Origin of the sequence: Enterobacter cloacae complex sp. IR5401 (genome assembly GCF_049238425.1) — a bacterium.
GTDB lineage: Bacteria > Pseudomonadota > Gammaproteobacteria > Enterobacterales > Enterobacteriaceae > Enterobacter > Enterobacter hormaechei_C.
In genome coordinates this window covers 52,857-109,536 of record NZ_JBMKHN010000014.1, presented here as the reverse complement: position 1 = coordinate 109,536, position 56,680 = coordinate 52,857, and the positions used below count along the sequence as shown (strand labels likewise).

Here is a 56,680-nt window from a genome sequence, read left to right as displayed (position 1 = left end):
ATCCTGACCGGCAACGTCGGCATTAACGGCGGTAACAGCGGCGCACGCGAATCGACCTACACCATCACCATCGAACGCATGCCGCTGCCGGAAAATCCGGTGAAAACGCAAATCTCCTGCTTCAGCTGGACGGATGCCATCGTGCGTGGACCGGAGATGACCGCCCTGCGCGACGGCGTACGCGGCAAAGATAAGCTCGATGTGCCGATCAGGTTCATCTGGAACTACGCGGGTAATACCATCATCAACCAGCACTCCGATATCAACAAAACTCACGACATTTTGCAGGATGAGAGCAAGTGCGAAACGATCGTCGTCATTGATAACTTCATGACCTCGTCTGCGAAGTATGCCGATATTGTTCTGCCGGATCTGATGACCGTCGAGCAGGAAGATATCATCCCCAACGATTACGCCGGCAACATGGGATACCTGATTTTCCTCCAGCCGGTTACCGCCCCGAAGTTCGAGCGCAAGCCCATTTACTGGATCATGAGCGAAGTGGCGAAACGCCTCGGGCCGGATATCCATCAGAAATTCACCGAAGGCCGTACGCAGGAGCAGTGGCTGCGCTATCTGTACGACAAAATGGTCGCCAAAGATCCGCTGCTGCCGTCCTACGACGCGCTGAAAAAAATGGGTATTTATAAGCGCAAAGATCCAAATGGACATTTTGTGGCCTATAAAAAATTCCGTGACGATCCGGATGCCAATCCGCTGAAAACCCCGTCGGGCAAAATCGAGATCTACTCCAGCAAGCTGGCGGATATTGCGGCAACCTGGGAACTGCAAAAAGACGAAACCATCACCCCGCTGCCGGTCTATACCTCAACCTTTGAAGGCTGGGACGCGCCCGAGCGCAGCAAATTCCCGCTGCAATTGTTCGGTTTCCACTTTAAAGCCCGTACCCACTCCAGTTACGGCAACGTAGATGTGCTCCAGGCCGCCTGTCGCCGGGAGGTGTGGCTTAACCCTGTGGATGCAGAGCAACGAGGTATCAAAAATGGGGATATGGTGCGCGTCTTCAACGACCGCGGCGAAGTGCGCATTGCTGCGAAAGTCACCCCGCGCATCATGCCCGGCGTAAGCGCGATGGGCCAGGGCGCCTGGCATGACGCCAACATGAACGGCGATCGTGTCGATCACGGCTCCTGCATCAATACCCTGACCACGCACCGCCCGTCACCGCTGGCGAAAGGCAACCCGCAGCACACGAACCTGGTGCAGATCGAGAAGGCATAAGGATTAACCGATGACAACCCAGTATGGATTTTTTATTGATTCCAGCCGCTGCACTGGGTGCAAAACCTGCGAGCTGGCCTGCAAGGATTACAAAGATCTGACCCCGGACGTTAGCTTCCGTCGTATTTATGAATACGCGGGCGGCGACTGGCAGGAGGATAACGGCGTCTGGCATCAGAATGTTTTCGCCTATTACCTGTCGATTGCCTGCAACCACTGCGAAGATCCGGCCTGCACCAAGGTCTGCCCGAGCGGGGCAATGCACAAGCGCGACGACGGTTTTGTGGTGGTGGACGAGGATGTCTGCATCGGCTGTCGCTACTGCCACATGGCCTGCCCGTACGGCGCGCCGCAGTACAATGCCGCCCAAGGCCACATGACCAAGTGCGACGGCTGCCACAGCCGGGTGGCGGACGGCAAAAAGCCCATCTGCGTCGAATCCTGCCCGCTGCGCGCGCTGGACTTTGGCCCGATTGAGGAGCTGCGCAAAAAACACGGCCAGCTTGCTGCCGTCGCGCCGCTGCCGTCTGCGCACTTCACAAAGCCGAGTATTGTGATTAAACCTAACGCCAACAGCCGTCCGACGGGGGACACCACCGGCTACCTGGCAAACCCGAAGGAGGTGTGAGATGGGAAGTGGATGGCATGAATGGCCGCTGGTGATCTTCACCGTTTTCGGGCAGTGCGTGGCCGGCGCGTTAATCGTGATGGGCTTCGTCTGGCTTAAGGAAAATGATGACAAGGCCAGAATGCGCATCGTGCGCAGCCTGTTTTTTCTCTGGCTGGTAATGGGTATTGGGTTTATGGCTTCGGTGCTGCATCTTGGCTCCCCGCTGCGTGCCTTCAACTCGCTTAACCGCGTGGTCGCGTCAGCGCTGAGTAATGAGATCGCGGCAGGTTCGATCTTCTTTGCCGTGGGCGGTTTCTGGTGGCTGGTGTCGGTTATCGGTAAAATGCCCCCAGCTTTGGGCAAAATCTGGCTGGTTGTCAGCCAGCTTCTGGGTATCGTTTTTGTCTGGGCGATGACCCGGGTCTATCAGATAGAGACTGTCCCGACCTGGTATACGGGTTACACCACGCTGAGCTTCTTCCTGACGATGGTCCTTGCTGGTCCTCTGCTGGCCGCGCTGCTGCTACGCGTCGCAAACGTGACATTCAAAGGTACTCTTGCCGCGTCTGTCAGCATACTGGCAATTATCGTCTGCGTGGCGGTCGTCGTGTTGCAAAGCAATACGCTGGGGACGATACAGAGTTCCATCCAGCAGGCCAGCGCCCTGCTGCCAGATTATGGTTCGCTTCAGGTATGGCGCATCGCGTTGCTGGCGGCGGGTTTAGGCTGCTGGATCTGCCCGCTTATTCGTCGTCAGGAGCCAAAAACGCTCGGCCTGTTTGCAGGTGTCGTTCTGGTGGTGCTGGGTGAACTGATTGGCCGTGGGCTATTTTATGGTCTGCATATGACCGCAGGGTTAGCAATTGCAGGTTAACACAGGTGCGCGGGGCTACCCGCGCGCAAGTAAGGAAAGTTGTAATGAATGATGTCTCACACCGCGAATCGTTCGCGTTCAGCGCCCGGGTACTGGGCGCGCTGTTTTATTTCGCCCCAGACAGCGAGCAGACCGCGCCGCTGGTGAGTGCCCTGACCGCAGGTGACTGGGTTCAGGACTGGCCGCTGGCGGAGGAAAACCTGCTGCCTGTCGCCAGTATGTTTAAGACCCCATCGGATGAAGCATTGAAAGACGCCTGGCAGCGTCTGTTTATTGGCCCGTATGCCCTGCCCGCCCCCCCGTGGGGCTCGGTCTGGCTTGATCGCGAGTCAGTGCTGTTTGGCGATTCGACCCTCGCGTTGCGTCAGTGGATGCGTGAAAACCATATCGCCTTTGAGATGCAGCAGAATGAGCCTGAAGATCATTTCGGAACGTTGCTGATGCTGGCGGCATGGCTTGCCGAGAACGGTCGCGAAACAGAACGCGACCAGCTTCTGGCCTGGCATCTGCTGCCATGGAGCACGCGTTTCCTGACCGTATTCGTTGAAAACGCGGCTCATCCTTTCTACGCGGCGCTGGGTAAACTGGCTCAATTGACCCTGTCGGAATGGCAGTCCACTTTGCTGATCCCGATTGCCGAAAAAACGCTGTACCGATAACAGCTCCTGGCTTGTACATCCGTTGTGTAAGCCAGGTTCGGACATTTTTGCTGCAACGCAACTTCACAACTGCTATACTGTATATAATTACAGCATATGGGGGTGCGCAATGGCTGTTGAAACAAAATTTGTTGTCGTAAGAAAAGGTGAAGAGAAAATGACTTTTGCCAGTAAGAAAGAGGCTGACGCTCACGACAAACTGCTCGATATGGCAGAAGCGTTCACTGACTGGCTGTTGCAAAGCGGAATGCAGATGGATGAAACGCAGGCGGAGAACCTTGGTCTGTATCTCGCCGAGCAGAAAGAGTCCGTGCAGCATATCCTGCGTACCAGCAAGCTTCCCGAGCTCAATGCTGCAACGGATAAAACAGCATCAGATGCGGATAGCAGCAAAAAAATCCGGGCCGTCAAAGCCGCCTGATCGTCAGAACGACTCATCACCTGTCATGCCGCCGCGGGCCGGAAACGGCTCGCGGCTTAATCATGCATTATTTCGATCTTCTCGAAAACAATGCGATTGAATATTTTAATCTGTTCTGGCGTAAAATTTGGTTACAGCATTTCCTCTCGTCAGACGTATGTTAAAAACATGTGAATCACACGTTCGGCGCCTCTGAATGGTGTGGTAAATTATCACATAACTCTTGCAACTCGTTGATCATCCTGGCTACATGGAAGCCATCACAAACAGAATGATGGACCTGAACGGCGAAAGGCAACAAGACTTTTTCATCCTGGTTATAGTATTTTCCAAACGTGAACATGGGCGCGAAAAAATTCCGCATGTTAGCGACGTTGACGTTAAAACTGCTAAAACTGACCCACGGAATATCAGATATGAAAAATATATTCTCCCGGGACTCTTCCTTAGGCCAGTAAGCAAGGATATTGCCATAGCGGGCAACATCTTCTGCATAAACGCGCTGAAAATGGTGAATATTTCCATCGTAATGACTCCACAACGATGAAAACGTTTCCGTTTCTTTATGGAAAAGGGTATAGCTTGGATGAACCTCATTCCATATTACAAGCTCATCATCCTTCATGGCCATACGGAATTCCGGATGCCGGTTTACGACGTGAGAAATAAGGGAAATAATCGCAGGATAAAATTTCCAGCCAACCTCTTTGATATGCTTTAGCAGCACGGTAATGTCCAGCTGAACCGTTTGGTTAAATGTAGATTGAGCAAAGCCCTGAAATACTTCAAAGTGTTCCTTTCTTGCCCAACGTGATAAGTCAACTACCGTATATTCTGGCGTTATTTTTGTCATTTCAGAGCCTTAGTTGAGCTGCGCTATATAAAATAGTAGCGTATCACAAACGCAGGGGCTGTATAGACCGTAGCGCAGAGGCACTCTAAATTTTCAGCGTATCAATCACCGCTCTCAGCGCCGGGGACACGTTGCGGTGTGGATAATAGAGGTACAGTCCGTCCATCCGCAGGCTATAGCGCTGTAAAACGCGTATAAGCGTGCCACGCTCCAGATCGTCAGCCACCAGCTCAACCAGGACATAGGCCAGCCCGAGTCCCAGCCGGGCCGTTTCGGCCTCCATGTAGCTGTCGGAAAAGGCCCATTGCCCCTCCGGGCGGTGAGTCACTCGCTTCCCATCCTGCACAAGCTCCCATTGATAGTGGTTACCGTCGGCGAACTGGTAGGCAATGCAGGGATGAGCATCCAGATCGGCGGGCGTCTGCGGAAAACCATAGCGCCGAAAATGCGCCGGAGCGGCAACCACAGCCATCTCCATATCGGGCGTGATGCGCACGGCAATCATCCGGCCCCAGCCGGACGCCAGCGTCGAATGAAAACATTCACCCAAACTGTCCGCTGTGCTGCTATGCGCATCATTAAGTTGAGTTAAAACAATGAATTAGTAAGAAACACGAAATCCTGACGCCCGCGTTTCGATGGTGACAACCTGGGATAAGACCTTCGCCGAGAGCGATAAAGTCGACCACCGCAAGGTGACGTTCGAGAACCGATACGGGATCACCCTGGCTGGCGATCTGTACATTCCCAGGAACATCGGCGACCAGATGCTGGCTTCTCTTCTCGTCGTTGTGAATTACACCTATGTCTACACTGAATCAAATCTCATCCCGCTCCAGCGAGCATGCATACTGGGCCGGTATTTATGCCCGCCAGTCTGCTCGCGTCATCAGCAATAAAGCATTATATTAACAAGGTTATTTTATTTAATTACAAAACCTCGCACTCCTCCCGTTGAAATAATAATTAAGCAATATCCTGGTCAGCCAGCGACATCGCTTTGTTAGCTTGAGCGTTCAGGCAAAGCTCAAACCGGAGGTATTCTTTGCTGATTAAATTAAAGAAAGAACGAACGCATCAGGAGGATCGTCGTCTTGCCCTCTGGCTGGCGACCTCCGCGGGACTGCTGAATGCCATTGCGCTGGGCGCATTCGGCTTTTTTCCCTCGCATATGACGGGCAATACCTCGCAGCTATCCAGCGAAGTTTCCTCCACCGATCTCAGCGATATTCTTTTCTTCGGCGCCATTATTCTTTCGTTTGTCTCAGGTGCCATCGCTGCGCGGATTATTGTTATCTGGGGGATTATCCATAACATCAGGCTGGTATTCAGCCAGGTTCTGTTTGTTGAAGGGCTATTACTGGCAGGGGTATCCCTGTACGAAATGTATTTTCACTCCTTTGCCACGAATCAGGAGATTATTATTTTCCTGTGCGGGTTGATGGGAATTCATAATTCCACCTCCACTCAGCTATCCGGTGGACGGGTAAGATCCACACACATCACCGGCACGCTGACCGATGCGGGCATTTCGCTGGCCTCCGTTATGGTCGCCATGATGCGCCGGGATTATTCCAAAGATACGGCCGCGCAAAAGAGTCAGCTCAAAACCCATTTAACTACCCTTTTCTCCTTTATCAGCGGAGGTATCGCGGGGCTGATCCTGTTCAGAGAGTTTGGATTCCACGCGATGCTGGCGCTGGGCCTGATGCTGGTAGTCGTCGCCGCCTTCTCTATCGTCCGCATCTCGTGGCGGGTACGAAAAGTGCGCGCCGCGCTTAGTCGACAGGTTTAATCAGCACGCCTTACGTGACATTGTCACGTAAGGCGTGCTTCTTTAAGACTATTCTGCCTGCCCACTGACAGCCCTTATGCCATAAGGCTTCACCCAGGTTGTCACTAATTTCATAGGGTTACTGTTTTACCCCCTTCGCTGGAACCCTTCCGTTTCGCTTGCTATAGGTGAAGTACCCCTGCCGAAACATGGCATAACAACAGGCAATCGGTGGTTGCTATAACGCATGCGCACAGGGAGACACACCGCAATGCACCCATTACTTAAACGTTCGCTGCTTTTTGTCGGCGCGATTATCGTGGTTCTCGCTCTCCTCACCTGGGGAATTGGACTGGAGACGATTAAGGCGCGCCAGGTTGACCTGATTTACCTCGGGCAACAGCACCTGATTCTGGTCTTTTCATCAATGTTCTTTGCCCTGCTGGTGGGCATTCCAAGCGGTATTTTGCTGAGCCGTCCAGCCGCGCGTGGTATCGCCGAATATGTGATGCAAATCTTTAACGTGGGTAACACCCTGCCGCCGCTGGCCGTTCTGGCGCTGGCGATGGTGGTGATTGGCATCGGTGATAAACCGGCCATTATCGCCCTCTTTCTGGCCTCTCTGCTGCCGATTGTGCGTAACACCTATGCCGGGCTGTGCTCTGTTCCCGCGTCGTTGCTGGAAGCGGCAAACGGTATCGGCATGACCAAATGGCAGCGCCTGCGTCAGGTTGAGATCCCTAACGCGTGGCCGGTGATGCTTTCTGGTATTCGCATTGCCACTGCGATTAACGTCGGTACCGCACCGCTGGCATTCCTGATTGGCGCCAGCAGCTACGGCGAGCTGATTTTCCCTGGGATCTACCTGAATGACTTCCCGACGCTGATCCTGGGCGCGGCGGCCACCGCCCTGTTCGCCCTGATTCTGGATACGCTGCTGGCGGCACTGGGTCGACTACTGAGCCCGCATCTCGCGCGATAATTATAACAAGGAGCTTCTATGAAACTGTTTTCCGGCCTGACGGCGCTATGCGCCGCCGCGCTCTTCACCAGCCAGGCGCTCGCCGCGCCGCTGATCCTGGCAACCAAGAGCTTTACCGAGCAGCACATTCTCTCGGCCATGACCGTGCAGTATCTGCATAAGAAAGGGTTTCAGGTGCAGCCGCAGACCAATATTGCAACGGTGATTTCCCGTAACGCGATGATCAACAAGCAGATTGATATGACCTGGGAGTACACCGGCACGTCGCTGATCATCTTCAACCACATCAACAAACGCATGTCGCCGCAGGAGTCATACGAGACGGTGAAACGCCTCGACGCGAAGCACGGTCTGGTGTGGCTTAAACCTGCCGATATGAACAATACCTATGCCTTTGCCATGCAGCGCAAGCGCGCCGAGGCTGAACATATCAATACCATGTCTGAGATGGTGGCAAAGATTGAGCAGATCCGTAAAACCGATCCGGATAACAACTGGCTGCTGGGCCTTGACCTGGAATTTGCCGGACGCAGCGACGGGATGAAACCGTTGCAGGCGGCCTACAAGATGGAGCTGGACCGCCCGCAGATCCGCCAGATGGATCCGGGCCTGGTCTATAACGCGGTGCGCGACGGGTTTGTCGATGCGGGGCTGATCTACACCACCGACGGGCGCGTAAAGGGCTTCGATCTTAAAGTGCTGGAAGACGATAAAGGCTTCTTCCCGAGTTATGCCGTGACGCCAGTTGTTCGAAAAGACACGCTGGAGGCTAACCCGGGGCTGGAGGAGGCGCTGAACACCCTCTCAGCCCAGCTCAATAACGACGTTATCACCGACCTGAATAAGAAGGTGGATATCGACCATCAGTCACCGCAGCAGGTCGCCCGTGATTTCCTGCGTAGCAAACAGTTGCTGTAGGAGGCGCTATGGAGACGATTCACTATATTCTCGACAACTGGGACTATCTCTTAACCCTGACGCTGCAACACCTGTGGCTGGTGGCACTCGCCGTCGGCCTGGCGATTATTATTGGCGTGCCGCTGGGCATTTTAATTGTCCGCCATAAATGGCTGGCAACGCCGGTGCTGGGGATTGCCACCATTGTGCTCACCATCCCGTCAATTGCGCTTTTCGGCCTGATGATCCCGCTCTTTTCGCTGATCGGTCAGGGCATTGGCGCCCTGCCCGCGATTACGGCGGTGTTCCTCTATTCGCTGCTGCCGATTGTGCGTAACACCCATACGGCGCTCGACAGCCTGCCCCCCGGCCTGCGAGAAGCGGGACGCGGCATCGGCATGACCTTCTGGCAGCGTCTGCGCTGGGTGGAAATCCCGATGGCGCTGCCGGTGATTTTTGGCGGCATCCGCACCGCCGTGGTAATGAACATCGGCGTCATGGCGATTGCCGCCGTGATCGGCGCGGGCGGTCTGGGCCTGCTGCTGCTTAACGGTATTGGCGGGAGTGATATTCGTATGTTGATTGCGGGCGCGCTGATGATTTGTCTTTTAGCGATTGTGCTCGACTGGTTGCTGCACCGTTTGCAGGTGGTACTGACTCCGAAGGGGATTCGATAATGATAAAACTGGAAAACCTCACCAAACAATTTTCACAGAAACACGGCCAGACGTTTAAGGCCGTCGACAACGTCAACCTGAACGTGCCTGAAGGGGAAATGTGCGTGCTGCTCGGCCCGTCCGGCTGCGGGAAAACCACTACCCTGAAGATGATCAACCGTCTCATTACGCCAAGTAGCGGGACAATCCTGATTAACGGCGAAGACACCAGCGGAATGGACACCGTGACCCTGCGCCGCAACATTGGCTACGTGATCCAGCAGATTGGCCTGTTCCCGAACATGACCATCGAAGAGAACATTACCGTCGTGCCGCGCATGCTGGGCTGGGACAAGGCACGCTGTAAATCCCGTGCCGAAGAGCTGATGGATATGGTGGCAATGGATCCGCATAAATTCCTTCACCGCTATCCGCGCGAAATGTCCGGCGGGCAGCAGCAGCGTATCGGCGTCATCCGCGCGCTGGCAGCCGATCCTCCGGTCCTGCTGATGGATGAACCGTTCGGTGCAGTCGACCCGATCAACCGTGAGGTGATCCAGAACCAGTTCCTTGAGATGCAGCGCAAGCTGAAAAAGACCGTGATGCTGGTGAGCCACGATATTGACGAAGCGCTGAAGCTGGGCGACCGTATTGCCGTCTTCCGTCAGGGGCGTATCGTGCAGTGCGCCAGCCCGGACGAGCTGCTGGCGAAACCCGCGAATGAGTTTGTTGGCTCGTTTGTTGGTCAGGACCGGACGTTGAAACGCCTGCTGCTGGTATCGGCGGGCGACGTCACCGACCAGCAGCCTACCATTACGGTACGCGAATCGACGCCGCTGCCGGAGGCCTTCGCCACCATGGATGACAACGATATTCGCGCCATTACCGTGGTTGATGAGCACGGCAAACCGCTCGGCTTTGTGAAGCGCCGCGAAGCGCGTAACGCCAGCGGCAGCTGCGGGGATATTCTGCATCCGTTCCGTATGACCGGTAAGGCCGAGGATAACCTGCGCGTGGTGCTTTCTCGCCTGTATGAGAGCAACACCAGCTGGATGCCGATTGTGGACGAGGACGGACGCTATAACGGCGAGATATCCCAGGATTATATTGCGGAGTATTTGAGTTCAGGGCGTACGCGCCGGGCATTAAATATTCATAGCGAGAATTAAGCGCTCAGGCCGGGTACTGCCCGGCCTTTTTCCGCACGCATACCTTTTGCTAACCTCCCGATTTCCCGCCACAATATTGTATCGTCCCCGTTAAATCACGACTTCATGCAACGTCTTCACGCTTACCCCGACATCCGCGCGATGTTTCGCCGTCTCCTGATTGCTACCGTCACCGGCGTGCTGGCGGCGTTGGCCGTTGCGGTGTTCCGCCACAGCATGTATCTGCTGGAGTGGCTATTTCTCAGCAACGAAAGCGGAAGTCTGGTGAACGCCGCAGCCGCGTTATCGCCCTGGCGGCGGGCGCTGACGCCTGCGCTAGGTGGTCTGGCCGCGGGGATGCTGCTGTGGGGATGGCAGCGCATGACGGCACAACGTCCCCACGCCCCCACCGATTATATGGAAGCGCTGGAAACAGGTGACGGCCAGTTTGATTACGGCGCCAGCCTGGTGAAATCCCTCGCGTCGTTGCTGGTGGTCGCCAGCGGCAGCGCCATCGGCCGTGAAGGCGCCATGATCCTGCTCGCCGCCCTCGCCGCCTCCTTTTTTGCACAACGTTGTACGCCAAAATCCGAATGGAAACTGTGGATCGCCTGCGGTGCCGCCGCCGGGATGGCCAGCGCCTATCATGCGCCGCTGGCGGGCAGCCTGTTTATCGCAGAGATCCTGTTTGGCACGCTGATGCTGGCCTCCCTCGGCCCGGTGGTGATTGCCGCTGTAGTGGCCCTGCTGACCACCCGCCTGTTAAGTCCCGGCGCGAATACGCTATATGATGTCCATCTCAGCGAGATGCTTACGGCGGTGGATTATTTCCTGATCGTTGGCGTGGGTCTGCTGGCTGGCGTTTGCGGCCCGCTGCTGATGTGGCTGATGGCGGCCAGCCACAGGCTGTTTCTGCGTCTCAAACTCTCACCGCCGTGGCAGCTGGCGCTGGGTGGTCTGATCGTCGGGCTGCTGTCGCTGCTGACGCCAAAAGTATGGGGGAATGGCTATAGCGTGGTTCAGGCGTTTTTGCAGTCGCCGCCGCTGCTGTCGGTGATTGCTGGCGTCTTTATTTGCAAGCTGCTGGCGGTACTGGCAAGCAGCGGGTCCGGCGCGCCGGGAGGCGTGTTCACGCCAACCTTGTTCGTTGGTATGGCAACGGGAATGCTGTTTGCGCAGATCTTTGCGCTGTGGTTTCCTGGCTCTGAGACGGCGATCCTGCTTGGGCTGGCGGGAATGGCGACGCTGCTCGCCGCCACAACGCATGCGCCAATCATGTCGGCCTTGATGGTCTGTGAGATGACCGGGCAGTATTTTTTACTTCCCGGTTTGCTGGTTGCCTGTGTTGTGGCGTCGGTATTGTCGAGAACGCTACGCCACGACTCGATCTACGGCCAGCATACCGCCGAAAGCCGAGAGATCGATATAGTGCGCTAATTCGCGCTGCTCTGCGCGGGGCAGATAAGGCAGTTCGCCCACCAGCGGGCCAGGCAGCTTTTTGCTCAGCACGTCGATGATTTCAGCGTAGTGCGCAAGGCCCGGGTTAATACGATTCGCCACCCAACCAATCAGCGGCAGGCCGTCATTAGCGATAGCCTGCGCCGTCAGCAAGGCATGGTTGATGCACCCTTCCTGGATGCCCACGACCATAATCACCGGCAATTGCTCCTGCACCACCCATTCGGAAAGGGGACGTAAATCGTTCATCAGGCTGCGCCAGCCACCGGTCCCTTCAACGACAACGTGGTCAACCTTTTCACTCAGATTTGCCAGGCCATCAGAAAGCAGGCTGTAGTTGATAAGCCCACTGTGAGCGACGCTGCTTTCCTCTTCGCTTAACGCGATAGGATTGACGGCATCATAAGGCAGTTCCAGAGACGAGACGCTTTGCAGAACCAGGGCGTCCTTATTGCGCAGCCCTTCTGGCGTCTCTTTACTGCCTTTTGCAACCGGCTTGTATCCTGCAACGCGTTTACCGCTTGCCGCCAGGGCCTGGAGTAACGCGCGGGATACGACTGTCTTCCCGACAGACGTATCCGTACCAGTAATAAAGAAACGCTTAAGCATGACTCATTCCACCTCTTGGGTATGCTTCAAAATATAAACCAGGTAAATAATTCAGTGGGGAAAGTCTACGGGATGCGTGCGCTACCGGGCTTGAGATAGCGCAATTTTTCGTACATCTCTGGAAAAGAGTTAGCCCTGTAGCAAACGAATCAGTAACGAGCCGTTGTACATCGCATCTTTTACCAGCGCGGCGCCGGCCATGGTGCCCTGGTTGGAAAATTGCGTACTTTCGACCACGATGTTTTTACTGTACGCGGGAAGCGCCTGCTGATTGATGCAGGCGGAAATCGCCGGAAAGAGGATATCCGCCGCCTGGCTGAGCGGGGAGCCGATCAGTATTTTTTGCGGGTTAAACAGATTCACCATAATGGCCAGAATGCGCCCGACATTATTGCCCACGCCGGTAATAATGTCCTTCGCCAGCAGATCGCCCTGCCTTGCCGCAGCGCACAGTGCCTCGACGCTTAACGGTTGACCGTGCAGCGTGGAGCTCATCGACTGGCTGAGCCGCACTTGCGCCAGCTCCAGCACGCTTTCGACGCTGGCAATCGTTTCCAGACAGCCATGGTTACCGCAGTAGCAGCGTTTTCCGTACGGATCGACCTGCGTATGGCCGATCTCCACCAGGCTACTGCTGCCAGCATGCAACAGACGCCCGTCGGTAATCACACCAGCGCCAACGTTATGATCAATCACCACCTGAATCACGTCGCGCGCGCCCCGGGAAGCGCCAAACAACGCCTCCGCCATCGTCCAGGCGCTGATATCATGCTGAATGTAGACCGGTACACCGGTGTGGTTTTCCAGCACGTCGCCCAGCGGCATCTCTTTGACGTTTTCATAAAACGGCATGCGGTGCACAATGCCATTTTCGGTATCAATAATTCCCGGCAGGGTGATCGCAATCGCCGTTAAACGTTCAAGACGCTGCTGGTGACGAATAAAGAACTGGTCGATGTGGGTCAGAATGGCATCGAGAAGTGGTTGCTCTGCATTAAGCGGGAGTTCCAGCCGGTCTTCCACCACCAGCTTGCTGCTGAGGTCGCGCAGCGCGAGGAAGATTTCCCCGCGGCTAATCCGCAGCGACAGGTAGTGCCAGGCTTCCGTTTCCACCACCAGCCCTACCGCCGGACGGCCACGACTGCCCGGCTCCTGAATTTCTGTCTCCTGAACCAGATGGGCTTCCAGCATTTCGCGGACAATCTTGGTAATACTGGCGGGTGCCAGTTGTGCCAGACGCGAAAGATCGATACGCGAAACCGGACCAAGCTGATCAATCAGGCGATAAACGGCACCCGCGTTGGTCTGCTTGATCTGATCGATATGCCCTGGCTGACTATCAGCAACCACCTCGTACTCCCTTATTTTCGAGCTTCGAAATAAACTGAGGGCTATGGTGAAGCACTTCAATGGCTGACGTCAAATTTTTACTTAGCCATGTGATTTACTGCACATTTTCGCCCACTTTTCCCTATAAATAATGCCCGCGAGAAGCGGTAATTAATTGTTCTTTGAAACGCTGTGCCGCATGGCTCTGTTCATGATGTTTAGACCACACCAGCCACATCTCTGAGACTGCATCCTGCTCGGCTATCTTCACCCAGCGCATTTCCGCCAGTTGTACCCGTTTAAATGAGGCCGGGAGAATCGATACGCCAAGCCCTGCGGCAACGAGACCAATGATCGTCATGGCTTCCCCCACCTCCTGCGCGATAGTCGGGACAAGGCCATATCGCCGCATCAGACCAAGAATATCGTCATACAACCCGGTACCCACCTGTGGGTCAAAAAAGACAAACGGCTCTTTCGCCAGTTCAGCCAGCGTGACGCTGTGCTGCGCGGCGAGCGGATGATCCCGGGGGATCATCGCCATCAGCGGTTCGCGGAGGATCACCTGCCACGCCAGGGTATCAGGCAACTGCGTGTTACGCATCAGCCCCAGGTCGAGCGATCCTTCGTTAAGCGGCGATATCTGCTCCCGGGTATTTATTTCGCGCGTCTGAATATGCACATCCGGAAAGTTACGGCGAAACGAGGATAGCGTTTGTGAAACAGCGCTGATAAAGGGGGCCGATGAGGTAAACCCGATGCGCAGCTCTCCCGTCTCCCCGAGATAAAGCCGTTCCGCTCTGGCGGCGGCGTCCTCCACCATACTCAGGATCTGTCGGCTATCGGCAAGAAACTGTTTTCCCGCCGCCGTCAGGCTCACGCTGCGGTTGGTTCGCGCCAGCAGACGCGCCCCGACCTGCTGCTCCAGGATCTGTATCTGCTGGCTTAGCGGTGGCTGAGAGATATTCAGCCTTGCCGCCGCACGACCAAAATGCAGCTCTTCGGCGACGGCGACAAAATAGCGTAGATGGCGCAGCTCGATATTCATATTTTTAAAGTATCATTTGAGATTATTAATATATTAGACAGAATATTTACATTTTCCTACCCTAATCTTGTGGTCATACCCGTCACCAGAAACCACGGGGATGTTTAAGCAAGGATTATGTGTGAGCCGTACAACGACCGTTGATATCGCGCCGGCCAGCGACATTGATGATTTACCCGCAGCACCGCAGCCGGTTCAGTTTATTAAACGTGGTACCCCCCAGTTTATGCGCGTCACGCTGGCGCTCTTCTCAGCGGGTCTCGCCACTTTCGCCCTGCTCTACTGCGTTCAGCCGATCCTGCCGGTCCTGTCGCATGAATTTGGCGTGTCGCCAGCCAGCAGCAGTATTTCGCTCTCCATTTCAACCGGGATGCTGGCGATCGGTCTGCTGTTCACCGGGCCACTTTCGGATGCCATCGGGCGTAAGCAGGTTATGGTAACGGCGTTAATGCTGGCCTCCGTGTGTACCTTGTTGTCCACCATGATGACCAGCTGGCACGGCATTCTGATCATGCGCGCGCTGATTGGGTTATCCCTGAGCGGCGTGGCGGCGGTCGGGATGACCTATCTCAGCGAGGAGATCCACCCGAGTTTCGTGGCCTTCTCCATGGGGCTGTACATTAGCGGGAACTCTATCGGCGGGATGAGCGGACGCCTGCTCAGCGGTGTGTTTACTGATTTCTTTAACTGGCGCATTGCGCTGGCCGTTATCGGCTGCTTCGCCCTCGCTTCGGCGCTGATGTTCTGGAAAATCCTGCCGGAATCGCGCCATTTCCGCCCGACCTCCCTGCGTCCGAAAACGTTATTTATCAACTTTCGCCTGCACTGGCGCGATCAAGGGCTGCCCCGTTTGTTCCTGACCGGTTTCCTGCTGATGGGCTCGTTCGTGACGCTGTTCAACTACATTGGCTATCGTCTGATGCTTTCACCGTGGCATCTTAGCCAGGCATTAGTGGGTTTGCTCTCTGTGGCATATCTCACCGGGACATGGAGTTCGCCAAAAGCGGGCGCCATGACCGCGCGCTTCGGCCGTGGTCCGGTGATGCTGGTATCCACCGCCGTGATGCTGTTCGGACTGCTGATGACGCTTTTCTCTTCCCTGTGGCTGATTTTTGCCGGAATGCTGCTCTTCTCTGCGGGCTTCTTTGCCGCGCATTCCGTTGCCAGCAGCTGGATTGGCCCACGCGCGCGCCGCGCTAAAGGTCAGGCTTCGTCACTGTATCTGTTCAGTTACTATCTTGGTTCCAGCATAGCCGGTACGCTCGGCGGGGTGTTCTGGCATAACTACGGCTGGAACGGCGTGGGCGGATTTATCGCGCTGATGCTGTGCGCGGCACTGCTGGTGGGCGCGAGCCTGCATAAACGACTGCATTAACATTCAGCCCTCTTCGTGTTTAAATCGAGCCGATGCTAATTTTTGTCATCGGCTGATTCAGACACGAGGACTTCATGAAAAACAATAACTATCAACAACTCACCCGCACCTTCCAGCGCCTCTCCCGCTTCTCTCACCTCTCCTCCATCGCCAGCTGGGACATGTTCACCATGATGCCGCCAGGCGGCAGCGCCGCGCGCGGTGAAGCGCTGGCGGAGATGAGCGTCCTGCAACATCAGATCCTGACCGATAAAAAAGTGGGTGAATGGCTGGCGGCGGCGGCAGACGAAGATCTGAACGACGTTGAGCTGGCCAACCTGCGTGAAATGACGCGCTACTACCAGCAGGCAACTTTACTGCCGGAATCGCTGGTGGAGGCCAAATCGCTGGCGGGCAGCAGGTGTGAACACGCGTGGCGCACTCAGCGTCCGGCCAACGACTGGCAGGGCTTTTCAGCCAACCTGAAAGAGGTGGTGAAACTCAGTCGTGAAGAAGCCCGCCTGCGCGCTGAGGCTAAAGGCTGCACGCCTTACGACGCGCTGCTGGATATCTTTGAACCCGACATGACCAGCGCTCGCCTGGATGTGCTGTTCGGCGATCTGAAGTCCTGGCTACCGGAGTTGCTGGCAAAGGTTGTGGAAAAACAGGCTCAACGATCGTTCGTTCCGCCACAGGGTCCCTTCCCGACCGCCACGCAGCGCGAGCTGGGCCTGGAAGCGATGAAAATGCTTGGCTTCGATTTTAACGGCGGTCGTCTGGACGTTAGCGCCCACCCGTTCTGCGGCGGCGTGCCGGAAGATGTGCGTATCACCACGCGTTACGATGAAGATGAACTGCTCAGCGCGCTTTTCGGCGTGATCCACGAAACCGGACATGCCCGCTACGAGCAAAACCTTCCGCGAGCATGGGCCGGTCAGCCCGTTGCGCTGGCGCGCTCTACGGCGATCCATGAATCCCAAAGCTTGTTCTTTGAAATGCAGCTAGGCCGCAGCGACGCTTTCCTGAAGCATCTGCTTCCGGCGGTTCATGCCCGTTTCGGCAGCCAGGCGGCATTCAGCGAAGAGAATTTCATTGCCTGGAACCAGCGCGTGAAGCCGGGCTACATCCGCGTTGATGCGGATGAAGTGAGCTATCCGGCGCATGTGGTGCTGCGCTATGAGATCGAGCGCGCGCTAATCAATGGCGAAATTGAAGTCGATGATATTCCCGCGTTATGGGATGAGAAAATGCAGGCCTGGCTTGGGTTATCCACCAAAGATAACTACCGCAACGGCTGTATGCAGGATATCCACTGGACCGACGGCGGTTTTGGCTACTTCCCGTCTTACACGCTGGGAGCAATGTATGCGGCACAGCTGTTCCATGCCGCCAAAACTGCGCTGCCCGGGTTGCAGGCATCCATCGCCGGGGGCGATTTCTCGGCGCTGTTTGACTGGCTGCGTCAGAATATCTGGCAGCACGGCAGCCGTTTCAGCACATCGCAGCTCATCACCCAGGCCACGGGTGAAGATCTGAATATCCGCTACTTCCGCGAACACCTGACATCCCGCTACCTGTAACCGAATGCGCCGGGGATCTGCCCCGGCGTTGTACATACGGTTACACGCCGATACCAATCACTCACGGAAACCCCGAATTTACAGGGATATAGTTATTTCAACGGCCCCGCAGTGGGGTTAAATGAGAAACCAAATTCGAGGGTATGAAAATGAAAAAAGTATTAGCTCTGGTTGTTGCCGCTGCTATGGGTCTGTCTTCCGCTGCATTCGCGGCTGAAACTACCGCCACCGCAGCGCCTGCGGCTTCCACCGCTGCTCCGGCCAAAACGGTTCACCATAAAAAACATCACAAAGCGGCTAAACCAGCGGCAGAACAGAAAGCGCAGGCCGTTAAAAAGCACCACAAAAAAGCGGCAAAACCAGCGGTAGAGCAGAAAGCCCAGGCGGCTAAAAAGCATCACAAAAAAGCAGCAAAACACGAAGCGGCTAAACCTGCTGCACAGCCAGCAGCGTAAGAGTACAAGCTTAACCGTGCCCTTCGGGGCACGTTGGTAAACCGGCGCTGAACGGGTTTGCGGTCAGCGCCGTTTTTTTATCCGGAGGGCGTATGCTGCGGCGCTATCGGTTTGAGTTCATTCTTATCCTGCTAATTTTATGCGCGCTCATCGCCAGCCACTTTTATCTTTCCTGAATGTAGCACGCTGATTTTACTCCCACTTTCTCGCCGTCGCGTCTATAGTATTTTTATAGGGATCACTTTTAATAATCATAATTACCCCCACCAGAGTGTGATATGCGTAAATCTGTTGTGTTGTTACTGGGAACGTTTAGCCTTTTTGCTGGCTTTTCACATGCGGATGATGGCGACGATGACGCCATTAGCGCCAAAGAGGTAAAGACGCTGTTTTTTGGTCATGACGATCGTACGCGTGTCACCGATCCTACTGAATCGCCCTGGGATGCCATCGGGCAACTGGAAACCGCCAGCGGCAATTTATGTACTGCAACCCTCATTACGCCACGCCTTGCGCTGACGGCGGGTCATTGCCTGTTAATGCCGCCTGAAGGCAAACCGGATAAAGCGATCGCCCTGCGCTTTGTGTCGCAAAAAGGAATATGGCGCTACGAAATTCACGGTATTGAGGGGCGGGTGGATCCGTCGCTTGGCAAACGCCTGAAACCGGATGGTGATGGCTGGATTGTGCCGCCCGGGGCGGCCTCCTGGGATTTCGGGCTGATCGTTTTACGTTATCCGCCGTCCGGGATCACCCCGCTGCCGCTCTTTGATGGCGATAAAGCCGCGCTCACCGCCGCCCTGAAAGCCGCCGATCGAAAAGTAACGCAGTCAGGCTACCCTGTTGATCACCTCGATTCGCTGTACACCCATACGGACTGCGTGGTGACGGGTTGGGCGCAAAACAGCGTGCTGTCGCATCAGTGCGATACGCTACCGGGTGATAGCGGATCGCCGCTGATGTTAAAAACCGATAACGGCTGGCAGCTGATTGGCGTTCAAAGTTCTGCGCCAGCGGCGAAAGACCGCTGGCGCGCCGATAACCGGGCGTTGTCGGTGACCGGTTTTCGCGACCGGCTGGAAGCCCTGGCGCAGCAGTAGGTCACTCAGGCCAGTTTAATCATGATCATGCCGGCGAGCAGTAATACCAGCCCTATCCAGCCTTTATTGTTTAAACGCTGCCCGAACATAATCCAGCCTGCCGCCAGGGTGGCGGCAATACCGAAGCCACCCCACAGCGCATAGGCCACGGACAGATCGATGCCTTTCACCGCCTGCGACAGGGCGCTAAACGCCCCCAGAACCGCGGCAATCGATAACAGGCCGTAGGCTTTGCGACGAAAACCGTCGGAGAACTTCAGAAAGACGTTCGCAATAATTTCCAGAACGATGGCGAAAGCCAGCCAGGCCGCGTGGATCCATTCAAACTGCTGCATGGGTCTGCTCCTTCTGCTGTTTTGCCGGTTTGCGTGTACCCGATTTAATCAGCACGATACCCGCGACCAGGGTCGTCAGCCCGGCAATTTTCATTGTCGTCAGGGTTTCATCAAATAACATGACGCTAAACAGCGTAATCAATAAAATACCAACACCTTCCCACAATGCGTATGCCACGCCCAGCGCGATTTTTTTAACCGCGAAAGAGAGGAAAATATAGGAAAGCGTAATCATGACCAGCATCAAAATAAAACCGGTGCTGCCATCACACACGCTCGCCCATTTCATCGACAAGGTGCCGGTAATTTCAGCGACGATCGCCAGAGCTAATAAAATCCAGTAAAACATGTTTTTTCTCCTGCTTGAGAATATAATCCATCGAGGCTCGCTGCGGACAGCAAACTAAAAAGTTGTGAATTAAATCAGTTAGCTAAGCGCATAGCGCCAGCTCAGGCAGAAGACGTGACTATAGCGCGGAACGCCAGTGTTGCTCACCAGAAAGCAGGCAGAGGGAGGTTGAAAACAGAGCAGAGTTGTTTGAAAAATACGTCCTGAACAAATTGTCCATAAAATTACAATTATCCGCGGTGTTGCTTCTCGTCTTTGCGGATGAAAATTGTCCTCGGTAGTTGAACACGCCTGATTTGTATCATAAGCCAGGAATTTACTCAAAGCCTTTTCATTTCTTTACCCAGTCTGTTTGATTTTGGTTAGTTTTTTTAATCCGCTTTCCCCTCTATTATAAATAAAAAACTGTTCAGGAACGTCCATGGCCAAACCTATTATCACCCTCAACGGGCTTAAGATCGTCATCATGCTGGGCATGCTGGTGATCATTCTGACCGGCGTTCGTTTTGCGGCCGATATCATCGTGCCTTTTATCCTGGCGCTTTTTATCGCGGTGATCCTCAATCCGCTGGTGCAGCGAATGGTGCGGCTGCGCATCCCGCGTGTGCTGGCGATAAGCCTGCTTATCAGTATTATTATCGTTGCGATGGTGCTGTTAGTCGCCTATCTGGGAACCTCCCTGAACGAGCTGGCGCGGACGCTACCGACATACCGCTCTTCCCTGGCGACCCCGCTGCTGCAAATTGAACCCTGGCTGCAACGCGCGGGTATCGAAGTCTCGGTTGAGGAACTGCTTAAATACATCGATCCGAATGCCGCCATGACGATTGTCACCAGCCTGCTGGCACAACTCTCCAACGCCATGACCTCAATTTTCCTGCTGTTCCTGACGGTTGTGTTTATGCTGCTGGAAGTTCCACAGCTGCCTGCAAAGCTCCAGCACATCATGGTGCGTCCGGTAGAGGGAATGGGCGCCATTCAGCGCGCGCTCGACAGCGTTTCACGCTATCTGGTGCTGAAAACGGCCATCAGCCTGGTGACGGGATTAGTGGTCTGGGGGATGCTCGCCGCGCTGGATGTGCGTTTTGCCTTCGTCTGGGGGCTGCTGGCCTTTGCGCTCAACTATATTCCTAACATCGGCTCCGTGCTGGCGGCGATCCCCCCTATCCTTCAGGTGCTGGTTTTCAGCGGTTTGTATGATGCCCTGATTCTGCTGGCAGGCTATCTGGTGATTAACCTTGTCTTCGGGAACATTCTTGAACCACGGATAATGGGACGCGGGCTGGGGCTTTCAACCCTTGTAGTGTTCCTGTCCCTGATTTTCTGGGGCTGGCTGCTCGGGCCTGTCGGCATGCTGCTCTCCGTTCCGCTGACAATTATTGTCAAAATTGGCCTCGAGCAGACCGCCGGTGGACAAAGTATCGCTGTACTGCTGAGCGACATGAGCCATAAGGCCGATTAATTGTCCATCGACAGCATGGGCTTGCCCGTTCTTCCCGCTTCGCGATAGTTGCCTACTGCCCGCTGCCATTCCGACAGCGGGTAGAGGGTGACATCGCTGCACTGACTGGCGCGCAGTTTAGGCCAGATGCGCCGAAACTCCGCCTGCCACGCCTCAGCGCTCAGCGCGTCCAGATAGTTACGAATGTGAAACCACGCCACGCGCGGCAACGGCCGCTGCTGCCGGAAGGTCTGCCCGGAGAGCAGCCCGTAGCAGACAAAGGTGCCGGTTTCGGGCATCACGCTCAGGATCGTCTCCGCCAGGCTGCCGCCCGTGGCGTCGTACACCACGTCTGCGCGCGCGGCGGCAGCGTTGACGGCGGCCATATCGTGTTGCGCAATCGGGACGATCCCCTTTTCAGCCAGACGTTGAGCGTGCACGGGCGAGCGATGGATCCCGTAAACCGCCTCTGCACCCGCCTGGCGTGCCCATTGCCCGAGCAGAACGGCGCAGTCAGAACCGGCAGCGGTTAGCAGCACCGTTTTCCTGACCGGAGGATAGCGGTCCAGCATCATCTGTGCGGCAAGCGGGTTGATATACGCCCGCGCGGCAAGTAGCGAGTCGACGTCGTCCGGGACGGGAACCGCATACGCCGCCGGGCAGTCGACATAGCGCTGCCAGGTTCCCTGCCCCCGTAACGGCAGGACCCGCTTGCCCAGCAGCGCCGGATAAGCGGCGGGCGTTTCGGTCACTATTCCGACCCCTTCATAACCGGCTATCGCAGGCAGCGACGTGCGATGGCGATATGCCCCGGTGATGGGAATGAGATCGGAGGCGTTCACCGGAGAAAAAAGCATGCGCACACGTATCTCTCCCGGCTGTCGCGGGGACAATGGTGTGGTTTCCGCTTGCAGTACCGATTCAGGCTCACCAAACCGGCGATACCAGAGGGCCAGATTACGCATTGCGATCGCGCCACCCCATTTCCGGTGCGACATGTTTCAGGATGGACTCGATCACATGTGCGTTGTATTCCACGCCCAGCTGATTCGGCACGGTAAGCAACAGCGTATCCGCTTCCGCGATCGCTTCATCCTTTCTCAACTGTTCAATCAGCTTGTCTGGCTCTGCGGCATAGCTGCGTCCGAAAATGGCCCGCGTTTTCTCATCCAGATAGCCCACGCTGTCGCTCTCATTGCGGCTTGAACCGAAATACATCCGGTCGCGTTCGTCCATCAGGGCAAAAATACTGCGGCTGACCGAAACGCGTGGCTGACGGGTATGCCCTGCCTCAGCCCAGGCCTGTCGGTAGGCACGGATCTGTTTTGCCTGCTGAATATGGAACGGCTCGCCGGTTTCATCATCTTTCAGCGTTGAGCTTTGCAGGTTCATCCCCAGTTTTGCCGCCCATACTGCCGTTGCATTAGAGCCAGCCCCCCACCAGATACGATCGCGTAAGCCTTCTGAATGCGGCTCCAGACGCAACAATCCCGGCGGGTTTGGGAACATCGGCTGTGGGTTAGGCTTCGCAAACCCTTCACCGCGTAATACATCAAGCAGTACCTCAGTGTGGCGGCGCGCCATATCAGATTCGGTTTCCCCTTCCTGCGGCACGTAACCAAAATAACGCCAGCCATCAATCACCTGCTCCGGGGAACCCCGGCTGATACCAAGCTGTAATCGCCCGCCGGAGATGAGATCTGCCGCGCCAGCATCTTCCGCCATATACAGCGGATTTTCATACCGCATGTCGATCACGCCCGTCCCGATTTCGATACGTTTGGTTTTCGCGCCTATTGCCGCCAGCAAGGGGAATGGCGAACTGAGCTGGCGGGCAAAGTGGTGCACACGGAAATAAGCCCCGTCCGCGCCCAGCTCTTCGGCTGCGACCGCCAGATCGATGGACTGTAGCAGCGTGTCAGCCGCGGTTCGCGTGCCGGACTGGGGTGACGGCGTCCAGTGACCAAACGACAAAAATCCAATCTTTTTCATAGTGGAGTATCCTGATAAAGCATTGCGTTATCCCTACTCTACGCATTAACGAATGAGAATAAATGGTGATTATTTAACGGAATGCTTCAAATAAACTGACAGAAATACGCAAATCGCAGGCTGCCTTCCCGCAGAGGAGGCATTCTCCTGACATCTCATAATGGGATATAGTGTGAACTATTCTCTTTTTAACAGGTAACATCAGCAATGGCTCTGATCCCCAAAAACTACGCACGGCTGGAAAGCGGCTACCGTGAAAAAGCGCTAAAAATCTACCCCTGGGTTTGTGGACGCTGCTCGCGTGAGTTTGTTTATTCAAATCTTCGTGAACTCACGGTTCACCATATCGACCACGATCACACCAATAACCCGGAAGATGGCAGTAACTGGGAGCTGTTGTGCCTGTTTTGTCACGATCACGAACACTCAAAGTACACCGAAGCGGATCAGTATGGCACCACCGTTGTCGCGGGTGAGGATGCGCAAAAAGACGTGGGTGTCGCCACGTTTAACCCCTTTGCCGATCTCAAGGCGATGATGGACAAGAAGAAGTAATATCGACGGCTTCACTGCCCATACCTGCCGTATGGGCACTTATATTCCTTAAACATTTCATTAAATACCCTTTCCGCCAGATTTGCCTCGCCGCCATTCTGGACATAACCCTCGCCCTCCTGCACCCGTACGACGTCACTCCTCGTTCCCCCTTGATCTTTGCTATCAATATACAATACTGTATATAAATACAGTATTTATTAACGGTGATCATAATGCAGTTTTTCACCCCACCTGGCGATACCAGAGCGAGCTGACCATGTTTGCACTGTGTGATGTGAACGCTTTCTATGCTTCCTGTGAAACGGTTTTTCGCCCGGACCTGAAGGGACGACCGGTGGTCGTGTTGTCCAATAACGATGGGTGCGTCATCTCTCGCTCCGCTGAAGCCAAACCCTTTGTGAAAATGGGTGAACCGTACTTCAAACAGAAAGATCGCTTCAGGCATCATGGCGTGGTTTGTTTCAGCAGTAATTATGAACTTTACGCGGATATGTCCAACCGGGTAATGAACACGCTTGAAGAGATGTCGCCTCGTAGCGAAATATACTCCATTGATGAGATCTTTTGCGATCTTACCGGGGTACGTAATTGTCGCGATCTTTCCGATTTTGGGCATGAAATGAGAGCGACCGTACTGCAACGCACCCATCTGACCGTCGGGGTGGGCATCGCACCCACAAAGACGCTGGCGAAACTGGCAAATCACGCGGCAAAACGCTGGCAGCGCCAGACGGGAGGCGTTGTTGATTTATCCAATGTGGATCGTCAGAGAAAGCTGATGGCGGCGCTACCCGTCGAAGACGTTTGGGGGGTAGGACGTCGCATAGCGAAGAAGCTTGAGATGATGGGGATTAAGACCGTCCTGCAACTGGCAGACACCGATATCCGGTTCATAAGAAAACATTTCAATGTCGTGCTGGAGAGAACGGTGCGTGAATTACGGGGCGAACCGTGTCTTGAACTGGAAGAGTTTGCCCCGGTAAAGCAAGAAATCGTCTGTTCGCGCTCGTTTGGCGAACGCATCACCGAATATGACGATGTACGCCAGGCCATCTGTAGTTATGCCGCCCGGGCAGCAGAAAAACTTCGCAATGAGCATCAGCATTGCCGCTTTATCTCCGTATTTGTTAAAACCTCGCCCTTCGCGCTTAACGAGTCATATTATGGCAATAGCGCGTCGGTAAAACTGCTTACCCCAACCCAGGATAGCCGGGATATTATCGGCGCATCAGTTCGTTGTCTGGATGCGGTCTGGAAGAACGGCCATCGGTACCAGAAAGCCGGCGTGATGCTGGGAGATTTTTATAGCCAGGGCGTCGCGCAACTTAATCTGTTTGACGACAACGCACCCAGGAAAAACAGCCAAAAGTTAATGGATGTATTAGACCATCTGAATGCTGAAAATGGCCGTGGCACGCTTTACTTCGCGGGACAGGGTATTCAGCAGCCGTGGCAGATGAAACGGGAAATGCTTTCACCCCGCTACACAACCCGCTTTGCGGATCTCCTCACTGTTAAGTGATATTAACAATTGCTGCTAAGTTGTAAATTTCTCCTTGCCGGACCGGACAAATCGGTTATCGTGCCAGGCAACTTTCACAGCAATAAAAGACAGTGGGATGCGCTATGGCGGTTTTTGATGGTCACAATGACCTGTTGCTTAATTTATGGCTTCACCATCGCCAGGATCCGGTAACGGCCTTCTTCTCCGGCATTGAAAACGGACACCTCGATTATCCGCGCATGCAGCAAGGCGGATTTTCCGGCGGGCTGTTCGCGCTGTTCGTGCCGCCGCAGGAGTATATCGCCCGCATGGCGCCACAATACGCCTGCGAGCCGTGGCAGCCGGTCGACATTCTCTGGCAGCAGCTGACGATCCTTAAGCAGCTTGTCGCCCACTCCGACGGCCGGGCGCGATTGTGCCTGAGCGCGGCGGATATCGAACGCTGCCGTCAGGATAAGGTGCTGGCGATGGTAGCGCATATTGAGGGCGCGGGCGGTTTTGACGGCGAGGGAGGCGATCTACAGGCTTTCTATGCCGCCGGGGTGCGTAGCATTGGGCCTTTCTGGAACATTGCTAACCGTTTTGGCACCGGCGTTAACGGGGTGTTTCCCGGCAGCCCGGACAGCGGCCCAGGGCTTACCGCAGAGGGTATCGCCCTCATTAAGCACGCTAACGCCCTGAACATGCTGATTGACGTTTCGCATATGAATGAAAAGGCGTTCTGGGATACCGCTCGTCATTCCTCATCACCGCTGGTCGCCACCCACTCCAACGCCCATACGCTGTGCCCGCAACCGCGCAATCTGACCGATCGGCAGCTGCTGGCTATCCGCGACAGCGGCGGCGTGGCTGGCGTCAATTTCGGCAACGCGTTTCTGCGCGCCGACGGTAAACGCGATAGCGATACCCCGCTGAGTACGATTGTTCGCCATATCGACTATCTTATTAACATCATGGGTGACGATCATGTCGCGCTGGGCTCCGATTTTGACGGTATTACGTTGCCTGATGACTTACACGATGTGAGTGGTTTACCACGGCTAATCAGCGCGTTGCGTGACAGCGGCTATGATCAATTTGTGCTGAATAAGCTGCTGTGGGGTAACTGGCAAAAGGTATTGCAAAATGTTTGGCAACAATAGGTTACGTTGTAAACATTAAGTTAATTCCTTACATCTTTCGGGTTGAGCTTTGCCCTCCTGTGACGCATTATTTGATGACCATCACAAAACTGGCACAAACAATGGCGTTGGTGCTGCATTTTTAAAGAGGAAAAAACGATGTGGAAGAAACCTGCTTTTATTGATTTACGTCTTGGCCTGGAAGTGACCCTGTACATTTCCAACCGCTAATCGCTCTGCCCGCCATCCGTGCGGGCATTTTTGTTTGACTACCTGGCCCATCTTCATGTTTATTAAAGTCCTCGGTTCCGCCGCTGGCGGTGGTTTCCCCCAGTGGAACTGTAACTGCGCAAACTGTCAGGGTTTGCGCGACGGTACCCTTCAGGCGACCCCTCGCACCCAGTCGTCGATCATCGTCAGCGATAACGGCAAAGAGTGGGTGCTGTGTAACGCCTCCCCTGATATCAGCCAGCAGATTGCCCATACGCCAGAACTGAATAAGAAAGAGGTTCTGCGCGGCACGCATATTGGCGGCATTATTCTCACCGATAGCCAGATTGACCACACCACCGGGCTGCTCAGCCTGCGCGAAGGGTGCCCACATCAGGTATGGTGTACGCCGGAGGTGCATGAAGATCTTTCCAGCGGATTCCCGATTTTTACCATGCTCCGGCACTGGAACGGCGGCCTTATTCATCACCCGATTGCGCCGCTCACCGCCTTTAGCGTGGAAGCCTGCCCTGATTTGCAGTTTACCGCTGTCCCCATCGCCAGTAACGCACCGCCCTATTCGCCGTGGCGCGACCGCCCGCTGCCGGGGCATAACGTGGCGCTGTTTATCGAAAACCGCCGCAACGGTCAGACGCTGTTCTACGCGCCGGGTCTCGGTGAACCCGATGACGCTATCCTGCCGTGGCTCAAAAAGGCGGACTGTCTGCTGATTGACGGCACCGTCTGGCAGGACGATGAACTCCAGGCCACCGGCGTCGGGCGCAATACCGGCCGCGACATGGGCCATCTGGCGCTCGGCGATGAACACGGCATGATGGCGCTGCTGGCCTCGCTGCCGGCAAAGCGCAAGATTCTGATCCACATTAATAACACCAACCCGATCCTTAACGAGCAGTCGCCGCAGCGTCACGCCCTTGCGCAGCAGGGAATAGAAGTGAGCTGGGACGGGATGAACATCACGCTTCAGGACTAACTATGCACATTCGCGAAACGCTCTCGCCGCAAGAGTTTGAGCACGCCCTTCGGGCGAAAGGCGCCTACTATCATATTCACCATCCGTACCATATCGCGATGCATAACGGCGAGGCCAGCCGCGAGCAGATCCAGGGCTGGGTGGCGAACCGGTTTTACTACCAGACGACGATCCCACTGAAAGACGCGGCAATTATGGCGAACTGCCCGGATCCGCACACGCGTCGCAAATGGGTGCAGCGGATCCTCGATCACGACGGCAGCAACGGTCATGACGGCGGTATCGAAGCCTGGCTACAGCTGGGCGAAGCCGTGGGGCTCAGCCGCGAGGACTTAATCAGCGAACGCCACGTGCTGCCCGGCGTCCGTTTCGCCGTCGACGCTTACGTTAACTTCGCCCGCCGCGCCAACTGGCAGGAGGCTGCATGCAGTTCGCTCACCGAACTGTTCGCCCCGCAAATCCATCAGTCGCGTCTCGACAGCTGGCCACAGCACTACCCGTGGATCAAAGAGGAAGGCTATTTTTATTTCCGCAGCCGCCTCAGCCAGGCCAGCCGCGACGTTGAACATGGTCTGGAGCTGGCGAAGCGTTATTGCGATAGCGCGGAAAAGCAGAATCGGATGCTGGAGATCCTTCAGTTCAAACTCGATATCCTGTGGTCGATGCTCGACGCGATGACCATGGCCTACGCGCTACAGCGTCCGCCTTATCACACGGTCACCGACAAAGCGGCCTGGCACACAACCCGACTGGTATAAGCATGCAAAAAAACTCCATCGTCGCCTTTCGTCGCGGCTATCGCCTGCAATGGGAAGCCGCTCAGGACAGCCATGTCATCCTCTATCCGGAAGGCATGGCTAAACTCAATGAGACCGCCGCCGCGATCCTCGAACTGGTCGATGGCCAACGCGACGCGGCGGCCATCATTGCCATACTCAACGAACGGTTCCCGGAAGCCGGCGGCGTGGATGACGACGTCGTAGAATTCCTGCAAATTGCTTATCAACAGAAGTGGATTATTTTCCGTGAGCCAGAATAAACCTGCCGTCAATCCACCGCTGTGGCTGCTGGCGGAGCTGACCTATCGCTGTCCGCTACAGTGTCCTTACTGCTCTAACCCGCTGGACTTCGCCCGGCAGGATCAGGAGCTGACCACTGAACAGTGGATTGAGGTTTTCCGCCAGGCGCGGGCGATGGGCAGCGTGCAGATAGGTTTTTCCGGCGGCGAACCGTTGACGCGTAAGGATCTGCCGGAGCTGATCCGCGCCGCCCGCGATCTCGGTTTTTATACCAACCTGATCACCTCGGGAATTGGCCTGACGGAAAGCAAGCTCGACGCATTCAGCGAGGCCGGTCTGGACCATATCCAGATTAGCTTCCAGGCCAGCGATGAAGTGCTCAACGCTGCGCTGGCGGGGAATAAAAAAGCCTTCCAGCAGAAGCTGGCGATGGCCAAAGCGGTTAAAGCGCGCGATTACCCGATGGTGCTGAATTTCGTCCTGCACCGGCATAATATCGATCAGATCGATAAAATCATCGAACTGTGCATCGAGCTGGACGCCGACGACGTCGAACTTGCCACCTGCCAGTTCTACGGTTGGGCGTTCCTTAATCGTCAGGGGCTTCTGCCGACGCGGGAACAGATTGCCCGCGCGGAACGCGTGGTTGCCGAATATCGGCAAAAAATGGCCGCCAGCGGCAATCTGACCAACCTGCTGTTCGTCACCCCCGATTATTACGAAGAGCGGCCAAAAGGCTGTATGGGCGGCTGGGGGTCGATTTTCCTCAGCGTGACCCCGGAAGGCACGGCGCTGCCCTGCCACAGCGCGCGCCAGCTGCCGGTGGATTTCCCGTCGGTGCTTGAGCAGAGTCTGGAATCCATCTGGTATGACTCTTTCGGCTTCAACCGCTATCGCGGGTTTGACTGGATGCCGGAGCCGTGCCGCTCCTGCGATGAAAAAGAGAAAGACTTCGGCGGCTGCCGCTGCCAGGCCTTTATGCTCACCGGGAATGCGGATAACGCCGATCCGGTGTGCAGCAAATCGCCGCATCATCATAAAATCCTCGAGGCGCGACGCGAAGCAGCCTGTAGTGATATGAAGATCGGTCAGCTTCAGTTTCGCAACCGAACCCGTTCTCAGCTTATCTATAAAACCCGGGAACTGTAACGATAATGACCATCCGCATCGTGGAACTGGCAGGCGGTTTACGCGCAACGCTGGTGCATCAGCCGCAGGCGACACGCGCGGCGGCGCTGGCGCGCGTGAGTGCCGGAAGCCATCACGAGCCACCACGCTTCGCCGGTCTTGCGCATTTGCTTGAGCACCTGCTGTTCCGCGGTAGCGAGCGCTATCGGGGCGATGATCGACTCATGGCCTGGGTCCAGCGCCAGGGCGGCAACGTCAATGCCACCACGCTGGCTCGCCACAGCGCTTTTTTCTTCGACGTTGCCGCCGATAACCTGTCCGACGGCGTCGCGCGACTGCGGGATATGTTGCAGGCGCCACTGCTTTCCCGGCAGGACATCCAGCGCGAAGTGGCGGTCATTGATGCGGAAAACCGGCTTATCCAGCAGCATGATCCCGCCCGGCGCGAAGCCGCGGCGCGCCACGCGATGGAACAACCGGAGGTTTTTCGCCGTTTTCAGGTGGGTAGCCATGATTCTCTGGGGCAAGACACGGGATCGCTGCACGCCGCGTTGCGCGGATTTCATCGCCGCTATTATGGGGCCAGACACCTGCAATTGTGGCTACAGGGACCGCAAACGCTGGATGCGTTAGCCGAGCTTGCCCATACGTTTGCGACAGGTTTTGCTTCAGGTGGCGTGCCTGAAGCCGCCCCCCCGTTACGCCTTAGCGCTGAAGCAGATTATCAGCTGGCAGTGACGGAGCGACCCGCGCTGTGGCGCTGTCCGTTGATCCGAAAAAGTGACAACGTCACCTTGCTTCGGGAATTTTTGCTGGACGAGGCCCCCGGAAGCCTGATTGACGGGCTGCGGGCGCGCGGGCTGGCAGAAGAGGTATCGCTGGACTGGCTTTATCAGGATGACGATTACGGCTGGCTGGCGCTAACGCTTGACGGCGAACGGCCCGAGGCCATAGACGCGCAAATCACGCGCTGGCTGCGGGCCCTACAGCAAACGACGCAAGAGCAACAGCGGCATTATTATCGGCTGGCACAGCAGCGCTTTAGCGCCCTGTCGGCCCTTGACCAGCTTCGCCAGCGGGCGTTTGGTTTTGCGCCCGGCGCGGCGCCGGTTGATTTTTCCGCCTTCTGTGCCGACTTACTGGCGGCGCCCACCTCATATCTGGCCTGCAAAAAAATGGAAGCCGCCGGGACAATTTCCAGCCAGGGATTTGCCCTGCCGCTTAGCCACTGGCGTCGCCAGCCGGTTGCGGATGAGAGCCCCATCGCGTTTTCCTTCTACCCGCAGGCTGCCCAATATTCTGCCCCAGCCCTGACGCCAGAAGCCGTTCCGCTGCTGCATTTACCGGCGCAGGCACAACCGCCGACGTTGATCCTCCGCAAGCCTTTTTATTCGCGCGTAAGCGAGTCACAGGGGGTGGCGATCGGCAAACAATTACGCCCTCTTCTGGCTGAAATGCGCCATATTGGCGGCAGCGGCGAGTGGCAAACGGTTGACGGTAGCTGGCAGCTAACCCTGCGGCTTCCTGACGCCGTGGTGATGGCGGAACCCATCATCGGGGCGATAATCGATCGCCTCTCCCGACCCACACCGGCTATTACGCCTGCGCCAGATGGCATTGCGATCCGTCAGTTGCTTAAGCAATTGCCTGAACGACTGGCATCGGAACCGTCACGGAATGGCTGGCTGGCGGCGTTAGCTGGCGGCAGCGCCGGACACGCGCACGGGTTAGCCCGGCAGCTTGGCCTGCTCCGGGCGCCGGTTAACGCTAAGCCGTTGCCGTTAAGCGATTGTCCCGGCGGGGTCGAACACATTCCGCACGCCAGCGAGGATTCGGCGCTGCTGGTGTTTATTCCCCTGCCGCCGGGTGCGTCGCTCGCCGCGCTGCGGCTGCTGGCGTTATGCTGCGAACCGCGATTTTTCCAGCGCCTGCGCGTGGAACAGCAGATTGGCTACGTGGTCAGCTGTCGTTATCAGCGTATTGCCGATCGCGATGGCCTGCTGCTGGCGTTACAGTCGCCTGATCGTTCTCCCGTGAACCTGTTGGGTTGCTGCAAACGATTTTTGCGAGAGCTGACGCTGTGCGATGAATCCGAGTTCAGCCTATTGCGACAGCAGCTGGCGACGCAGATCCGCTCACCGATGGATGCCAGCGCCACGGCAGTGGCCGCCCTGCGCCAGCGCTATGGTTTGCCGGTGTTAACGCCGCAGGCTATTGATGCCCTGCAACCTGACGAGATAGTCGCGCTATGGCGCGAGATGACTCGCCGTCGCCGACGCTGGCGGGTGCTTTTCACGGGCTGACCGGAACCGCAGCTTTCTTCCTGTGCGTGGTTTTCAGTCAAAAAAAAGCCCCGTACTACGACGGGGCCAGGCTGTTTATTTCGCTGTTATTTATCCAGCGCGTAGGCAATCACGTAGTCACCACGATCCGGCGACTGGCGTGCACCGCCAGCAGAGATCAGAATGTACTGTTTGCCGGTTTTCGGTGATACATAGCTGATAGGTCCGCCCTGGCTACCCACCGGGAGACGCGCTTTCCACACTTCTTCCCCCGTAGAGGAATCAAAGGCGCGCAGGTAGTAATCCTGGGTTCCCGCAATGAAGACCAGACCGCCCTGCGTGGCCAGCGTACCGCCCAGCGTCGGCATACCGACAGGCATCTGCATACGCATTTTTACCCCAAACGGACCGGTATCCTGAACGGTACCGACCGGCACCTGCCAGACGATTTTCTGTGTTTTCAGGTCAATCGCAGAGAGAGAGCCAAACGGTGGTTTCTGGCACGGAATACCCAGCGGTGACATGAAACGGTTTTTGTTGACCGAATACGGCGTTCCTTTCATCGGAACAGCGCCCATACCGGCGTTCACGGCTTCACCGCCCGTGTTTGCCACTGCGCTTTGCGGATCTTGTTTAATCAGCTGGACCCACAGACCCAGACGCATGTCGTTGACGAAGATGTACTGGTTGTTCGGATCCGTGGACAGACTACCCCAGTTCATTCCCCCCAGCGAGCCCGGGAAGCTCAGGGAAATATCGGTTCCCGGCATCGTGTACAGACCGTCATAACGCATTGATTTGAAGCTGATACGACAGGCCAGCTGGTCAAACGGCGTCGCCCCCCACATATCCGATTCTTTCAGGGTTTCCGCGCCAATCTGCGGCATCCCCACAGAGCGCGGCTGCGTTGCCGGGTACTGTTCACGTGGAATATCCGCTGGTTTTACCGGAACCTCTTTCACTTCAGTGAGCGGTTTACCCGTCAGGCGATCAAGAACATAAATTTGCCCCGCTTTGGTGCCCACCACCACCGCGGGCTTGTTGCCCTCTTTTGTCGGGAAATCAACCAGGCTCGGCTGCATCGGGATATCGAAATCCCAGAGGTCGTTATGCACGGTCTGGTATACCCACTTCTCTTTCCCGGTAGTCGCATCCAGCGCGAGGATTGAGGTGGCGTATTTATGATCTTCCGGAATACGGTCAGCGCCCCACAGGTCGACGGAGGAACTCCCCATCGGGATAAACACGGTATTCATCGACGCATCCCAGGACATAGGGGCCCAGGAGTTTGCAGAGCTACGTTTGTAGTGTTCGCCCGGCTTCAGAACATAGTTCGGATCCGGATTACGCGGGTCGAACGCCCAGCGCAGCTGGCCGGTGATCACGTCATAACCACGTATAACGCCTCCCGGCATATCGGTGCTGACGTTATCCGCAACGCGGCCACCAACGACAACCGTCGTACCCGCCAGCGTCGGGGCCGACGTCAGCACGTAGGTGGGATCTGACGCGTCGCCCATCCCTTCATGCAGGTTAACGCTGCCGTTAGTACCGAAGTCCGGGCAGAATTTGCCGTTATCGGCGTCTAACGCGATCAGCTTACCGTCAATAGTATTCATCAGGATACGGCGCTGGCATGCAGCGCCCGGTGCGACCTGCGCTGGCAGAACCGGCGTGGAGCCCGCTACCGTTGGCTGTGCCAGCGGTTTGGTGGCATCAAAGTATGCCAGGCCACGGCAGCGCATCCAGATTGCAGATTTGGCGTTGATTTCCGCTTTCCAGATCTCTTTCCCACTATCGGCATCCACGGCGATCACGTTGTTATGCGGCGTACAGAGGAAGACACGATCGCCAACCTGTAGCGGCGTTTGCTGATCTTCTGCGCCATTGCCGTCCGGACTTTCCGGTACGTCACCGGTATGGTAGGTCCAGACCGGTTTCAGGTTTTTCACGTTGTCACGGGTTATCTGGTCCAGCGCCACAAAGCGACTACCGCCGGCCGTATTACCGTAGTGATCCCAGTTCTGCTGTTTCGCATCATCTTTTACCGGTACCAGCGGACGTTTTTCACCGCTAAACGGCACGGTCGGATGGGGTTGAAACATCTGAACAAAGGTGACGCCCATGGCGATAATAAGGACCGCGCAGACCCCCAGGGCCCCTTTTGCGCAGGACGGTTTTCCTTCACGTTTACGCAATGCAGGCCAGGTGGCAGCTGCCAGCACCATCAGCCCGGCGGGTACCATTAAACGGGAAACCAGCGGCCAGAAGTCGAGCCCGGCATCGAAAAATGCCCAAATCAGGGTGCCAAGAAACACCAGGGCAAACAGCCCCACGGCAGAGGACTTGCGGCGGAAGAACTGAATCGCAGAGAGCAGAGTGATAACCCCGGCGATGAGAAAATACCAACTCCCCCCCAGGGAAACCAGTTTAAAACCGCCGATAGCAAAAAAGAGCCCCGTTACAAGAAGTATCACACCCACCAGCAGGCACCACGGGCCTAACCAGCCGGATGAGCGGGGATTATTGTCTGACATAAAAATGAATCTCCTGATTACTTTATAACAGCAGGGTTTTATTGACTGCCACGATGCTAAAACCCTGCGTAACATCAATTGTTCGTGTGCGAATCATAAATTAAAATTATAATGTAGACAAAATGTATTCTGTCGGAAGAAAAGAAAACTCACTAAAGTGCAGGAACATAACAAAATAAAAAAATGGGATATCACTCTGTAATTCGCCAATACCGGAATATTTGACCAGTAAGTTCCGGCTTATGCGATGAATATCAGGTTTGCCGACAAGACAGCCCAGGTGCCGTAAGATTTTTGCATGATGAGAATTAACTTATTGCCTATTATTTAAGCTTCACAAACACGATCAGCTCGCGGATTTCACGATATACGTCACTACACCAAAGATATCGAGCGTATCGTCGCTGCCGACAATAATCGGTGAATAGGCGCTGTTCATGGGGTTGAGTTGAATATTGGGACGCAGCTGGAGGCGCTTCACGGTAAATTCGCCCTCTACCGCCGCAATCACGATATCGCCATGCTCAGGCTTGCGGGAACTGTCCACCACCAGCAAATCACCGTTATTGATCCCCCCTTCTATCATCGAGTCACCGGCGGCTTTGACAAAGTAAGTGGAGCTGGGATGGGCGACTAATAACTCGTTTAAATCGATACGCCGCTCTACATAATCCGCTGCCGGGCTGGGGAAGCCGCACTGTACTAAGTCGCTGAAAAGTGGAATAGCAACGATTTCACGCAACTCTGCGGGTCTGAAAAAGATCATGATAAACACCTCCATACTGTTTTTATATACAGTAGTTTTAACTGAGGTATCGATCAAGCCATGTCAGCGTAAGCGGCTGGCTACGCCTTAACCGCTTCGCTTATAACCCCCTATAGCAATGAAGATTATTTGTTTTGTAAATTTTTACGCACAGACAAGCGTAACGCGTCATAAAACATCACTACGCAATGACTTTCACATGACTATAAAAAGAAAACAAAGTAACAACAAGTCACTCCACATACACTATACGTTGACTTTATATTTAGACTAGCGCATATTTTACAGCACAAATTAACAAGACAATTTTTGGAGGACGTTTTCTATGCCCGCCCGTGATTATCCCGATAAGCGTGTTGCTCGCGGTGTCGCAAAGGAGGCCGAACTCAGGATGTTAAGTGCGCGCATCGATCCTGCGCTGATGGAGTACATCCGCATTACTGCGTATGAAACACGGAAAAGTAAGCAGGAAATCGTGGCAGAAGCGTTAGCGCTTCACCGCCAAAGAAGTCAGATTGGATCATAAACAGCAAAAACCCGAAAAATCCTCCGGGCTTTTGCTGGTATCGGGATTACCCCACCAGAGAATTTAATGTCTCCAGCGCCTCAGGCGGCAATACCAGATCGGCTGCCGCCAGGTTTTCACGCAGATGCGCCACCGATGAGGTTCCCGGGATCAAGAGGATATTTGGCGAGCGCTGCAGCAGCCATGCCAGCGCCACCTGCATCGGCGTCGCGCCCAGTGAATCCGCCACCGCCTGTAGTCCGGAAGATTGCAGTGGCGTGAAACCACCCAGCGGGAAGAACGGCACCCAGGCAATCCCCTGCTGCGCCAGCGAATCAACCAGCGCATCGTCACCGCGATTCACAACGTTGTACATGTTCTGTACGCACACCACGGAAACCATCTTCTGCGCTTCAGCAACCTGCGAAGCGGTGACGTTGCTCAGCCCAATATGACGAACCAGCCCCTGCTGTTGCAGCTCCGCAAGGGTGCTCAGCGGCGCGGCAATCGAGCCTTCCGCCGGTCCGTGGGCGCTAAACATGATCCGCAGGTTAACCACGTCCAGCACATCCCGCTTCAGGTTACGCAGGTTATCATGCACCGCCTGCGTCAGCTCCTGCGCGGAAAACGCCGGCAGCCAGGAGGCATCCTCGCCGCGTCGGGCTCCGATCTTGGTCACAATCGTAAGGTCGTCCCGGTACGGATGAAGCGCCTCGCAGATAAGCTGGTTGGTCACATGAGGTCCGTAAAAATCGCTGGTATCAATGTGATTCACACCCAACGCCACCGCTTCACGCAGCACTGCCAGCGCCGCATTTTTATCTTTTGGCGGACCAAAAACGCCAGGCCCGGCAAGCTGCATCGCGCCATAGCCAAATCGTTTAACCGTACGCGTTCCGAGCGTGAACGTTCCGCTTTTATCTATGCTGCTCATGCTGACCTTCCTCATAAAAAATGATCCGGATTTACAACAGGTTCCGCAACGAAACCATTAGTTAAGCAATAGTAAAATTAAAGTTTAAATTCGCTACGACGATAGTATTGATGTAACCCTGCCTCTTCTCTTACGGATGACCGCCATGCTGAAAAATCTGCACGTGATTACCGGTATTATCTTTGCCCTCACCATATTCTGTCTGCTGCAAGTTGTCACGGGAGGGTTGTTCTACTCTGCCGTTAACAACGATCGTCACAACTTTCAGAACTCCGGGTTACTCAATGCCCAACAGGAAAGCCTGAGCGACAGCGTTAACACGCTGGTGAAAACGCGCGTTACCGTTACCCGCGTGGCGATCCGCTACCTGAAAAACCAGCGCGATCCGGCCTCTCTCGCGGCGATCAACACGCTGCTGGGCACCGCCAACGGTTCGCTGGCCAAAGCCGAAGACTATTACAAAAACTGGCTGGTTATTCCGCAGGTGAAGGGCCAGAATGCCGCGCTCACCGAAGAGATGCAGAAAGCCTGGAAGCAAATGCACGAGGTGATGCGCTTGTCCATTGAGTATCTGCGCGCAGATAACTATCAGGCCTATGGCGACCTGGACGCCCAGCAGGCGCAGGATGAGATGGAGGCGGTCTATACCCGCTGGCGCGCTGAAAACAACGTTCTGCTGAAAGCCGCCGCCGAAGAGAACCAGAGCAGCTTTACCCAGATGCAGTGGACGCTGGCGGCGATCTTCCTGACCGTGATCGCCGTGCTGGTGGTGATCTGGCAGGGTTTACAGCACCTGCTCCTGAAACCGCTCAACGCCATCATGAACCATATTCGCACCATCGCGAGCGGCGATCTGACGCAAAATGTCGCGATTACCGGGCGCAACGAGATGGGCCAGCTGGCTGCTGGTCTGCACGAGATGCAGCAGTCGCTGGTGAGCACCGTCAGCGCCGTGCGCGGCAGCACAGATTCTATCTACACGGGCGCAGGAGAAATTGCCGCCGGAAGTAACGACCTTTCCGCCCGAACCGAGCAGCAGGCAGCCTCGCTGGAAGAGACCGCCGCCAGCATGGAAGAGCTGACTGCCACGGTGAAACAGAACTCGGATAACGCCCGCCAGGCGACGCTGCTGGCGAAGAATGCGTCTGAAACCGCCGCACGCGGCGGTCAGGTGGTGGATAACGTGGTGCGTACCATGAATGACATTGCCGACAGTTCTCAGCAAATTGCGCATATCACCGGCGTTATCGATAGCATTGCATTCCAGACCAATATTCTCGCGCTCAACGCGGCGGTTGAAGCCGCCCGTGCCGGGGAACAAGGTCGCGGCTTTGCGGTCGTGGCAGGTGAAGTACGGACGCTGGCCAGCCGCAGCGCGCAGGCGGCAAAAGAGATCAAAGGGCTTATCGAGAACTCTGTCAGCCGGGTGAATACCGGCTCGGAACAGGTGAGCGAGGCGGGTGCGACCATGAAAGAGATCGTCGCGGCCGTGACGCGCGTAACCGATATTATGGCTGAGATTTCCTCGGCGTCTGACGAGCAGAGCCGCGGTATAGAGCAGGTCAGCCTGGCAGTCTCGCAGATGGACAGCGTCACGCAGCAAAACGCCGCGCTGGTACAGGAGTCGGCAACGGCGGCGGCGGCGCTGGAAGATCAGTCTGAACAGCTGCGTCAGGCCGTGGCGGCATTCCGGCTGAACGCTCAGGCATCGCCGGCGGCTCGCCCTAAAAACGTGAAAACGCCCGTACTGCTGCGCCCGTCAGCGGCAGGCGCGAATACAGCTGACGCGAACTGGGAAACCTTCTGAGTGACAGGCGGGCATATCGCCCGCCTGCCTGATTAGCGGCTGCGCTTGGCGTGGCGTTCCCAGTTATCTCGCTTCGCATCCTCTGATTTACGCAACGAGACATAGCATGCTCCGCTGCCGCCGTGATGCGGCTGCGCTTCGCAAAAGGCCTGTACTTCGTCGAACTCGGTCAACCAGCGCGCAAGATAGCTGCGCACTACGTTAGGGTGCGACTGCTGTTCACGCCCTTTACCATGCACGATGATCAGGTTGCGTAGCCCGTCACGTCCGGCCTGGCGAATAAAGGAATAGACCAGCTGGCGGCATTGCTCCGCAGGCTGGCGTAACAGCGTTAAGCTGGCCTGACGGGAATATTTGCCGGAACGCAGCTTATCAAATACCCCCTGCTGTACCCCTTCACGCTGGAACATCAGCGGCTCGTCAAGGGGCAACAGTTCCAGAAACCCCAGCGTCAGAAAGTTATCGAGCTGCTCAGTATCTATTTCCTGACGCGCCCGCGTGTTGCGGCTCTGCTGCCAGTGAATATCCGCGCAGCGTTTGAGCGGCTGGACATCCTCCATGGCGTCAAGAAAAAGTGATTTGTCGTCAGGGTTCATGGAAATCCTCCGGCTACATCTGAGTGATGTACTATACCTGCGCCCGTTGCGGGTCTCAATCACCCGGGCACGGGTACAAATAATGGCTTAAGGAACAGATAATCGCAGACGCAATAAATTTAATCTAACCTTAACTTAAATTTCAGCCGTAATTAATTAAATAAATACGTTAAAAAATCGTGAAATCAATCACTCAACGTCCTTCTCTTTTAAGAAAAAGCTGTTATAACTTAATAAACCTGCCCAATGGATAATGCATGTAGGATCCGCGAAAGGATGCACGACTGTGTGTTCTGTGGAGTCTGTCTGATGTCGGGCAGACTCTATTTTTTATTGTTGTTATTTTTATTAAATTAATTTCCTGGCCTCTCTTCGAAACTGCGTGATTAATGATTCGGCAAGCGGTGTCTGGCGAGAATCACGACGCTGAATTAAATAATATGCCGCTTTAGGCAGGGTTTCGACAACCGGCAGCATTATCAGACGGTGCGCCAGAAGCGGATCGCAGCCCAGCTCTTGCGGTAAAATGCTGATGAAATCGCTTTGTGCGACGAGGCTAATACAGGAGGAAAAGGTCTCACAGACAACGCCAATTCGCGGTATTTGAGAGCGATGGTTAAAAGTATCCTGTAACTGCTTATAATAACTTCCCCGGGGCGTAGGCATCGTCCAGTTATATTGCAGAAGCTCATTAATTGAGGTCGCCCCTGTCGCCGGATGTCCTGCCCGACAAAATACGGCAAAAGGCTTTTCGAACAGCTTTTCAAACGTAAATTCGTGATCGTACGGCCCCTGATAATAGGTATTGATGGTAAAGTCCAGCTCACCCTGACGTAATTCATTAATCATCGACACCAGCTGGCCTTCCATAATCCGGACGTTGACCTGAGGATGCTGCGCATGAAAACGCGTAATGACGGCTGGCATCAGGCTGCGTGAAATGCTGGCTCCCATCCCAATATTGATCTGTCCGGCAAGCTCGCCCTGTCGCTGGCGGATGTCATCCTGCGCTGCACGCAGCTCTTCCAGAATCAAATTAGCGCGGTGATAAAACCCTTCCCCGCACTCGGTCAGCGCGACGCCTTTACTCCGGCGCACAAATAGCTGGGCCGCCATACCCTCCTCCAGCTCTTTAATGGATTTGGTCAGCGCGGGCTGCGAAAGATTAAGCGTCCGGCTGGCGCCGCGAATGCTGCCCTGACGCGCCACCTCGACAAACGCCCTGATTTGATGAAATTTAATCTGAAATGACATAACGAGACCGATAACCGTTGTTTATCAGAGTAAAGAAACTGTCATCTACTTTAATGGAAACGGATGTGCGAGGGTAATTCCTGAACGGTTAAAACTGTGAAAAAACGATTAGTGATAAGTAAAAACTATCACAGCGTGAAGCAGTTCACATATTTTAATGATGACAGGAAAAGATATGAACGCACTGGCGCAGTACATCCAGACATTAGCCCCACAACTGAGCGCATGGCGTCGCGATTTCCACCATTTCGCGGAATCCGGTTGGGTGGAGTTTCGCACTGCGGCAAAAGTGGCGGAGATCCTCGCCTCACTGGGTTACGAGCTGGCGATGGGTCGCGACGTGGTCGACGCCGAAAGCCGTATGGGACTGCCCGATGACGCCACCCTTTCGCGAGAGTTTGCCCGCGCCCGGGCGCAGGGCGCGCCGGAGAAATGGCTGGCGCCGTTTGAGGGCGGGTTCACCGGCATTGTCGCGACCCTGAATACCGGCCGCCCGGGCCCAACCCTGGCGTTTCGCGTGGACATGGACGCCCTTGATTTAAGCGAAGCGCTCGACGACAGCCATCGCCCGTTCCGCGACGGGTTTGCCTCCTGCAATCCGGGAATGATGCACGCCTGTGGCCACGACGGGCATACCACCATTGGTCTGGGGCTCGCGCAGGTGCTTAAGCAGTATGAAGCGCAGCTCAACGGCACCATCAAACTGATCTTCCAGCCTGCCGAAGAGGGTACGCGCGGCGCGCGCGCTATGGTCGCCGCAGGCGCGCTGGACGGCGTAGACTACTTTACCGCCATTCATATCGGAACCGGCGTTCCGGAAGGGACGGTGATCTGCGGCAGCGATAACTTCATGGCGACCACCAAATTTGACGTGCGCTTTACCGGAGTCGCCGCACACGCTGGCGGTAAACCGGAAGAGGGCCGTAACGCCCTGCTTGCTGCTGCCCAGGCCGCTATCGCGCTGCATGGCATCGCGCCACACAGCGAAGGCGCGTCCCGGGTTAACGTCGGGGTCATGCAGGCGGGCAGCGGACGCAACGTGGTTCCGGCTGATGCGTTACTTAAGGTTGAAACCCGCGGCGAAAGCGAGGCCATTAATCAGTATGTCTTTGATCGCGCGCAGGCGGTAATTACCGGCGCGGCGGCGCTCTATGGCGTAACAGCCGGGATAAACCTGATGGGGGCGGCGACCTCCAGCGTCCCTTCCCCGGCCTGGGTCGATTATCTGCGCGAGCAGGCAAGCCAGGTGCCCGGTGTGACTCATGCCATTAATAAGGTCAAAGCGCCTGCGGGCTCCGAAGACGCCACGCTAATGATGGCCCGCGTGCAGCAGAACGGCGGCATGGCCTCGTATATGGTTTTCGGCACCCAGCTGAGCGCCGGACATCACAACGAAAAATTCGATTTTGATGAGCAGGTGATGAACGTTGCCATCGAAACGCTGGCGCGAACTGCGCTTAATTTCCCGTGGACGCGAGGTGTGTAATGCAGGAGAACTACGCTTTTATCGCTGATGCCATCGACACGCGATGTCAGACGTTTACCGATATTGCCGATGACATCTGGGATCATCCCGAAACGCGCTTTGAAGAGTTCTGGTCCGCCGAACGCCTCGCCAGCGCGCTGGAAGCCGAGGGCTTTACCCTGACGCGGGAAGCCGGAGGCATTCCCAACGCCTTTATTGCCAGCTACGGCAGCGGCAAGCCCGTTATCGCCCTTCTGGGCGAATACGATGCCCTGGCCGGGCTAAGCCAGCAGGCACACTGCGCGACGGCGCAATCCGCCACCCCGGGGGCGAACGGCCACGGCTGCGGGCATAACCTCTTAGGCACGGCTGCCTTTGCCGGGGCGGTGGCGGTGAAAAGCTGGCTGGAACAGCACGGCGGCAGCGGAACGGTGCGTTTTTACGGCTGTCCCGGCGAGGAAGGCGGCTCCGGTAAAACCTTTATGGTGCGTGAAGGATTATTTGACGACGTGGACGCTGCCGTGACATGGCACCCGGAAGCCTTTGCCGGGATGTTTAACGTCAGCACGCTGGCCAATATTCAGGCCGCCTGGCGGTTTAAGGGGATCGCCGCCCATGCCGCTAACTCCCCACATCTGGGACGCAGCGCGCTGGATGCCGTGACGTTGATGACCACCGGCACAAACTTCCTCAACGAACACATCATTGAAAAAGCGCGCGTTCATTACGCCATCACCGATACCGGCGGAATTTCGCCTAACGTGGTGCAGGCCCAGGCCGAGGTGCTGTACCTGATCCGCGCCCCGGAGATGGCCGATGCGCAGCAGATCTACGCGCGCATCGAGAAAATCGCCCAGGGCGCGGCGATGATGACCGAAACCACCGTCGAGTGCCGCTTTGATAAAGCCTGCTCCAGCTATCTGCCGAACCGAACGCTCGAAGCGGCGATGTACCGCGCATTGCAGCATTACGGCACGCCGGCCTGGACGGAAGAGGAACGCGAATTTGCCCGTAAAATCCGCGCTACGCTCACGGCAAACGACCTGCAAAACAGCCTGAAAAACATTGCCGCAACGGGGGCCGAAGAGGGAAAAGCGTTTGCCCGACGCCATCAGGAGACGTTGCTGGTGGATGAAGTTGCCCCTTATGCCATCACCGATAACGTGCTGGCAGGCTCCACCGATGTGGGGGATGTCAGCTGGAAGATGCCTGTCGCACAGTGCTTTAGCCCCTGTTTTACCGTGGGCACCCCGCTGCATACCTGGCAATTAGTGGCGCAGGGGCGTACCTCTATTGCCCATAAAGGCATGTTGCTGGCCGGAAAAGTGATGGGCGCGACCGCGCTGCATCTGCTTCAGGATGCCGACCTGTTGCGAAAATGCCGGGAAGAGTTCGAACAACACATAACAGAAAAACCGTACGAGTGTCCGATCCCGCAGGGCGTGACACCGTCACCTTTAAAATAAAAAAACACAACACAACAACACAACAACAGTCCCGAGGAACGCCCATGAGTATGTCTTCCATACCTTCGCATTCCCCATCCGGTAAGCTCTATGGCTGGGTTGAAAGGATCGGCAATAAAGTGCCGCACCCTTTCCTGCTTTTTATCTATTTAATTGTCATCCTGATGGTCGCGACGGCCGTGCTGTCCGCCTTTGAGGTGAGCGTGCGCAGCCCGGCCGACGGCAGCATGGTGGCAGTGAAAAACCTGCTCAGCGTTGAAGGGTTGCACTGGTTTTTGCCGAACGTGATTAAAAACTTCAGCGGTTTTGCGCCGCTGGGCGCCATCCTGGCGCTGGTGTTAGGCGCGGGACTGGCCGAGCGCGTGGGTCTCCTGCCCGCGCTGATGGTCAAAATGGCCTCGCACGTCAGCGCGCGTTATGCCAGCTATATGGTGCTGTTTATTGCCTTCTTCAGCCATATCTCGTCCGACGCGGCACTGGTGATCATGCCGCCGATGGGGGCGCTGATTTTCCTCGCCGTTGGTCGTCATCCTGTTGCGGGCCTGCTGTCGGCGATTGCGGGCGTCGGCTGTGGGTTTACCGCTAACCTGCTTATCGTGACCACCGATGTGCTGCTCTCCGGCATCAGCACAGAGGCAGCCAGCACCATCGATGCGACCATGCACGTCAGCGTGATCGACAACTGGTACTTTATGGCCAGTTCAGTGATTGTCCTGACGATTGTCGGGGGTCTGATTACCGATAAAATCATTGAGCCGCGCCTGGGTAAATGGGAAGGCCGGAGCGATGAAAAGCTGGAGACGCTGAGCAAAGAGCAGCAGTTCGGCCTGCGCGTAGCCGGGATCGTCTCGCTGGCGTTCATTGCGGTGGTGGCGCTGATGGTGGTACCGGAAAATGGCGTGCTGCGCGATCCGATCAAACACACCGTACTGCCCTCGCCGTTTATTCAGGGCATTGTGCCGCTGATAATTCTCTTCTTCTTCGTCGTTTCGCTCGCGTACGGCATCGCCACCGGCAAAATCCGCCGTCAGGGAGATCTGCCGCACCTGATGATCGAGCCGATGAAGGAGATGGCGGGTTTTATCGTGATGGTGTTCCCGCTGGCGCAGTTTGTCGCCATGTTTAACTGGAGCAACATGGGCAAGTTTATGGCCGTGAGCCTGACGGACGCGCTGGAGGCGGCGGGGTTGAGCGGTGTTCCGGCGTTTGTCGGCCTGGCGCTGCTGTCGTCCCTGCTGTGCATGTTTATTGCCAGCGGGTCGGCCATCTGGTCGATTCTGGCGCCCATCTTTGTCCCCATGTTTATGATGCTCGGCTTCCATCCGGCGTTCGCCCAGATCCTGTTCCGTGTCGCCGATTCCTCGGTGATCCCGCTGGCGCCCGTGTCACCCTTCGTTCCGCTGTTTTTAGGCTTCCTGCAACGCTACAGACCGGAGGCTAAGCTGGGTACCTACTATTCGCTGGTTCTGCCCTATCCGCTTATCTTCTTAGGGGTATGGCTGGTGATGCTGGTGGCGTGGTATCTTGTCGGCCTGCCGATTGGACCGGGTGTTTACCCGAGGCTGAACTAAGGAGTACTGATGCTGAGATTACTCGAAGATAAGATTGCGACGCCGCTGGGGCCGCTGTGGGTTATCGCGGATGAAGCGTTCAATCTGCGCGCGGTTGAATGGGAAGAGCACAGCGACCGGATGGTTGAGCTGCTCAACATCCATTATCGCGCCGAGGGATACGAGCGTGTTACTGCCCGTAATCCTGGCGGGCTGAGCGATAAACTGACGGCCTACTTCGAGGGCGATCTCAGCATTATTAATACCCTGCCAACCGCCACGGCGGGCACCCCTTTCCAGCGCGAGGTGTGGCAGGCGCTGCGTAATATTCCCTGCGGGCAGGTGATGCACTACGGTCAGCTGGCAGAACAGCTTGGTCGTGCCGGCGCGGCGCGCGCGGTCGGTGCGGCAAATGGCTCTAACCCCGTCAGCATTGTGGTGCCTTGCCATCGCGTGATTGGGCGCAACGGCACCCTCACCGGCTATGCCGGGGGCGTACAGCGCAAAGAGTGGCTGCTGCGTCACGAAGGGTATTTTCTGCTGTAATTCCCAGGCTTTATGTGCTTAATTTTCTTCCTGTTAGGTTCATAATCCTTAATCATTCTGTGGAATTTCAAGGAGATGGCAACACGCTGCCGTCTCTTGTCTTTATTGGGGGTTTGCCAGACTTACGTCCTTACCAAAAAGATGTTAAAATTGACCAATATCAATTAAGGCTTGAGCAAACCTATGATCCCGGAAAAGCGAATTATACGACGCATTCAGTCTGGCGGTTGTGCTATCCATTGCCAGGATTGCAGCATCAGCCAGCTCTGTATCCCGTTTACTCTGAATGAGCACGAACTCGATCAGCTTGACAATATCATCGAGCGCAAAAAGCCTATTCAGAAAGGGCAGACGCTGTTTAAGGCGGGAGACGAACTGAAGTCGCTCTATGCTATCCGTTCTGGCACCATCAAAAGCTACACCATTACCGAACAGGGCGACGAGCAGATCACCGGCTTCCATCTGGCAGGCGATTTAGTCGGCTTTGACGCCATCGGCAGTGGCCATCACCCGAGCTTTGCTCAGGCGCTGGAAACCTCTATGGTCTGCGAAATTCCGTTTGAGACGCTGGACGATCTGTCCGGTAAGATGCCGAACCTGCGTCAGCAGATGATGCGTCTGATGAGCGGTGAGATCAAAGGCGATCAGGATATGATCCTGCTGCTTTCTAAGAAGAATGCCGAAGAGCGTCTGGCCGCCTTTATCTATAACCTCTCCCGCCGTTTCGCGGAACGTGGCTTCTCCCCGCGTGAATTCCGTCTGACCATGACGCGCGGTGATATTGGTAACTATCTGGGCCTGACCGTGGAAACCATCAGCCGTCTGCTGGGTCGCTTCCAGAAGAGCGGAATGCTGGCGGTTAAAGGTAAGTATATCACCATCGAAAACGGTGAAGCTCTGGCCATTCTGGCGGGTCACTCACGTAACGTGGCATAACTCTCCCGGATATCTTATGCCAGGTCGATAAATTTTCATGATTATTGATCTGGCAAAAACTTCCCCCCTGTTTCATTCAAGATATATAGGTTACTCTTTTACTTACAGACTGTGGTGACAGTAGTAAGGAGACCTGTATGGCAAAGTATCAAAACATGCTGGTGGCTATCGATCCTAATCAGGACGATCAGCCGGCATTACGACGTGCTGTGTATTTACATCAACGGATTGGTGGCAAAATTAAAGCCTTTTTGCCGATTTATGACTTCTCATACGAGATGACCACCCTTCTGTCGCCTGACGAGCGCACCGCTATGCGTCAGGGAGTGATCAGCCAGCGTACCGCGTGGATCCGCGAGCAGGCGAAGTATTACCTGGAAGCGGGCGTACCGATTGATATTAAAGTAGTCTGGCACAACCGCCCCTTCGAAGCCATTATTCAGGAAGTGGTGGCCGGTGGGCATGACCTGCTGCTGAAAATGGCGCACCAGCATGACAAACTGGAATCCGTGATTTTCACTCCAACAGACTGGCACCTGCTGCGCAAATGCCCTTGTCCGGTATGGATGGTGAAAGATCAGCCGTGGCCTGAGGGCGGGAAAGCCGTCGTGGCGGTCAATCTGGCCAGCGAAGAGGATTATCACAATTCGCTGAACGAGAAACTGGTGAAGGAGACGCTTCAGCTTGCCGACCAGGTTAACCATACTGAAGTCCATCTGGTGGGCGCCTATCCGGTTACGCCAATCAATATCGCCATCGAGCTGCCTGAATTTGACCCGAGCGTGTATAACGACGCGATTCGCGGTCAGCATCTGCTGGCCATGAAAGCGCTGCGCCAGAAATTCAGTATCGATGAGAACATGACCCACGTAGAAAAAGGGTTACCGGAAGAGGTTATTCCGGATCTGGCGGAGCATTTGCAGGCCGGGATTGTGGTGCTGGGCACCATCGGCCGGACCGGTATTTCTGCCGCGTTCCTGGGAAATACCGCCGAGCAGGTGATCGACCATCTGCGCTGCGACCTTCTGGTCATCAAACCGGATCAATATCAGACGCCGGTTGAGCTGGACGATGAGGAAGACGATTGACCCCAAAATGAAAGCCCGCCGTTACCGGCGGGCTTTTTTTATTGCGCTTCGCTCAACCGTTGCGCAGATGCCTCGTCGCCAGCATTCATCCAGGGCGCGTGCAGAACCATGCTCGGTAGCGCCAGCTTGATCTCCTGCTGGTTCAGCCCCTCCAGGATACGAATATTGATCTCCTGCTGAATATCCATGTACTTGTTGTAATCCGCCGTATTAACAATATGAACCACCTCGAAGGTCAGGCGATCGCGATCGAAGCCCAGGAAATGGGCGCGGTCAAACTTCGTTTCCCCGACGTCGGTAATGATCTGTTTGACCATCTCACCCACTGAACGCAGTTTTTCCGGCGCCGTGTCGCTGGCGACTCCGAAGGTAAAAACAATCCGCCGCGTTTGCATCCGCTTATAGTTATGCAGCGTCTGTTGCAGCAGGATGGCGTTCCCGCAGACAATCTGCTCCCCGCTCAGGCTGCGGATACGGGTGGTTTTCAGACCAATGTGCTCTACCGTCCCGGCGACATCGTTAAACACCACAAAATCGCCGATTTCGAACGGCTTATCAAAACCGATGGAGAGCGATGCAAACACGTCGCTCAGGATCGTTTGCACCGCGAGGGCGATAGCAATACCCCCTACCCCAAGGCTGGCAACCAGAGCAGTGATGTTGACGCCCGCGTTAGCAAGAATAGACAGCAGCATCACTGACCAGACAATGGCACGGAGGATAAGCCCCGTGATCACCAGCGTCACCGGGTTTTTATGGCTTCCCGGCGCCAGCATGACGTGACGAAGCCACGACACCACCCCCTGATCCATCCACAGCGCCACCTGGATAGCGAAGACCAGGAACCAGGCGTGGCTCACGGTACCAAAGAGATGATCCGGTAAGTCGACGAAACGCAGGCTGAACAACAGCGCCACGACAAAAAGCAGGACGCGGCTGGTGCGGTTAAGCATATCCGTCAGGATAAAGCGCATCCGGTTGGTGCTGGGGTGCTTGTCGCCCCAGGTGGTGATCCCTTTCTTAACGAAGGCGATCAGGCGCGTCAGCAGCCAGTACACCAGCAGAGTCACAAAGACTACCGTGGCGACGCCGATCCAGAAAGACGGCGTCATCATCAGCTCGATGATGTCGAAGCGGGACAAAAATCGCATTACACCTCCTCGTATTACACAAAGGGTAAAGTATAGACAGAGGAGAAAAGCTGGCCGCAGAAATAAGAAAACCGCCCCAGAGGGCGGTTTGTCAGGATGAAGCGAAATTACAGCGCTTTCAGGATCGCATCCACGCTGGCCTTGGCGTCGCCAAACAGCATGTGGGTGTTATCTTTAAAGAACAGCGGGTTCTGCACGCCAGCATAGCCGGTGTTCATAGAGCGTTTGAAGACAATAACGTTCTGCGCCTTCCACACTTCGAGAACAGGCATACCCGCAATCGGACTACGCGGGTCGTCCTGCGCCGCCGGGTTAACGGTGTCGTTGGCGCCAATCACCAGCACGGTGTCGGTGTCGGCGAAATCATCGTTGATCTCGTCCATTTCCAGCACGATGTCGTAAGGCACCTTCGCTTCCGCCAGCAGCACGTTCATGTGGCCTGGCAGACGCCCCGCCACCGGGTGAATACCAAAGCGAACCTTGATACCGCGCGCGCGGAGTTTCTCGGTGATTTCCGCCACCGGATACTGCGCCTGCGCCACCGCCATGCCATAGCCTGGGGTGATGATGACGGAATGCGAGTTTTTCAGCATCTCTGCGGTGTCTTCCGCGCTGATTTCACGGTGTTCACCCACTTCCTCATCAGAACCGGTTGATGAACCGTCAGAACCGAAGCCACCCGCGATGACGCTGATAAACGAACGGTTCATCGCCTTACACATGATGTAAGACAGGATCGCACCGGAAGAACCGACCAGCGCACCGGTGACAATCAGCAGGTCGTTGCTCAGCATAAAGCCTGCCGCCGCCGCCGCCCAACCGGAGTAGGAGTTCAGCATGGAAACGACTACCGGCATATCTGCTCCGCCGATAGACGCCACCAGATGCCAGCCGAACGCCAGCGCGATGATGGTCATCACCAGTAACGCCAGCACCTGCAAGCCTACGCTTTCGGTACGCACGAAGACCACCAGCAGCACAAATGAAACGACCAGCGCCGCCAGATTCAGCTTGTGCCGGTTAGGCAGCATCAGCGGTTTGGAAGAGATCTTCCCGCGCAGCTTGCCGAACGCCACAATCGACCCGGTGAAGGTCACCGCACCGATGAAGATGCCGAGGAACACTTCGGTCAGATGGATGTTCACCAGAATCGGCTCCAGGCCCGGTTCGTGGTACAGGTAGCTGTTGAAGCCCACCAGCACCGCCGCCAGACCCACGAAGCTGTGCAGAATAGCAACCAGCTCCGGCATCTCGGTCATTTCAACGCGTTTCGCCAGACGAATACCAATCGCGCCGCCGATGATCATCGCCACCAGGATCCACGCCACGTTGCCGGTGTCCGGCCCAAAGATGGTGGCAATCAGCGCAATCGCCATACCGGCGATACCAAAGTTATTTCCCTGCTGAGACGTTTCGTGTTTGGAAAGCCCCGCCAGACTGAAAATAAACAGGATTGCAGCAACAATGTATGCGGCTGTAACTAATCCTCCAGACATATGCTACCCCTTAGCCTTTACGAAACATTTTCAGCATGCGCTGAGTCACGGTGAAACCACCGAAAATATTGATACTGGCGATCAGCACCGCAATGAAGCTCAGGAAGCTGATCCAGCCGCCATGACCAATTTGCAGCAATGCCCCGACCACGATAATCCCGGAGATGGCATTGGTGACCGACATCAGCGGGGTATGCAGCGCATGGGAAACGTTCCACACGACGTAGTAACCCACCACGCAGGAGAGCGCGAAGACGGTGAAGTGGCCAAGGAACTCTTTTGGCGCGACGTCCGCCAGCCAGCCAAACAGGATTATGACCAGCGCCATGATGGCGTATTTGCGCCACGGCGACGCAGGTTTTGCTGGCTCCGCGGGCTCTGGGGCCGCTTTCGGCGCAGCCTGAGGTTGAGCGGAAACCTGAATCGGCGGTGCAGGCCAGGTGATTTCCCCTTCACGCACCACGGTAACGCCACGCACCACCACATCATCAAAATCAACGGTAATGTTGCCGTCTTTCTCTTTGCAGAGCAGCTTCAGCAGGTTAACGAGGTTCGTGCCGTACAGCTGAGAGGACTGGGTTGGTAGACGCCCTGGCAGGTCGGTATAACCGATCACCTTCACGCCGTTCGCGGTCGTCGTGACCTGATTTGGCACGGTATACTCACAGTTACCGCCGTTTTGCGCCGCCAGATCGACTATAACGCTGCCCGGCTGCATGGAATCCACCATCTCACGGGTGATCAGCTTCGGCGCCGGTTTACCCGGAATAAGCGCGGTGGTGACAATGATGTCTACCTCTTTTGCCTGCGCCGCAAAGAGCGCCATTTCCGCCTTGATAAAGGCTTCAGACATGACCTTCGCGTAACCATCACCGCTGCCCGCTTCTTCCTTGAAGTCCAGCTCAAGGAATTCGGCGCCCATACTCTGCACCTGCTCCTTCACTTCCGGCCGGGTATCAAACGCGCGAACAATAGCGCCCAGGCTGTTTGCGGCCCCGATAGCGGCAAGACCTGCCACACCGGCACCAATCACCATCACCTTCGCGGGTGGAACTTTACCTGCCGCCGTAATCTGACCGGTAAAGAAGCGACCAAACTCATGCGCAGCTTCGACAATGGCGCGATAGCCGGCAATGTTCGCCATGGAGCTCAGCGCATCCAGAGACTGCGCGCGCGAAATACGCGGCACGGAGTCCATCGCCATCACGGTGACACCGCGTGCCGCCAGCTTCTCCATCAACTCCGGGTTTTGGGCTGGCCAGACAAAGCTCACCAGCGTAGTGCCCGCGTTCAGCAGTTCAATTTCACTCTCTTCCGGTGCGTTTACCTTCAGAATGATGGGTGATTGCCAGACCTCAGCACCGTCCACGACGTCCGCGCCAGCCTGAGTAAAGGCCTCGTCATCGAAACTCGCCAGTGTGCCCGCGCCGCTTTCAATCGCGACGGTAAAACCCAGTTTAAGCAGTTGCTCCACCGTTTTTGGTGTTGCCGCTACGCGGGTTTCATTGGCTAACCGTTCTTTTGGTACCCCAATACGCATAGTTTTCCCTTCCATCGGTTTATGATGATGGTTTGTCGATAATTGCCCGCGGTTTGTATCAATTTTCACCATCGAGATAACGACGGAGAATGATTAACCCCGGAAAATAAAACAGTAACAAACTTTCTATAACCTACTGAAAATAGCGCCCGTGATCTACCGCCAGAAAACACTATTTCGTACTTTATCTGTGAAAAATAAGCGATCGGGGTTACTGACAGAGATATTTACCTTAAATTCGCCTTCAGTACCGATAAATCGCGCAAGCGAAGCGGTAAAAACATGATATAGCGCCATATTAGAACAACTCATTAACATTAAATTAACTTGTAAAAGTCATATGCTTAATCAGTTTTTCTTGTGAAACGCCTGTTTTTTCCACATATCACAAAATGTTATCGAATCAGGTCCTTTGGTGAGCACAGGCTGTGAAAAATGCCGCAGACAGCGATGGGTGTTAAATGCCATAATCGGGACCGTCTCAAATTAACAACAACACCAGTACATGGTTTGCGCAAGGCGAAGGATTATTTTTATGAAGCTTAAGAACACACTCCTGGCGTCCGCACTTCTTTCCGCGACCGCCCTGTCTGCGAATGCCGCGACAGAGTTGACGCCGGAGCAAGCGGCAGCGTTAAAACCTTTTGACCATACGGTCATTGTGGGTCGCTATAACTCTATTGGCGATGCCGTCGCCGCCGCATCAAAAGCCGCCGATAAAAACGGCGCTGCCTCGTTTTACGTTGTTGACCAGTCCGATCAAGGCAACAGCGGCAACCAGCGCGTGACGATTGCGCTGTACAAAGAGAATGCCCCAAAAGCAGATGAACAGAAAAACCGCGTGATTAACGGCATTGTTGAATTGCCGAAAGATCAGGCTGTTCAGCTGGAACCGTATGACACCGTGACCGTTCAGGGCTTCTACCGCAGCCAGCCTGAAGTTAACGATGCCATCACCAAAGCCGCGAGAGAAAAAGGCGCTTACGCGTTTTATATCGTGCGTCAGGTTGATGCCAACCAGGGCGGAAACCAGCGCATCACCGCTTTCATCTATAAGCAAGATGCGAAAAAACGCGTAGTGCAAAGCCCGGATGCCATTCCAGCGGATTCAGATGCGGGACGTGCCGCGTTAGCGAAAGGCGGTGAAGAAGCGAAGAAAGTGGAAATTCCGGGCGTAGCAACGTCTGCGGCACCAAGCGCTGAAGTGGGCCGTTTCTTTGAAACCCAATCCACCAAAGGCGGTCGTTATACCGTTACGTTACCAGACGGCACGAAAATTGAAGAGCTGAACAAAGCCACTGCCGCGCAGATGGTGCCGTTCGACAGCATCAAGTTTACGGGCAACTATGGCAACATGACGGAAATCTCCTATCAGGTGGCGAAGCGTGCTGCGAAGAAAGGCGCGAAGTATTACCACATCACCCGCCAGTGGCAGGAACGTGGTAACAACCTGACCATCAGCGCCGATCTGTACAAGTAACAAAACGGTTTCATAAAGGCGGCGCAGTGCCGCCTTTTTTGTTACTTTTTTTCTGATTTCTGCCACACGTCATTGCATGCATCCTTCACACTCCGTAAAATCCCGCGCCTTAGCGTGATCCACCATTTTTATGCGCCTTAGCGAAATAATTATTCTGGATTTGGACTTTTCATAACAGGAAGCCAATGGAAAAGAAACTTGGCCTGAGTGCGTTAACTGCACTTGTATTAAGCTCAATGCTGGGCGCGGGCGTATTCAGTTTGCCGCAGAACATGGCGGCCGTCGCCAGCCCGGCCGCATTACTGATTGGCTGGGGCATTACCGGTGTCGGGATTTTGCTGCTGGCATTCGCCATGCTGCTGCTGACCCGTATCCGACCGGATCTGGACGGCGGAATATTCACTTACGCCCGGGAAGGTTTCGGCGAGCTGATCGGCTTCTGCTCCGCCTGGGGTTACTGGCTGTGCGCGGTGATCGCCAACGTCTCCTATCTGGTTATCGTCTTCTCGGCGCTCAGCTTCTTTACCGATACGCCCGAACTGCGCCTGTTTGGCGACGGTAATACCTGGCAGTCCATCGTCGGCGCCTCGGTACTGCTGTGGATTGTTCACTGGCTGATTTTGCGCGGCGTCCAGACCGCGGCCAGCATTAACCTCGTGGCAACGCTGGCCAAGCTTGTGCCGCTTGGCCTGTTCGTCGTGCTGGCCTTCCTCGCCTTCCGTCTCGATGTCTTTACGCTCGATTTCAGCGGCATTGCGCTGGGCGTTCCCGTCTGGGAACAGGTGAAAAATACCATGCTGATCACCCTGTGGGTGTTCATCGGCGTTGAAGGTGCCGTCGTAGTCTCTGCCCGCGCGCGTAACAAGCGCGACGTGGGACGCGCCACGCTGCTGGCCGTAATGGCGGCGCTGGGCGTTTATCTGCTGGTGACGCTGTTGTCGCTCGGCGTGGTGGCACGCCCTGAACTGGCGGAAATGCGTAACCCGTCCATGGCCGGGCTGATGGTGAAAATGTTGGGTCCCTGGGGAGACGTGATTATCGCGGCGGGTCTGATTGTCTCCGTTTGCGGCGCCTATCTGAGCTGGACCATTATGGCAGCGGAAGTGCCGTTCCTGGCCGCCACGCATAAAGCGTTCCCGCGCCTGTTTGCCCGTCAGAACAAAAACAGTGCGCCATCGGCCTCTTTGTGGCTCACCAACATCAGCGTGCAGGTCTGTCTGGTGCTGATCTGGCTCACAGGATCGGACTATAACACGCTGCTGACCATCGCCTCCGAGATGATTCTGGTACCCTATTTCTTAGTGGTGGCATATCTGTTAAAAATTGCGACCCGCCCGGCACACTATGCGGTAGGTGTCGGCGCCTGTATTTACGGTCTATGGTTGTTGTATGCTTCCGGACCGATGCATCTGCTGCTGTCCGTGGTGCTCTACGCACCGGGCCTGCTGGTGTTTATCTACGCTCGCCGTACGCATCAGCTTGATAATGCCCTTAAGCGCCGCGAAATGGCGTTGATAGGTTTGCTGTTAGTCGCTGCCGTACCGGCAACGTGGATGTTAATGGGATAGCGTCGCCTGTCCCATTGTTGAACTGAAAAGGAGATTACGATGGGACACACGCAGCAACGCCCAATATTGATCACTGGCGCAGGCCGTCGCATCGGCCTCGCCCTCGCCCATCACTTTCTCAACCTTCGCCATCCGGTTATCGTCAGTTACCGCACGGAATATCCCTCCATTGAAGGTCTACGAAATGCCGGAGCAGTATGCATTCAGGCGGATTTCTCCACGGATGAAGGTATACTCGCCTTCGCGGACAAAGTGAAATCGACCACCCACGGGCTGCGGGCGGTTATTCACAATGCCAGTACCTGGCTTCCTGAAAAAGCAGGACATTCGCTCAGCGAAACGCTCGCCTGCATGATGCAGATCCACGTTAATGCGCCTTATCTGCTCAACCATGCCCTACAGGATCTGCTGCGCGGACACGGTCATGCCGCAGGCGACATTATCCATTTCACCGATTACGTGGTAGAGCGAGGAAGCGACAAACACATCGCCTATGCGGCCAGCAAAGCCGCCCTGGATAATATGACCCGCTCTTTCGCACGCAAGCTGGCGCCCGAGGTAAAGGTCAACGCGATTGCTCCGGCGATGATTTTATTTAACGAAGGCGATGATGCCGAGTATCGTCAGCAGGCGCTCAACAAGTCGTTAATGAAAATTGCGCCCGGTGAGAAAGAGGTGATCGACCTGATCGATTATCTGCTGACCAGCTGTTACGTCACGGGCCGAACGTTTGCCGTGGACGGTGGCCGCCCGCTGCGCTAGTGAAAGCGGCTCCAGAAGAAGATAAGCACCCAGGCGCTGAGGCTCCAACAGACCACCGCCCCGCCCAGCGCCAGGGGCAGACGCAGAAAACCGGTGAAGTACCACAGCGACAGCAGATAGATAAAATACGGGATGATCGACCACATCCCGAACACAATGGTGGCGCGCAGCGCCTCAATACCCCGCTCAGAGGCCACAATATAGTGCGCGATTAACGCAAAGGTGGGAAACAGCGGGATCAGCCCGGCAATGTAGTAGTTCTTCGTTTTAGCCAGCACCCCAATCAGCAGCACGACCAGCGCACCCAGCGTGGCTTTTATCACCAGCCCCATTCTTTTCCCTTAACAATCAAATAACATTCCCATGCAGGATAACGGAAGTCCGGCTAATTTTGAAAGATTAATGGAAGGTTAAGATTGCGCGGTGTATGTTGACGTTTTTTGCGATGACAGACGTTGTATGAATAAGATTGTTTATGTTGAAGATGAACCCGAGGTGGGGCAACTGATCGCCGCTTATCTGGGTAAACATGATATGGAAGTGGTTGTCGAGCCTCGTGGCGATCGCGCTGAAGACGTCGTGACCCGCGAAAATCCGGACCTGGTGTTGCTGGACATCATGCTGCCCGGAAAAGATGGTATGACGCTATGCCGGGATCTGCGCACGAAGTGGGACGGTCCGATCGTGCTGCTGACCTCTCTCGACAGCGATATGAATCATATTCTGTCGCTTGAGATGGGCGCGAATGACTACATCCTGAAAACCACGCCGCCGGCAGTCCTGCTTGCCCGTTTGCGCCTCCATCTGCGTCAGCGTGCCAGCGGCGCGGAGCGTGAAGCGTCTGCCCCCTCTTTAACGCCGCACAAAGCGATGCGCTTCGGCACGCTTTCTATCGACCCGGTCAACCGACAGGTTATGCTTTCCGGGGAGCTGATTGCGCTCTCAACCGCAGATTTTGACCTGCTGTGGGAGCTGGCAACCCATGCCGGTCAAATTATGGACCGGGATGCATTACTGAAAAATCTGCGCGGCGTAAGTTACGACGGAATGGATCGTAGCGTTGATGTGGCGATTTCGCGTCTGCGTAAAAAACTGCTGGATAACGCCACGGAACCTTACCGCATTAAAACCGTACGCAATAAGGGCTATCTGTTTGCACCGCACGCCTGGGAAACCTGAAAAAAGGAACAAAACAGGAATATTCGAAAAATAACTCACGATGCATCGGAATTATTATCAGTACCCGTCGAA

Annotated in this window: 55 protein-coding genes and 3 pseudogenes (1 of these 58 running past the window's edge); 39 read left to right on the top strand and 19 right to left on the bottom strand. The window is 55.6% G+C overall.

Annotation, left to right across the window (positions count from 1 at the left end; translation table 11 throughout):
- The 5 genes and pseudogenes from ynfE to ACOTX1_RS18770 form a co-directional block, all read left to right on the top strand.
- Positions 1–1,242, top strand: a pseudogene (ynfE, locus tag ACOTX1_RS18790) (selenate/tellurate reductase subunit YnfE); it begins 1,197 nt to the left of the window's first position.
- 10 nt (positions 1,243–1,252) lie between these two features.
- Positions 1,253–1,870 (top strand): DMSO/selenate family reductase complex B subunit, encoded by a 618-nt coding sequence (locus ACOTX1_RS18785; protein WP_023314068.1) that lies wholly within the window; start codon positions 1,253–1,255, stop codon positions 1,868–1,870.
- A gap of 1 nt (position 1,871) precedes the next feature.
- On the top strand, positions 1,872–2,726 hold the full coding sequence (locus ACOTX1_RS18780; RefSeq protein ID WP_023314067.1) for a dimethyl sulfoxide reductase anchor subunit family protein: 855 nt from the start codon (positions 1,872–1,874) through the stop codon (positions 2,724–2,726).
- Between the two features lie 44 nt (positions 2,727–2,770).
- Positions 2,771–3,385, top strand: a complete 615-nt coding sequence (dmsD, locus tag ACOTX1_RS18775) for a Tat proofreading chaperone DmsD (RefSeq protein ID WP_023314066.1) — start codon at positions 2,771–2,773, stop codon at positions 3,383–3,385.
- Between the two features lie 109 nt (positions 3,386–3,494).
- On the top strand, positions 3,495–3,806 hold the full coding sequence (locus ACOTX1_RS18770) for a YebG family protein (RefSeq protein WP_032634159.1): 312 nt from the start codon (positions 3,495–3,497) through the stop codon (positions 3,804–3,806).
- Positions 3,807–3,981: 175 nt separating this feature from the next.
- Here ACOTX1_RS18770 and catA read toward each other — a convergent pair whose 3' ends face one another.
- Both catA and ACOTX1_RS18760 read right to left on the bottom strand, forming a co-directional pair.
- Complete coding sequence (gene catA / locus ACOTX1_RS18765) at positions 3,982–4,659, bottom strand: type A chloramphenicol O-acetyltransferase (protein ID WP_023314064.1); 678 nt, start codon at positions 4,657–4,659, stop codon at positions 3,982–3,984.
- Between the two features lie 85 nt (positions 4,660–4,744).
- Positions 4,745–5,192 (bottom strand): annotated as a pseudogene (locus ACOTX1_RS18760) (LysR substrate-binding domain-containing protein); the annotation flags it as partial.
- Positions 5,193–5,297: 105 nt separating this feature from the next.
- Here ACOTX1_RS18760 and ACOTX1_RS18755 point away from each other — a divergent pair.
- From ACOTX1_RS18755 to clcB, 7 genes and pseudogenes are all read left to right on the top strand, one after another.
- Positions 5,298–5,447, top strand: a pseudogene (locus ACOTX1_RS18755) (alpha/beta hydrolase); the annotation flags it as partial.
- A 257-nt stretch (positions 5,448–5,704) separates the two neighbouring features.
- Positions 5,705–6,454, top strand: a complete 750-nt coding sequence (locus ACOTX1_RS18750; protein ID WP_023314061.1) for a YoaK family protein — start codon at positions 5,705–5,707, stop codon at positions 6,452–6,454.
- Between the two features lie 250 nt (positions 6,455–6,704).
- Entirely contained in the window at positions 6,705–7,415 is a 711-nt protein-coding gene (gene osmY, locus ACOTX1_RS18745) for an osmoprotectant ABC transporter permease OsmY (RefSeq protein WP_003857442.1), read from the top strand.
- Between the two features lie 18 nt (positions 7,416–7,433).
- Complete coding sequence (gene osmX, locus ACOTX1_RS18740; RefSeq protein WP_263522497.1) at positions 7,434–8,333, top strand: osmoprotectant ABC transporter substrate-binding protein OsmX; 900 nt, start codon at positions 7,434–7,436, stop codon at positions 8,331–8,333.
- 8 nt (positions 8,334–8,341) lie between these two features.
- Positions 8,342–8,989 (top strand): osmoprotectant ABC transporter permease OsmW, encoded by a 648-nt coding sequence (gene osmW / locus ACOTX1_RS18735; RefSeq protein WP_006808875.1) that lies wholly within the window; start codon positions 8,342–8,344, stop codon positions 8,987–8,989.
- Complete coding sequence (gene osmV / locus ACOTX1_RS18730; protein WP_023314059.1) at positions 8,989–10,137, top strand: osmoprotectant ABC transporter ATP-binding protein OsmV; 1,149 nt, start codon at positions 8,989–8,991, stop codon at positions 10,135–10,137. The genes osmW and osmV overlap by 1 nt, the downstream gene beginning before the upstream one ends.
- A gap of 105 nt (positions 10,138–10,242) precedes the next feature.
- Positions 10,243–11,553 carry a voltage-gated ClC-type chloride channel ClcB gene (clcB, locus tag ACOTX1_RS18725; RefSeq protein ID WP_022651052.1) on the top strand — a complete coding sequence of 437 codons (1,311 nt, stop codon included), beginning with the start codon at positions 10,243–10,245 and terminating at the stop codon, positions 11,551–11,553.
- On the opposite strand, the gene bioD is transcribed toward clcB, so the two are convergent.
- The 3 genes from bioD to ACOTX1_RS18710 form a co-directional block, all read right to left on the bottom strand.
- Positions 11,488–12,183: a dethiobiotin synthase gene (gene bioD, locus ACOTX1_RS18720; protein WP_015570628.1), complete on the bottom strand. Its 696-nt coding sequence runs from the start codon at positions 12,181–12,183 to the stop codon at positions 11,488–11,490. The two genes, clcB and bioD, sit on opposite strands and share 66 nt — an antisense overlap.
- Before the next feature lie 129 nt (positions 12,184–12,312).
- Positions 12,313–13,533: a sugar metabolism global transcriptional regulator Mlc gene (mlc, locus tag ACOTX1_RS18715; protein ID WP_003857451.1), complete on the bottom strand. Its 1,221-nt coding sequence runs from the start codon at positions 13,531–13,533 to the stop codon at positions 12,313–12,315.
- Between the two features lie 121 nt (positions 13,534–13,654).
- On the bottom strand, positions 13,655–14,560 hold the full coding sequence (locus tag ACOTX1_RS18710) for a LysR family transcriptional regulator (protein ID WP_017694088.1): 906 nt from the start codon (positions 14,558–14,560) through the stop codon (positions 13,655–13,657).
- Positions 14,561–14,681: 121 nt separating this feature from the next.
- On the opposite strand from ACOTX1_RS18710, the gene ACOTX1_RS18705 reads away from it, so the two are divergent.
- From ACOTX1_RS18705 to ACOTX1_RS18685, 5 genes are all read left to right on the top strand, one after another.
- Complete coding sequence (locus tag ACOTX1_RS18705) at positions 14,682–15,935, top strand: MFS transporter (protein ID WP_003857455.1); 1,254 nt, start codon at positions 14,682–14,684, stop codon at positions 15,933–15,935.
- 74 nt (positions 15,936–16,009) lie between these two features.
- A complete protein-coding gene (locus ACOTX1_RS18700) occupies positions 16,010–17,494 on the top strand; it encodes a carboxypeptidase M32 (protein WP_023314058.1) in 1,485 nt (494 codons plus the stop codon).
- A 149-nt stretch (positions 17,495–17,643) separates the two neighbouring features.
- Positions 17,644–17,949, top strand: a complete 306-nt coding sequence (gene asr, locus ACOTX1_RS18695) for an acid resistance repetitive basic protein Asr (protein ID WP_023314057.1) — start codon at positions 17,644–17,646, stop codon at positions 17,947–17,949.
- A gap of 92 nt (positions 17,950–18,041) precedes the next feature.
- Entirely contained in the window at positions 18,042–18,125 is an 84-nt protein-coding gene (locus ACOTX1_RS18690; protein WP_057979992.1) for a hypothetical protein, read from the top strand.
- Positions 18,126–18,227: 102 nt separating this feature from the next.
- Entirely contained in the window at positions 18,228–19,049 is an 822-nt protein-coding gene (locus ACOTX1_RS18685) for a trypsin-like serine peptidase (protein WP_003857461.1), read from the top strand.
- A 5-nt stretch (positions 19,050–19,054) separates the two neighbouring features.
- Here ACOTX1_RS18685 and mdtI read toward each other — a convergent pair whose 3' ends face one another.
- From mdtI to ACOTX1_RS18670, 3 genes are all read right to left on the bottom strand, one after another.
- Positions 19,055–19,384: a multidrug/spermidine efflux SMR transporter subunit MdtI gene (gene mdtI, locus ACOTX1_RS18680; RefSeq protein ID WP_003857463.1), complete on the bottom strand. Its 330-nt coding sequence runs from the start codon at positions 19,382–19,384 to the stop codon at positions 19,055–19,057.
- Entirely contained in the window at positions 19,371–19,733 is a 363-nt protein-coding gene (gene mdtJ, locus ACOTX1_RS18675; RefSeq protein WP_023314056.1) for a multidrug/spermidine efflux SMR transporter subunit MdtJ, read from the bottom strand. Before mdtJ ends, mdtI begins: the two co-directional genes overlap by 14 nt.
- A gap of 118 nt (positions 19,734–19,851) precedes the next feature.
- Complete coding sequence (locus ACOTX1_RS18670) at positions 19,852–20,022, bottom strand: hypothetical protein (protein ID WP_006808891.1); 171 nt, start codon at positions 20,020–20,022, stop codon at positions 19,852–19,854.
- A gap of 132 nt (positions 20,023–20,154) precedes the next feature.
- On the opposite strand from ACOTX1_RS18670, the gene ACOTX1_RS18665 reads away from it, so the two are divergent.
- Positions 20,155–21,195, top strand: a complete 1,041-nt coding sequence (locus ACOTX1_RS18665; protein ID WP_003857467.1) for an AI-2E family transporter — start codon at positions 20,155–20,157, stop codon at positions 21,193–21,195.
- On the opposite strand, the gene ACOTX1_RS18660 is transcribed toward ACOTX1_RS18665, so the two are convergent.
- Together ACOTX1_RS18660 and ACOTX1_RS18655 are read right to left on the bottom strand one after the other, a co-directional pair.
- A complete protein-coding gene (locus ACOTX1_RS18660) occupies positions 21,192–22,139 on the bottom strand; it encodes a zinc-dependent alcohol dehydrogenase family protein (protein WP_023314055.1) in 948 nt (315 codons plus the stop codon). The two genes, ACOTX1_RS18665 and ACOTX1_RS18660, sit on opposite strands and share 4 nt — an antisense overlap.
- Positions 22,132–23,166 (bottom strand): LLM class flavin-dependent oxidoreductase, encoded by a 1,035-nt coding sequence (locus ACOTX1_RS18655; RefSeq protein WP_263522505.1) that lies wholly within the window; start codon positions 23,164–23,166, stop codon positions 22,132–22,134. Before ACOTX1_RS18655 ends, ACOTX1_RS18660 begins: the two co-directional genes overlap by 8 nt.
- Positions 23,167–23,373: 207 nt before the next feature.
- On the opposite strand from ACOTX1_RS18655, the gene yajD reads away from it, so the two are divergent.
- From yajD to pqqF, 9 genes are all read left to right on the top strand, one after another.
- A complete protein-coding gene (gene yajD, locus ACOTX1_RS18650) occupies positions 23,374–23,721 on the top strand; it encodes an HNH nuclease YajD (protein WP_003857471.1) in 348 nt (115 codons plus the stop codon).
- A gap of 259 nt (positions 23,722–23,980) precedes the next feature.
- Complete coding sequence (locus tag ACOTX1_RS18645) at positions 23,981–25,246, top strand: Y-family DNA polymerase (protein ID WP_023314054.1); 1,266 nt, start codon at positions 23,981–23,983, stop codon at positions 25,244–25,246.
- Positions 25,247–25,350: 104 nt separating this feature from the next.
- Positions 25,351–26,370, top strand: coding sequence for a dipeptidase (locus ACOTX1_RS18640; protein WP_023314053.1), 1,020 nt, complete (start codon positions 25,351–25,353; stop codon positions 26,368–26,370).
- A gap of 138 nt (positions 26,371–26,508) precedes the next feature.
- Positions 26,509–26,580: a pyrroloquinoline quinone precursor peptide PqqA gene (pqqA, locus tag ACOTX1_RS18635; protein WP_002905689.1), complete on the top strand. Its 72-nt coding sequence runs from the start codon at positions 26,509–26,511 to the stop codon at positions 26,578–26,580.
- 55 nt (positions 26,581–26,635) lie between these two features.
- The gene (pqqB, locus tag ACOTX1_RS18630) at positions 26,636–27,553 is read left to right on the top strand and encodes a pyrroloquinoline quinone biosynthesis protein PqqB (RefSeq protein ID WP_003857504.1); all 918 of its coding nucleotides are present in this window, start codon (positions 26,636–26,638) and stop codon (positions 27,551–27,553) included.
- Between the two features lie 2 nt (positions 27,554–27,555).
- Positions 27,556–28,311 carry a pyrroloquinoline-quinone synthase PqqC gene (gene pqqC / locus ACOTX1_RS18625; protein WP_003857506.1) on the top strand — a complete coding sequence of 252 codons (756 nt, stop codon included), beginning with the start codon at positions 27,556–27,558 and terminating at the stop codon, positions 28,309–28,311.
- Positions 28,312–28,313: 2 nt separating this feature from the next.
- On the top strand, positions 28,314–28,592 hold the full coding sequence (gene pqqD / locus ACOTX1_RS18620; RefSeq protein ID WP_003857508.1) for a pyrroloquinoline quinone biosynthesis peptide chaperone PqqD: 279 nt from the start codon (positions 28,314–28,316) through the stop codon (positions 28,590–28,592).
- The gene (pqqE, locus tag ACOTX1_RS18615) at positions 28,579–29,721 is read left to right on the top strand and encodes a pyrroloquinoline quinone biosynthesis protein PqqE (RefSeq protein ID WP_022651046.1); all 1,143 of its coding nucleotides are present in this window, start codon (positions 28,579–28,581) and stop codon (positions 29,719–29,721) included. Before pqqD ends, pqqE begins: the two co-directional genes overlap by 14 nt.
- A gap of 5 nt (positions 29,722–29,726) precedes the next feature.
- A complete protein-coding gene (pqqF, locus tag ACOTX1_RS18610) occupies positions 29,727–32,003 on the top strand; it encodes a pyrroloquinoline quinone biosynthesis protein PqqF (RefSeq protein ID WP_023314052.1) in 2,277 nt (758 codons plus the stop codon).
- A gap of 86 nt (positions 32,004–32,089) precedes the next feature.
- On the opposite strand, the gene ACOTX1_RS18605 is transcribed toward pqqF, so the two are convergent.
- Both ACOTX1_RS18605 and ACOTX1_RS18600 read right to left on the bottom strand, forming a co-directional pair.
- Positions 32,090–34,519: a glucose/quinate/shikimate family membrane-bound PQQ-dependent dehydrogenase gene (locus tag ACOTX1_RS18605; protein WP_003857512.1), complete on the bottom strand. Its 2,430-nt coding sequence runs from the start codon at positions 34,517–34,519 to the stop codon at positions 32,090–32,092.
- 346 nt (positions 34,520–34,865) lie between these two features.
- A complete protein-coding gene (locus ACOTX1_RS18600) occupies positions 34,866–35,285 on the bottom strand; it encodes a translesion error-prone DNA polymerase V autoproteolytic subunit (RefSeq protein WP_003857514.1) in 420 nt (139 codons plus the stop codon).
- Between the two features lie 325 nt (positions 35,286–35,610).
- Between ACOTX1_RS18600 and ACOTX1_RS18595 the strand changes: the two genes are divergently transcribed.
- Positions 35,611–35,811 carry a hypothetical protein gene (locus ACOTX1_RS18595; RefSeq protein ID WP_003857516.1) on the top strand — a complete coding sequence of 67 codons (201 nt, stop codon included), beginning with the start codon at positions 35,611–35,613 and terminating at the stop codon, positions 35,809–35,811.
- Between the two features lie 46 nt (positions 35,812–35,857).
- Here ACOTX1_RS18595 and ACOTX1_RS18590 read toward each other — a convergent pair whose 3' ends face one another.
- Positions 35,858–36,724: an aldo/keto reductase family oxidoreductase gene (locus tag ACOTX1_RS18590; protein ID WP_003857518.1), complete on the bottom strand. Its 867-nt coding sequence runs from the start codon at positions 36,722–36,724 to the stop codon at positions 35,858–35,860.
- 145 nt (positions 36,725–36,869) lie between these two features.
- Here ACOTX1_RS18590 and tcp point away from each other — a divergent pair, with 145 nt between their 5' ends.
- Entirely contained in the window at positions 36,870–38,531 is a 1,662-nt protein-coding gene (tcp, locus tag ACOTX1_RS18585; RefSeq protein WP_023314051.1) for a methyl-accepting chemotaxis citrate transducer, read from the top strand.
- Positions 38,532–38,563: 32 nt separating this feature from the next.
- On the opposite strand, the gene smrA is transcribed toward tcp, so the two are convergent.
- Together smrA and ACOTX1_RS18575 are read right to left on the bottom strand one after the other, a co-directional pair.
- Positions 38,564–39,127 (bottom strand): DNA endonuclease SmrA, encoded by a 564-nt coding sequence (gene smrA, locus ACOTX1_RS18580; RefSeq protein WP_003857522.1) that lies wholly within the window; start codon positions 39,125–39,127, stop codon positions 38,564–38,566.
- Between the two features lie 348 nt (positions 39,128–39,475).
- Positions 39,476–40,381, bottom strand: coding sequence for a LysR family transcriptional regulator (locus ACOTX1_RS18575; protein WP_003857524.1), 906 nt, complete (start codon positions 40,379–40,381; stop codon positions 39,476–39,478).
- A gap of 175 nt (positions 40,382–40,556) precedes the next feature.
- On the opposite strand from ACOTX1_RS18575, the gene ACOTX1_RS18570 reads away from it, so the two are divergent.
- From ACOTX1_RS18570 to uspE, 6 genes are all read left to right on the top strand, one after another.
- Positions 40,557–41,867 carry a M20 family metallo-hydrolase gene (locus ACOTX1_RS18570; RefSeq protein ID WP_023314050.1) on the top strand — a complete coding sequence of 437 codons (1,311 nt, stop codon included), beginning with the start codon at positions 40,557–40,559 and terminating at the stop codon, positions 41,865–41,867.
- On the top strand, positions 41,867–43,312 hold the full coding sequence (locus tag ACOTX1_RS18565) for a M20 family metallopeptidase (RefSeq protein ID WP_003857528.1): 1,446 nt from the start codon (positions 41,867–41,869) through the stop codon (positions 43,310–43,312). The genes ACOTX1_RS18570 and ACOTX1_RS18565 overlap by 1 nt, the downstream gene beginning before the upstream one ends.
- A gap of 44 nt (positions 43,313–43,356) precedes the next feature.
- Positions 43,357–44,883: a p-aminobenzoyl-glutamate transporter gene (gene abgT / locus ACOTX1_RS18560; RefSeq protein WP_022651040.1), complete on the top strand. Its 1,527-nt coding sequence runs from the start codon at positions 43,357–43,359 to the stop codon at positions 44,881–44,883.
- A gap of 9 nt (positions 44,884–44,892) precedes the next feature.
- Positions 44,893–45,408 (top strand): methylated-DNA--[protein]-cysteine S-methyltransferase, encoded by a 516-nt coding sequence (gene ogt, locus ACOTX1_RS18555; RefSeq protein ID WP_003857532.1) that lies wholly within the window; start codon positions 44,893–44,895, stop codon positions 45,406–45,408.
- Positions 45,409–45,591: 183 nt separating this feature from the next.
- A complete protein-coding gene (gene fnr, locus ACOTX1_RS18550; protein WP_000611906.1) occupies positions 45,592–46,344 on the top strand; it encodes a fumarate/nitrate reduction transcriptional regulator Fnr in 753 nt (250 codons plus the stop codon).
- A gap of 137 nt (positions 46,345–46,481) precedes the next feature.
- Positions 46,482–47,432: a universal stress protein UspE gene (gene uspE, locus ACOTX1_RS18545; protein ID WP_003857535.1), complete on the top strand. Its 951-nt coding sequence runs from the start codon at positions 46,482–46,484 to the stop codon at positions 47,430–47,432.
- 38 nt (positions 47,433–47,470) lie between these two features.
- On the opposite strand, the gene ACOTX1_RS18540 is transcribed toward uspE, so the two are convergent.
- The 3 genes from ACOTX1_RS18540 to pntA form a co-directional block, all read right to left on the bottom strand.
- The gene (locus ACOTX1_RS18540) at positions 47,471–48,583 is read right to left on the bottom strand and encodes a mechanosensitive ion channel family protein (protein ID WP_003857538.1); all 1,113 of its coding nucleotides are present in this window, start codon (positions 48,581–48,583) and stop codon (positions 47,471–47,473) included.
- Between the two features lie 107 nt (positions 48,584–48,690).
- Positions 48,691–50,079, bottom strand: coding sequence for a Re/Si-specific NAD(P)(+) transhydrogenase subunit beta (gene pntB / locus ACOTX1_RS18535; RefSeq protein ID WP_003857541.1), 1,389 nt, complete (start codon positions 50,077–50,079; stop codon positions 48,691–48,693).
- A 10-nt stretch (positions 50,080–50,089) separates the two neighbouring features.
- Positions 50,090–51,619 carry a Re/Si-specific NAD(P)(+) transhydrogenase subunit alpha gene (pntA, locus tag ACOTX1_RS18530; RefSeq protein ID WP_003857543.1) on the bottom strand — a complete coding sequence of 510 codons (1,530 nt, stop codon included), beginning with the start codon at positions 51,617–51,619 and terminating at the stop codon, positions 50,090–50,092.
- A gap of 535 nt (positions 51,620–52,154) precedes the next feature.
- Between pntA and ydgH the strand changes: the two genes are divergently transcribed.
- The 3 genes from ydgH to folM all read left to right on the top strand — a co-directional run bounded on the left by ydgH (position 52,155) and on the right by folM (position 55,429).
- The gene (ydgH, locus tag ACOTX1_RS18525; protein WP_000769339.1) at positions 52,155–53,099 is read left to right on the top strand and encodes a DUF1471 family protein YdgH; all 945 of its coding nucleotides are present in this window, start codon (positions 52,155–52,157) and stop codon (positions 53,097–53,099) included.
- Between the two features lie 185 nt (positions 53,100–53,284).
- Positions 53,285–54,667, top strand: coding sequence for an amino acid permease (locus ACOTX1_RS18520; RefSeq protein ID WP_023314049.1), 1,383 nt, complete (start codon positions 53,285–53,287; stop codon positions 54,665–54,667).
- A 39-nt stretch (positions 54,668–54,706) separates the two neighbouring features.
- The gene (gene folM / locus ACOTX1_RS18515) at positions 54,707–55,429 is read left to right on the top strand and encodes a dihydromonapterin reductase (protein ID WP_003857550.1); all 723 of its coding nucleotides are present in this window, start codon (positions 54,707–54,709) and stop codon (positions 55,427–55,429) included.
- Here the strand turns inward: folM and ACOTX1_RS18510 are convergent.
- Positions 55,426–55,761, bottom strand: coding sequence for a GlpM family protein (locus ACOTX1_RS18510; protein ID WP_003857551.1), 336 nt, complete (start codon positions 55,759–55,761; stop codon positions 55,426–55,428). The two genes, folM and ACOTX1_RS18510, sit on opposite strands and share 4 nt — an antisense overlap.
- Before the next feature lie 127 nt (positions 55,762–55,888).
- Here ACOTX1_RS18510 and rstA point away from each other — a divergent pair, with 127 nt between their 5' ends.
- Positions 55,889–56,608 (top strand): two-component system response regulator RstA, encoded by a 720-nt coding sequence (gene rstA, locus ACOTX1_RS18505; protein ID WP_003857553.1) that lies wholly within the window; start codon positions 55,889–55,891, stop codon positions 56,606–56,608.
- Positions 56,609–56,680: the final 72 nt, after the last annotated feature.

Bases quoted from the DNA above. Each gene is read 5' to 3' on its own strand.
- ACOTX1_RS18710 (WP_017694088.1), bottom strand. From the start codon at position 14,560: ATGAATATCGAGCTGCGCCATCTACGCTATTTTGTCGCCGTCGCCGAA.
- ACOTX1_RS18600 (WP_003857514.1), bottom strand. From the start codon at position 35,285: ATGATCTTTTTCAGACCCGCAGAGTTGCGTGAAATCGTTGCTATTCCA.
- pqqD (WP_003857508.1), top strand. From the start codon at position 28,314: ATGCAAAAAAACTCCATCGTCGCCTTTCGTCGCGGCTATCGCCTGCAA.
- ACOTX1_RS18780 (WP_023314067.1), top strand. From the start codon at position 1,872: ATGGGAAGTGGATGGCATGAATGGCCGCTGGTGATCTTCACCGTTTTC.
- osmW (WP_006808875.1), top strand. From the start codon at position 8,342: ATGGAGACGATTCACTATATTCTCGACAACTGGGACTATCTCTTAACC.
- ACOTX1_RS18540 (WP_003857538.1), bottom strand. From the start codon at position 48,583: ATGCGATTTTTGTCCCGCTTCGACATCATCGAGCTGATGATGACGCCG.
- smrA (WP_003857522.1), bottom strand. From the start codon at position 39,127: ATGAACCCTGACGACAAATCACTTTTTCTTGACGCCATGGAGGATGTC.
- ACOTX1_RS18605 (WP_003857512.1), bottom strand. From the start codon at position 34,519: ATGTCAGACAATAATCCCCGCTCATCCGGCTGGTTAGGCCCGTGGTGC.
- pqqF (WP_023314052.1), top strand. From the start codon at position 29,727: ATGACCATCCGCATCGTGGAACTGGCAGGCGGTTTACGCGCAACGCTG.
- ACOTX1_RS18785 (WP_023314068.1), top strand. From the start codon at position 1,253: ATGACAACCCAGTATGGATTTTTTATTGATTCCAGCCGCTGCACTGGG.
- abgT (WP_022651040.1), top strand. From the start codon at position 43,357: ATGAGTATGTCTTCCATACCTTCGCATTCCCCATCCGGTAAGCTCTAT.
- uspE (WP_003857535.1), top strand. From the start codon at position 46,482: ATGGCAAAGTATCAAAACATGCTGGTGGCTATCGATCCTAATCAGGAC.
- pqqB (WP_003857504.1), top strand. From the start codon at position 26,636: ATGTTTATTAAAGTCCTCGGTTCCGCCGCTGGCGGTGGTTTCCCCCAG.
- ACOTX1_RS18510 (WP_003857551.1), bottom strand. From the start codon at position 55,761: ATGGGGCTGGTGATAAAAGCCACGCTGGGTGCGCTGGTCGTGCTGCTG.
- pntB (WP_003857541.1), bottom strand. From the start codon at position 50,079: ATGTCTGGAGGATTAGTTACAGCCGCATACATTGTTGCTGCAATCCTG.
- fnr (WP_000611906.1), top strand. From the start codon at position 45,592: ATGATCCCGGAAAAGCGAATTATACGACGCATTCAGTCTGGCGGTTGT.
- ACOTX1_RS18660 (WP_023314055.1), bottom strand. From the start codon at position 22,139: ATGCGTAATCTGGCCCTCTGGTATCGCCGGTTTGGTGAGCCTGAATCG.
- pntA (WP_003857543.1), bottom strand. From the start codon at position 51,619: ATGCGTATTGGGGTACCAAAAGAACGGTTAGCCAATGAAACCCGCGTA.
- ACOTX1_RS18685 (WP_003857461.1), top strand. From the start codon at position 18,228: ATGCGTAAATCTGTTGTGTTGTTACTGGGAACGTTTAGCCTTTTTGCT.
- ACOTX1_RS18770 (WP_032634159.1), top strand. From the start codon at position 3,495: ATGGCTGTTGAAACAAAATTTGTTGTCGTAAGAAAAGGTGAAGAGAAA.
- ACOTX1_RS18565 (WP_003857528.1), top strand. From the start codon at position 41,867: ATGCAGGAGAACTACGCTTTTATCGCTGATGCCATCGACACGCGATGT.
- tcp (WP_023314051.1), top strand. From the start codon at position 36,870: ATGCTGAAAAATCTGCACGTGATTACCGGTATTATCTTTGCCCTCACC.
- ACOTX1_RS18520 (WP_023314049.1), top strand. From the start codon at position 53,285: ATGGAAAAGAAACTTGGCCTGAGTGCGTTAACTGCACTTGTATTAAGC.
- folM (WP_003857550.1), top strand. From the start codon at position 54,707: ATGGGACACACGCAGCAACGCCCAATATTGATCACTGGCGCAGGCCGT.
- osmV (WP_023314059.1), top strand. From the start codon at position 8,989: ATGATAAAACTGGAAAACCTCACCAAACAATTTTCACAGAAACACGGC.
- ACOTX1_RS18645 (WP_023314054.1), top strand. From the start codon at position 23,981: ATGTTTGCACTGTGTGATGTGAACGCTTTCTATGCTTCCTGTGAAACG.
- ACOTX1_RS18700 (WP_023314058.1), top strand. From the start codon at position 16,010: ATGAAAAACAATAACTATCAACAACTCACCCGCACCTTCCAGCGCCTC.
- ACOTX1_RS18655 (WP_263522505.1), bottom strand. From the start codon at position 23,166: ATGAAAAAGATTGGATTTTTGTCGTTTGGTCACTGGACGCCGTCACCC.
- ogt (WP_003857532.1), top strand. From the start codon at position 44,893: ATGCTGAGATTACTCGAAGATAAGATTGCGACGCCGCTGGGGCCGCTG.
- ACOTX1_RS18640 (WP_023314053.1), top strand. From the start codon at position 25,351: ATGGCGGTTTTTGATGGTCACAATGACCTGTTGCTTAATTTATGGCTT.
- ACOTX1_RS18595 (WP_003857516.1), top strand. From the start codon at position 35,611: ATGCCCGCCCGTGATTATCCCGATAAGCGTGTTGCTCGCGGTGTCGCA.
- ACOTX1_RS18570 (WP_023314050.1), top strand. From the start codon at position 40,557: ATGAACGCACTGGCGCAGTACATCCAGACATTAGCCCCACAACTGAGC.
- dmsD (WP_023314066.1), top strand. From the start codon at position 2,771: ATGAATGATGTCTCACACCGCGAATCGTTCGCGTTCAGCGCCCGGGTA.
- ACOTX1_RS18575 (WP_003857524.1), bottom strand. From the start codon at position 40,381: ATGTCATTTCAGATTAAATTTCATCAAATCAGGGCGTTTGTCGAGGTG.
- ACOTX1_RS18690 (WP_057979992.1), top strand. From the start codon at position 18,042: ATGCTGCGGCGCTATCGGTTTGAGTTCATTCTTATCCTGCTAATTTTA.
- osmY (WP_003857442.1), top strand. From the start codon at position 6,705: ATGCACCCATTACTTAAACGTTCGCTGCTTTTTGTCGGCGCGATTATC.
- osmX (WP_263522497.1), top strand. From the start codon at position 7,434: ATGAAACTGTTTTCCGGCCTGACGGCGCTATGCGCCGCCGCGCTCTTC.
- yajD (WP_003857471.1), top strand. From the start codon at position 23,374: ATGGCTCTGATCCCCAAAAACTACGCACGGCTGGAAAGCGGCTACCGT.
- bioD (WP_015570628.1), bottom strand. From the start codon at position 12,183: ATGCTTAAGCGTTTCTTTATTACTGGTACGGATACGTCTGTCGGGAAG.
- ACOTX1_RS18665 (WP_003857467.1), top strand. From the start codon at position 20,155: ATGGCCAAACCTATTATCACCCTCAACGGGCTTAAGATCGTCATCATG.
- pqqC (WP_003857506.1), top strand. From the start codon at position 27,556: ATGCACATTCGCGAAACGCTCTCGCCGCAAGAGTTTGAGCACGCCCTT.
- asr (WP_023314057.1), top strand. From the start codon at position 17,644: ATGAAAAAAGTATTAGCTCTGGTTGTTGCCGCTGCTATGGGTCTGTCT.
- rstA (WP_003857553.1), top strand. From the start codon at position 55,889: ATGAATAAGATTGTTTATGTTGAAGATGAACCCGAGGTGGGGCAACTG.
- mdtI (WP_003857463.1), bottom strand. From the start codon at position 19,384: ATGCAGCAGTTTGAATGGATCCACGCGGCCTGGCTGGCTTTCGCCATC.
- mdtJ (WP_023314056.1), bottom strand. From the start codon at position 19,733: ATGTTTTACTGGATTTTATTAGCTCTGGCGATCGTCGCTGAAATTACC.
- catA (WP_023314064.1), bottom strand. From the start codon at position 4,659: ATGACAAAAATAACGCCAGAATATACGGTAGTTGACTTATCACGTTGG.
- ydgH (WP_000769339.1), top strand. From the start codon at position 52,155: ATGAAGCTTAAGAACACACTCCTGGCGTCCGCACTTCTTTCCGCGACC.
- ACOTX1_RS18590 (WP_003857518.1), bottom strand. From the start codon at position 36,724: ATGAGCAGCATAGATAAAAGCGGAACGTTCACGCTCGGAACGCGTACG.
- clcB (WP_022651052.1), top strand. From the start codon at position 10,243: ATGCAACGTCTTCACGCTTACCCCGACATCCGCGCGATGTTTCGCCGT.